The organism is Chenggangzhangella methanolivorans (assembly GCF_042648545.1).
Lineage (GTDB): Bacteria > Pseudomonadota > Alphaproteobacteria > Rhizobiales > Methylopilaceae > Methylopila > Methylopila methanolivorans.
The window spans coordinates 548,940-604,719 of the sequence record NZ_JBHRXS010000006.1 but is presented as its reverse complement, the minus strand read 5'-3'; the positions used below and the strand labels follow the sequence as shown (position 1 = coordinate 604,719).

Sequence of the window (55,780 nt, the reverse complement as noted above, 5' to 3'; positions counted from 1 at the left end):
CGTCGTGTTTGACGAGCGGTGGAATCCGCACCGCCCTCATCCGCGCGAACCGCTTCGGTTCAGGTCGGTTGCGGCGGCGATGCTGTGGATCTCGGAAGAGATGATGCAGGATCCGCCCAATGTCTGACCAGAAGAGCTACGGCTTCCTCAACTTTTATGGCCTTGGGTTCGGCTTCTACAACGGTGTCCGGATCAACAAGGTCGAGCCCGGCACCAAGATCACGGATCCACTCACGCAAGAAACGGCCGTCGTTGAAGACGGCGGCGGCGTTTTGCTTGCCGACCAACTCTATGTCACGCCCACCACTTACGAGACGCTCAAAGAGAAAATTGACGAGCAGATGCCGGAGGCCGCCCATGGCTGACCGCACCTCGATCGAGTGGACCGACGCCAGCTGGAACCCGATCCGGGCCGTGCGCGCCGTCAAGTTGCCCGGCGCCGAGCCCGGCGATCTCGCGGAGATGAAGACCGGCTGGCACTGCGAGAAGGTCTCGCCCGGCTGCGCCAAATGCTACGCCGAGCCGATGAACCGCCGGCTTGGCACCGGCCTGCCCTACAAGCCCGGCCACCGCGGCGACGTCGATATCTTCGTTGACGAACGCGCGCTCGCCGCGCCGCTCAAATGGCGGCGCCCGCGCAAGATCTTCGTCGGCTCCATGACCGACCTCTTCGCCGACTTCGTCACCGACGAGATGCTCGACCGCGTCTTCGCCGTCATGGCGCTCTGCCCGCAGCATGTGTTCCAGCTGCTCACCAAGCGGCCGAAACGGATGCGCAACTATGTCCGCGCGCTCAACGCCCGAAACGATCTCGTCACGGCGTCGATCGAAGGGATTCAGATCCCGGGTCGCGGTTCTCGCCCCGACGTCCTGCTCGATCTGAAAACCGTGATTGGCCACGCGCCTCTCCCCAACGTCTGGCTCGGTTTTAGCGCCGAGGATCAGGAGCGGTTCGACGAGCGATGGACGGCGGTAAAACCGCTCGCGAAGGCGGGGTGGCTCACCTGGTGGTCGGCCGAGCCGCTGCTCGGGCCGGTCGACCCGAGCGCAGCAATCCCCGAGGTTCATCACCACCCGGACAACGTTCGCTCTCCTGCGCTTGACGCGTTGGTGCGGGCGGCCGCCACAATGATAGGCCCCGGCCTCCGCTGGGTCGTGACAGGAGGCGAGAGCGGCCCTGGAGCAAGGCCAATGCACCCCGACTGGGCCCGCTCCTTGCGCGATCGCTGCGCCGCCGCCGGCGTGCCCTTCCTTTTCAAGCAGTGGGGCGAATGGGCGCCGTCGACGCCCGAACAGGCCGCCGGCAATCCCCGGTCCGGCTGGCGATGCCTGGCCGGGCATCCCCACGTCGCGCGCCGCGAGGAGCTCTATCCAGAAGCCGGCGCGGCTTTCATCGAACGCGTCGGCAAGAAGGCAGCCGGCCGCACGCTCGACGGCGTGATCCACGACGCCTATCCGGAGCCCAGCGTATGAGCGCCGCGGCAGTCATGCGCTATCGGGTCGATCCGGGCGACGTGCCGGCCGAGAAGGCGGCGCGGCGCATGGGCCTCACGCTCGCCGATTTTGAGACGCTTCTGCCGAAGTTGCTCTCCCGCGGCTTTCCCCCGGCGGACCCGACGACCGGAAACTACGACCTCGAGGCGATCGACGCCTGGCGCAAGCGTCGGAACCCGCATCTCTTCGCCATTGGCTTGACCGCCCCCGCCAGCGCGCGCGACGCTGATGACGTCGTGATGGCGCGGCTGGAGGCGGCGCGGCGTGGGTAACGTCAAGATCCCCTACTACGCCGTCATCAAGGGCCGGGGCTATTGGCAGCCGACCGCCAAGATGCGCGCGCTCGGCTTCAAGCTCGTATCCTGCGGCAAGGACGGGCCGGACGCATGGACGGTCGCCAAGCTCTGGGCCTCCAAATGGGAGGCGGTCCGCACCGGCCGCGAGCAGCCGCCGACCGCTCATCTCGACGCTAGGGTGACGCGCGACCAGGCCGAGAGCGCGATCGTCTGGCCGCCGAACACGGTCGGGTGGGCGTTCACGCGCTATCGCAAGACCAGCCAGTGGAGCGCGGTCAAGAAGCCCGCGACCCGCGACGACTGGTGGCGCGGATGGATGCGCATCAAGCCGTTCTTCGGCGACGTGCGCCCCTCCTCGATCCGCTTCGAGCAGATGGACGCCTGGCGCGTCTTCGTCGAGGAGAAGCACGGCCTGCGCGAAGCCCACCGCGCGATGAAGATCTGGCGCGCGCTCTGGAAGGTCATGGCCGCGATGAAGCTATGCGAGCGCGACGCCGACCCTTCGCTCGGCGTCCGCAACAGCGCCGCGAAAGGCCGCGCGGACACATGGTCTCATGGCGAGGCGGTGCGCCTCGTGAAGGCCTCGTGGCGCATGGGCCATTGCGGCCTCGCCGCCGCCCTAGCCGTCATGTGGGACACGCAGATGTCGCCGGTCGACGTCCGCCAGCTCAAGCGCTCGCAGCGGCGCGTGGACGGCTTCGGCGGGACGTTCTTCGTCACCGCCCGCGAAAAGACCGAAACGCCCGTGGGCGCCGTCCTGAGCCGCCGCGCGACCGCGATCCTCGACGCCTATATGGCGAGCCTCGGTTTCGAGCTTCACCCCGACGCGGAGATCTTCCGCACCCGCGCCGAGCCGACGGGCAAGGCCGGCGGCCGACCCTGGCCGTCGCGGCCCTTCACGAAGGACAAGCTCGCCGAGGATTTCCGCGAGGTCCGCACGGCGGTGTTCGGCGCGGCCGAGAATCGCAAGATGAGCGACATGCGCCGATCCGGCGCCGTCGAGGCGATCGCCGGCGACACGACGGCCGAGAAGCTCAGCCGCGCGATGGGCAACACGCTGTCGAATTCGAATCAGCTTTTCGAGACCTATGCGCCGATCGAGCTCGCGCCGCTCCGCGACGTCGCCAAGGCGCGCATCAAGGGCCGCATCAAACGCCGCGACGGCAACGCCTAAAGCCCGCCGCCGGAACGGAACGGGCTCAAAAAGTCTGAACTTGCTGGCTGGGAGAGTTTGAACTTTGGGCCCCGCTGTCACCGGGAACCCAAGAAGACGTTGGCGGGAGTGACGGGACTCGAACCCGCGGCCTCCGGCGTGACAGGCCGGCGCTCTAACCGACTGAGCTACACCCCCGAACCGGGGCTCGGCCCCGGAGAGAGGCCGGTTGGTACGGGAGCCGCCGGGGCGTGTCAAGCGGCCTTCGACGCATCGCGAAAGATGGCTCTCGGCGGCCGTGGAAATCGCTTTCCTTACATCCGTAAGTCGTGCCGGCGCAGGCGCTTGCGGGCGATCGGCGCCGCCGCCTCACGGCTCCCCTGCGCCGACCTCGTGTGTTCGACATGAAAACGAAAAGTCAGCGCGCACGCTTATCGACTTACGCCAAAATAACACGTCACTGATACTGACCATAATCCTGACGGCACCCTAGAATTCAATTGATCACAAGAGAGACGCAACAATCCATTACCGCTGGTTTACGTATTCCCACGTATATAAAGACAATATTGCGCAACTTATGCTGACGGCTTGTCCCCAACGCTCAAGGTGGTTGGCATGCGCAATAAAATGAAAATCAGCGCCGCTTGCGTCCTCACCCTGCTCTTCGCGGTCGACGGCGCGTTCGCCCAGTCCGCGCCGAACAATGTCGGGCGGGGCGGCCTTGCCCCTCAGAGCGCGAAAGCGGCGCCGCCTTTGCCCGTCACCGGCGCGCCGATGCCGGCCCCGATGGAGCAGGTGTTCGTGCCCGTCACGCCATGCCGTCTGCTCAACACTGCAGAGGCCGGCGCCGGCGGCGCCATCCAGGGGCTTCAGACCCGCACCTTCCAAGTGACGGGTTCGAGCGGCTTCGGGGCGCAGGGCGGGAACAGCGCAGGCTGCGGGGTGCCGGCCTCCGCGACGTCGGTCGCCATCGTGCTGAGGGCCTCGAACGGGTCGTCGTCCGGTTTCTTCACCGCGTTCGCGGCCGGAACTCCGAACCCCGGCGTGATCGCCCTCGCCTATCCGCAGAACACGACCGTGACCGGCAATCCCATTGTCGCCCTCGGGAACGGCGGGATGATGTCGATCTATTCGAAGCGGTATGCCCACGCCATCGCTGACGTCGTCGGCTACTATGCGCCTCAGATCCAAGTCTACATGAACTACGACGGCACCGCTTACGCCGCCACGACGCGCATCCTCGCGACGTCGAAGCTCGGAACGGGCTCCTATCAGATCGAAACAGACCGAAACCTGCAACTCTGTTCGGTTCACGTGAATATCGATGGCGGATATTACTATGCCAGCGCCTACCCGTCCGGCAACAGTATTTATGTTCAGACTTGGTCGATAAGCAACGGCACAGCGAGTCCTATCGATCTTTATCACAACGTCTCAGCGAAGTGCTGAGCGCCATTTGAGCCGCAGACGTCTGTGACGTCATCAGCGATTGTACGGCGGCGACGTCCTGGGCGTCGCCGCCGCGCCGTCATCCGGCCTCGCCTCGCGCCCGACGGTTTCTCTCCGGCACGCACGCTCGCCGGGGCGGCGCTCGGTCCGCCGCCAAATCCGGCCCGATCCCGATCTACGTACTTCCACAGATATTGCGCTTCAGCGTCGCGCTTTAGGCTTCGGCTTCAAACGCCGATCTGAAGAAAGAAGCGCAATGCGAAGCAGGCTAAAGATCACTGCGGCTTACGTCGCGGCGTTGCTCCTTGCGGTCTCAGGAGCGCTGGCCCAGGCTGCGCCCAACAACAACGGAAAAGACCGCCGTCCGGAGCCGAGCGCGGAGGCGGCTCCGCCGCTTCCAGTCGTGGGCGTGCCGACCCCGACGCCGATGGAGCAGGTCTTCGTCCCCGTCGCGCCCTGCCGGCTGCTGAACACCGCGGAGGCCGGCGCAGGCGGCGCCATACAGGGGCTTCAGACCCGAACCTTCCAGGTGACGGGCGCAGCCGGCTTCGAGACGCAGGGCGGCAAGGCAGGCGGTTGCGGCGTTCCGGCCTCGGCGACGTCGGTCGCCATTTTGCTGAGAGCCTCGAACGCGTCCTCGGCCGGCTTCTTCACGGCCTTTGCGGCCGGAACCCCGAACCCCGGCGTCATCGCGCTCGCATATCCACAGACCGCGACCGCGACCGGAAACCCCATCGTCGGCCTGGGCGACGGACGGATGGCGATCTATTCCAAGCGATACGCCCACGCCATCGCCGACGTCGTCGGCTACTACGCCCCCCAGATCGCGGCCTATATGGATTCCAACGGGACCGCATATCGGGCGACGACCCGGATCGTGTCGACGCAGCGGATCACCGCCGGCTTTTACAACATCGTCGTCGACCGGGACGTCACGGACTGCGTCGTCCAGGCCACGATTGCAGGAGGCCCATACCTCGCATCCGCCTCGGCGAACGGAAACACGATCACTGTTCAGACCTATACCCTCTTTGGGGGAAACGCGTCTCTGACGAGCCTCGTCTTCTATGTGTCGGCCCAGTGCTGAGAGCCGCATGTCGAACATCGGGGCCTGATCAAGCGCATCGCTCCGCGCGAGAGGCGGAGCGCGGCGCGGTCGAAGGCCAGAGAGGTCGCCTCCCTGCCGCTCAGCGTCGACAGGGCGCTCTGAAACGTTTCGGGGGCGATTTCGGGGGCTGGCCCGCCGGCGGCGGTCGCAGGCTCCCTGGAAGCGCCGTGGTGGGCGGTGACGGGCTCGAACCGCCGACCCTCTCGGTGTAAACGAGATGCTCTACCAACTGAGCTAACCGCCCGGCCGCGCGTGTCTGCTTCGCAGAAAACGCGGCGGAAGGCCATATGGCCTCGACGCCGCAGCAGGGCCGCCCCGCACGCAAAAGGGCGGAAGCGAGGGATCGCTTCCGCCCTTTTTCGACGACCGGGCCTTATCGGCCCGTCATCCGTGCGAACGTTCCGGGAGCCCGACAGGCCCCCGACCCCGTCCTCAGCCGTTGACGGCGTCCTTCAGGGCCTGGCCGGCCTTGAACTTCGGGGTCTTGGACGCCGGGATCTTGATGGTTTCGCCGGTGCGCAGGTTGCGGCCGACGCCGGCTGCGCGCTTGACGACCGCGAAGGTGCCGAAACCGACGAGGCGAACCTCGTCGCCCTTCTTCAGCGTCGCGATGATCGCGTCGAAGGTCGCGTCGACCGCCTTGGCGGCGTCGAGCTTGGTGAGGCCGGACTTGTCGGCGACGTCGGCGATCAGATCAGACTTGTTCATAGTGTCCTCCGTAAGAGCCACGGGACCCGACCGGAGTCGCGGGGCCGCAGGAATAAGGCGCGCACCCTTTAACGGAATCGCGGGAAGCGCAAGGACGAACCGGCGATTTTCTCTCTTTTTCGAACGGATTCCCGGTGGATGACGACGCAAAAGAGGCCCGGAGCGGGGCTCCGGGCCTCAAATGCGGTATTTCGGCGCCAAACGTCCCGGTTTGGGACGCCAAATCCCTGAAGACTCAGTGGGCGCGCATGCCCGCCTGATCGTCCTCGATCGTCTTGAGCGCGGCCGGTTCGGCCCGCGATTCGTCCCACTCGATCGGCTCGGGACGACGGACCAGCGCGCGGCTCAGGACCTCGTCCATGACGCGCACGGGCACGATCTCGAGCTTGGACTTCACCGACTGGGAGATGTCGGCGAGGTCCTTGGCGTTCTCTTCCGGGATCAACACCGTCTTGATCCCGCCGCGGACCGCCGCGAGCAGCTTCTCCTTCAGCCCGCCGATGGGCAGCACCCTGCCCCGCAGCGTGATCTCGCCCGTCATCGCCACGTCCTTGCGGACCGGGATGCCGGTCATGACCGAGGTGATGGCCGTCACCATCGCCACGCCCGCCGAGGGACCGTCCTTGGGCGTCGCGCCTTCGGGCACGTGAACGTGGATGTCGCGCTTGTCGAACTGAGGCGGCTCGATCCCGAAATCGACCGCGCGCGAGCGGACGTAGGACGCCGCCGCCGAGATCGATTCCTTCATCACGTCCTTCAGGTTGCCCGTCACCGTCATCTTGCCCTTGCCGGGCATCATGACGCCTTCGATCGTGAGCAGCTCGCCGCCGACCTCGGTCCAGGCGAGGCCCGTGACGACGCCCACCTGGTCCTCGGAGTCGATCTCGCCGTAGCGATAGCGCGGCACGCCGAGATAGTCGGCGAGCTTGGCCTCGGTGACCTTGATCGACTTCTTCTTCGACTTGGCGAGCACGAGCTCCTTGACCGCCTTGCGGGCGAGGTTGGCGAGCTCGCGCTCGAGATTGCGCACGCCCGCCTCGCGGGTGTAGCGGCGGATCACCGTCAGGAGCGCGGCCGGCTCGACCGAGAACTCCTTCTCGGCCAGACCATGCTTCTTGAGAACCTCAGGCAGCAGGTGCCGCCGCGCGATCTCGACCTTCTCCTCCTCGGTGTAGCCGGCGATCCGGATGATCTCCATCCGGTCCATCAGCGGGCCGGGGATGTTCAGCGTGTTCGCCGTCGTCACGAACATCACGCTCGACAGGTCGTAGTCGACCTCGAGGTAATGGTCGGCGAAGGTGTGGTTCTGCTCGGGGTCCAAGACCTCGAGCAGCGCAGAGGCCGGGTCGCCGCGGAAGTCCATGCCCATCTTGTCGATCTCGTCGAGCAGGAAGAGCGGGTTGGCCTTCTTGGCCTTCTTCATCGACTGGATGACCTTGCCGGGCATCGAGCCGATATAGGTCCGGCGATGGCCGCGGATCTCGGCCTCGTCGCGCACGCCGCCGAGCGACATGCGGACATATTCGCGGCCGGTGGCCTTGGCGATCGACTTGGCGAGCGAGGTCTTGCCCACGCCGGGAGGCCCGACGAGGCACAGGATCGGACCCGTGAGCTTGTTGGCCCGGCTCTGGACCGCCAGGTACTCGATGATGCGCTCCTTGACCTTCTCGAGGCCGAAGTGATCGGACTCGAGGATCGCCTCGGCGGCCGGCAGGTCCTTCTTCACGCGGGACTTCACGCCCCACGGGATCGACAGCAGCCAGTCGAGATAGTTCCGCACGACGGTGGCCTCGGCCGACATCGGGCTCATCTGCCGCAGCTTCTTGAACTCGGCGTCGGCTTTCTCGCGCGCTTCCTTGGTGAGCTTGGTCTTGGCAATGCGCTCTTCGAGCTCGGCCAGATCGTCCCGGCCGTCGTCGTCGCCGAGCTCCTTCTGGATCGCCTTCATCTGCTCGTTCAGGTAGTATTCGCGCTGCGTCTTCTCCATCTGGCGCTTGACGCGCGTGCGGATGCGCTTCTCGACCTGAAGGACCGAGACCTCGCTCTCCATCAGCGACAGCACCTTCTCCAGACGCGCGAACACGTCCGTGATCTCGAGCACGCTCTGCTTCTCGGGGATCTTGACCGCAAGATGCGAGGCGACCGTGTCGGCGAGCTTGGAGGGCTCCTCGATCTGGCTGACGGCGCTCACCACTTCGGGCGAGACCTTCTTGTTCAGCTTTACGTAGTTCTCGAAGTCGCTGACGACGGAGCGCGCCAGCGCCTCGGTCTCGACGGGCTTCTCGATCTCGTCCTCGACCGGCTCGATCTCGGCCTCGTAGAACTCGGTCCGGTCGGTGTAGCCAAGCACGCGGCCGCGCGACTGCCCCTCGACCAGCACCTTTACGGTGCCGTCGGGCAGCTTCAGCAGCTGGAGCACCGAGGCGAGCGTGCCGACGTCGTAGATCGCGTCGGCGGTCGGATCGTCGTCGGTCGAATTTTTTTGGGTCGCGAGCAGGATCGGCTTGTCGGCCTTCATCACCTCTTCGAGAGCGCGGATCGACTTCTCCCGCCCGACGAAGAGCGGCACGATCATGTGCGGGAAGACGACGATGTCGCGAAGCGGCAGGACGGGGCGGACTTCGGCCGTTGCGGAAGAGCGCGACTTGGCGGTCATTTCGGCAATCCTTTCGCCGGCTCGGCCCGTGCGTGGGAGGACGCGCGCGGAAGAGCCTCATGGTCGGCGCGGCGGTGGCGCGAGCCTTGGCAGGCCTCGCTTAGTCCGTCGCCCGGAGGGAGCGGCCGGCCCGCCAAGACTCGACGAGGGCGGGCGGCCGGATGTCGATTAGGTGGCCACCACCCCATGACGTGTCAAGAACGCGACAGCCTCACGCCATGGGACAGAATGTTTCGCCCGAAAGGCCTGTGGTTCCCCCGGCGCGCGACGCGCCCGAGCTTATAGGTAGATCTGCGGACGAAACGCATGCTCGATACGACGTTGTCTGAGCCGCCGCGGCTGTCGACGAGGCGGGCGCGTCCGTCCGCGCGGCGACGGCATGATCGAACGGCGTCAACGTCGCCGGCCCCGCCGGCACGCGTGTGATCATCAACAACAGCAGCAGCATCCAGTCGCCCAACGGCGTGAACGTCGCCGGGCTCAACGGGGCGGCCAATCAGGTGTCGATCTCGAAAAGCATCGTGGACGCCACCACCGGATCCGCGGTCAAGGTCGCGACCGGCAGCGCCGTGCTGCTCGACGGCAGCCGCCTGTCGGGCCTCGGCGCGATCGATCTCGACGTCGCCCCGGGCGCCAATGCGCGCTCCTTCGGAAACAACGTCATCGGCTCGGGCAATCCGACGTCGGCGCTGTCGCTCAAGTGACCAGAGCCCCCGCGCCGGCCGCATGAAAAAAGCCCGCGGCCGTGGCCGCGGGCTTTTCCCGATTCGCTCGCCGTCGAGAGGCGTCAGGCGCTTGCGCCGGCCTCGTTCTGGCGGTCGGCGTAGATGTAGAGCGGGCGGCCCTTGCCGTCGGCGACGTCGCCCGAGATCACCACCTGCTCGACGCCCTCGAGGCCGGGCAGGTCGAACATGGTGTCGAGCAGGATCTGCTCCATGATCGAGCGCAGGCCGCGCGCGCCGGTCTTGCGCTCGATCGCCTTCTTGGCGATGGCGTTCAGCGCGTCCTCGTTGAAGGCGAGATCGACGTTCTCCATCTCGAACAGCCGCTGATACTGCTTCACCAGCGCGTTCTTGGGCTCGGTCAGGATCGTCTTGAGCGCCGCCTCGTCGAGATCCTCGAGCGTGGCGAGCACCGGCAGACGGCCGACGAACTCCGGGATCAGGCCAAAGCGCAGCAGATCCTCGGGCTCGACCTGACGGAACAGCTCGCCGGTCTTGCGCTCGTCGGGCGACTTCACCTTGGCCCCGAAGCCGATCGAGGCGCCCTGCCCCTTGGCCGAGATGATCTTGTCGAGCCCCGCGAAGGCGCCGCCGCAGATGAACAGGATGTTGGTCGTGTCGACCTGCAGGAACTCCTGCTGCGGGTGCTTGCGGCCGCCCTGCGGAGGCACGGAGGCGACGGTGCCTTCCATGATCTTCAGGAGCGCCTGCTGCACGCCCTCGCCCGACACGTCGCGCGTAATCGACGGGTTGTCGGACTTGCGGCTGATCTTGTCGATCTCGTCAATGTAAACGATGCCGCGCTGGGCCCGCTCGACGTTGTAGTCGGCCGACTGCAGCAGCTTGAGGATGATGTTCTCGACGTCCTCGCCGACATAGCCGGCTTCGGTGAGGGTCGTCGCGTCCGCCATCGTGAACGGCACGTCGAGGATGCGGGCGAGCGTCTGCGCGAGCAGCGTCTTGCCGCAGCCGGTCGGGCCGATCAGCAGGATGTTGGACTTCGCGAGCTCGACGTCGTTGTGCTTCGTCGCGTGGTTGAGCCGCTTGTAGTGGTTGTGGACCGCGACCGAGAGGACCTTCTTGGCGTGGTCCTGGCCGATCACGTAGTCGTCCAGAACCTTCCGAATCTCCTTCGGGGTCGGGATCCCGTCACGCGACTTCACCAGCGAGGATTTGTTCTCCTCGCGGATGATGTCCATGCACAGCTCGACGCACTCGTCGCAGATGAAGACGGTGGGCCCGGCGATGAGCTTGCGCACCTCGTGCTGGCTCTTGCCGCAGAAGGAGCAGTAGAGGGTGTTCTTGGCGTCGCCGCCGCCGACCTTGCTCATTCGTCACCCCTTTCGGGTCGAAGCCGCCCTCCAACGGCGGAGGGGCTTCATCATCACGTCATATGCCGCCGCACCTTAACGGCCGGCGCCTAAAGCTGGGCATCCGCCAGGCGCGACGCAACGCCGCCGTCGATGATAGGCGATTGCGCGCGCGCAGCAACAGGCGGAAGGCCGCGCTCGAAAGAACGTCGTTGACGACGCGTTTTCGTCACGCGGCCGACGCCCGAGCGTCACGCCGTCTTCGGCTCGCTGTCGCCGTCGACCGGGCGGCGCTCGAACACCTCGTCGATGAGGCCGAAGTCCTTGGCCTGCTCGGCCGACATCATGGTGTCGCGATCGAGCGTGCGCTCGATCTCCTCATAGGTCCGGCCGCAGTGCTTCACGTAGAGCTCGTTCAGCCGGCGCTTGATCTTCACGATGTCCTCGGCGTGGCGCTCGATGTCCGAGGCCTGGCCCTGGAAGCCGCCCGAGGGCTGGTGCACGAGGATTCGCGCGTTCGGCAGCGAGGCGCGCATGCCCTTTTCGCCGGCCATCAGGATGAAGGAGCCCATCGAGGCCGCCTGCCCCATGCACAGCGTCGCCACCGGCGGGCGGATGTACTGCATCGTGTCGTAGATCGCGAAGCCTGACGTCACCACGCCGCCCGGCGAGTTGATGTAGATCGCGATCTCCTTCTTCGGGTTCTCGGCTTCGAGGAACAGCAGCTGGGCGCAGATCACCGCCGCCATGTCGTCGTTGAAGGGGCCCGAAAGGAAGATGATGCGCTCCTTGAGGAGGCGCGAATAGATGTCGAACGAACGCTCGCCGCGATTGGTCTGCTCGATGACCATCGGGATGAGGAAGTTCGTGGTCAGGTCCTGGTAGTCGCGCATTTCACGTCCTCATCCTTGAGAAGTCCGCGGGCGGCGAGGAATGCCGCCGCCCGACTCGTTCCGGCAAACGAGGCCGTCTTATAGCCCCGTCCGTCAAGCCTCGGCGGAGCCCGCCTCGTCGGCCGCCGGCTCGGCGTCGGCCTTCTTGGCCTTCTTGGCCTTGGGCTTCGCCTTGGACTTGGCCTTCGCCGCGTCCTTGGCCGCTTCCTCGTCGGCCTCGGGGTCCGACAGCAGCTCCTCCTTGGAGACGCTGCGCTCGTTCACCTTCGCCTTGGCGAGGATGGCGTCCACCACCTTGTCCTCGAAGATCGGCGCGCGGAGCTCCGCGAGCGCGTCGGGGTTGTTGCGGTAGAAGTCCCAGACCTGCTGCTCCTGGCCCGGATACTGCCGCGCCCGCTCGACGAGCGCGCGGGTGACCTCGTCGTCGGCGACCTTCACTTCGTGCTTGTCCCCGATTTCCGCAAGCACGAGGCCGAGGCGCACGCGGCGCTCGGCGATCTTGCGGTATTCGGCCTTGGCCTCCTCCTCGTCCTCGCCTTCGTCGGCGAGCGTCTTGCCCTGGCGGGCGAGGTCGGCCACCACCTGGCGCCACACGTTGTCGAACTCCTGCTCGACGAGGCTCGGGGGCAGGTCGAAGGCGTACTGGGCGTCGAGCCCGTCGAGAAGCTGGCGCTTCACCTTCTGGCGCGAGATGCGGGCGTAGTCGGCGGCGATCTGCTCGCGGATCGCTTCCTTGAGCTTCTCGAGGCTCTCCATGCCGAGGCTCTTGGCGAACTCGTCGTCGATGGCGAGCTCGCCCGGGGCCTCGACGCCCTTCACGGTCACGTCGAAGGTCGCGTCCTTGCCGGCGAGATGGGCGGCCTGGTACTCGGCCGGGAACGTCACCGAGACCTGCTTCTCTTCGCCGCTGGCCGCGCCGACGAGCTGCTCCTCGAAGCCGGGGATGAAGCTGTTTGAGCCGAGCTCGAGCGGAGCGTCGGTCGCCGAGCCGCCCTCGAAGGCCTCGCCGTCGATCTTGCCCACGAAGTCGATCGTCACGCGGTCGCCGAGCGCGGCGGCCCCGTCCTTGGCCGCGAAGGCGCGATTCTGCTTGGCGACGCGCTCGACCGCCTCGTCGACGTCGGCCTCGGCGACCTCAGCCGTGAGACGCTCGACCTCGAGCTCGGAGACGTCCTTGAGATCGACCTTGGGCAGCACCTCGAGCGCGACGGTCAGGCCGAGGTCATGCTTGCCCTCGATGACGCCCAGAACCGCCTTCTGCTCGTCCGGCTCGTCTTCGGCCGTGACCTTGACCTTGGGCTGCATGGCGAGCTTGAGGCCGTTGTCGTCGACGATCTTGCGGTTGGCCTCGGCCACCACCTGGTCCAGCACCTCGGCCATGACCGACTTGCCGTAGAGCTTCTTCAGATGCGCGAGCGGCACCTTGCCCTTGCGGAAGCCGTTGATGTTGACCCGGTCCTTCAGCGTGTCGAGACGCTCGTTGAGGCGGGCGTCGAGATCGGAGGCCGGCACGACGATCTTGAATTCGCGCTTCAGGCCTTCGTCGAGGGTCTGGGTCACCTGCATCGGAGCGGTCTCTTTTAGTCTTGAACGGTTGTGGGACGCATCCGGCCCGGGGGCCGTCCGCGTCCGCGGAAAATCGAAAAGGCGACGACGGGCGCCGGCTTCGTCTGGTGCGGGCGGAGGGACTTGAACCCCCACGGCTTTCGCCACGGGAACCTAAATCCCGCGTGTCTACCAGTTCCACCACGCCCGCGGCCCACGCGCGAAACGCCCCCGCCGCCGGTTTCCCGGCGCGAAGCGCGGGCCGGTCTATACCATGACGCTCCGACGACGCGAGCCCAAAAAAACGCCGACTGCGCCCGCGTCGCCCTTCGCGATCCGCTCGAGGCTGCGGCTACGGGATCAGCCGGTCGCGCCGCAACTCCTCGAAGAGGGCGAAGAACGCGTCGTCCGTGGGTTGGTGGTCGAGGAAGCCGAGCCGCCGGCTCTTGCCCATGTCGGTCACGACCTCGACGGGGCGGCCGAGATCGGCGTCGGTGTGCCAGGGCGAAGCGAGCCGCCCGAGGTCGCTCTCGACCAGCCCCTCGCGCTCGGCGATGAGCCTCCAGACTTCGGCGTCGTCGGCCATCTGGCGCTCGAGCGGCGCGATCTCGCCGTCGAACGGCGCGGGCTCCAGCCCGAACCATTCGGCGACGCGGCCCCACATCCACCTCCAGCGGATGATGTCGCCGTTCACGACGTTGAACGCCTCGTCGGCGGCCGCGGGCGTCGTCGCGGCCCAGGCGAGATGACGCGCCAGCAGCTTGGCGTCGGTGAGGTCGCTCAACCCGTTCCATTGCATCGGCGATCCCGGAAAGCGGAACGGGCGCCCGGTCTCCTTGCAGATCGTGGCGTAAACCGCGAGCGTCGTTCCCATGTTCATGGCGTTGCCGACCGCCTTGCCGATGACCGTATGGGGCCGGTGAACGCTCCACGAGAAGCCGTCGCGCCTGGCGGCGGCGAACAGCTCGTCCTCCTGCGCGTAATAGAAGTTGTCGACCTCGAGCCGGCCCTGCTCCTCGCGGAACGGGGTGTCGTGGACCTTGCCCGTGCCGAAGGCCTCGAACGGCCCGAGATAGTGCTTCAGGCCGGTGACGAGCGCGACATGGCGCACGGAGCCTTCGAGCCGCAGCCCGTCGAGCAGGTTGCGCACCATCGCGGCGTTGACGCGGATGTTTTCGGCCTCGGTCTTCTGCCGGGACCAGGTGGCGATGAACGCATGGGTGGGGGCGAGCCCCTTCAGCGCCTTTGCGGTGGCCTCTGCGTCGAGCAGGTCGGCCGCGACCGGCGTCACGCCCGCGGCCTCGACCGGCCGCCGCGCCAGCCCGGCGACGCTCCAGCCGTCGTCCAGAAGTCTCCGGGCGAGCGCCGATCCGATGATGCCGCTCGCGCCGACGATGAGAGCTTTGTTCTGCATGGTGGGTCTCCTTCAAGCGCCGAGCTAGGCGCCCTTGAAGACCCCCGCCAGAGGGCCCCAATTGGTGACCAACCCGATTTCCGGAGCCTGCGCATGCCAGCAGCTGTCGCCGACGAGGACTGGGCCGAAGACTGCGCGCCGCGCCGCGTGCTGGAGCTCTTCGGCTCGAAATGGACCACCATGGTGCTGCACGTCCTGCACCTGCGCTGGGGCGGGAGCGCGCGCAGCGGCGCGCTGCTGCGCAGCCTTCCGGGCGTCTCCAAGAAGATGCTGTTCCAGACGCTGCGCGAGATGGAGGAGAGCGGCCTGGTCTTGCGCCACGAGGACGCCGCGGCCGTGCCGGCCTGCGTCGAATACCGGCTGACGCCGCTCGGCGTCCGCTTCGTCGAGCCGCTCGAACTGCTCTACGACTGGGGCCGCCGGAACGCCGACGTCCTCGACGAGCTGCGTCCCCGCGCGACCTCGCGCCGGCGTTAGTCGATCAGCCGCAGCGCCGCGGGAATCGCGCCCGGCAGGTCGTCGGCGATGAGGCCCCGCCCGACCGCCTTCGCGGCCTCGCCATGAAGCCAGACCGCCGCCGAGGCCGCCTCGAAGGCGGGCGCGCCCTGCGCGAGCAGCCCCGCGACGAGCCCCGCCAGCACGTCGCCCGCGCCGGCCGTCGCGAGATAGGCCGGGGCGTTGTCGGCGATCGAGGCGCGCCCGTCGGGCGCCGCGACCACCGTGTCGGGCCCCTTGAGCACGATTGTCGCGCCGATCAGCGCCGCGGCGGCGCGGGCGCGTTCGAGCTTAGACGCGGCGCCGTCGGCCCGCTCGCCCATCAGGCGCGCGAATTCGCCCTCATGCGGCGTCAGGACGGCTTCGATGGAGCCGTCCTCCAGCGCCGCCGCGAGCTCTTCCGGACGGTCGGCGAAGATGGAGAAGACGTCGGCGTCGAGCACCGCCTTGCCGCCTGCGAGAAAGGCCTCGTCGAGGGCTGCGCGCGGTCTGGCGTCTGTCCCCGCGCCCGGGCCGAACACCCAGGTCCCGACGCGCCGGCCGCCGAGGAAGCTCGACCAGCCGCCGCGCCCGTCTGTCTCGCGCAGCATGACGGCGGTGACGTGGGCCGCATGGGCCTCGAGCGCCGGCCGGGGTCCGAGCAGCGTCACGGCCCCCGCCCCGGCTCTCAGCGCAGCCGTCGCGGCGAGCCGGCTCGCGCCGCCCGCGAGCGCCGGCCCGCTCCAGACCGCGACATGGCCTCGCGAATATTTGTGGCCCTCGATCGAGGGCTCGGGGATCGCGTCGCGCCAGAGCGCCGGCCGGTTGAGGAAGGTCTTCGCGCCGGGCTCCGCCACCGCCTCGGACGGCGCGCCGATGTCGGCGAGATCGACCGACCCGCAGAAGCTCCGCCCCGGCAGCAGGACATGGCCGGGCTTCAACCGCACGAAGGTGACGGTGGCGGCGGCCCGGATGAAAACCTCGCCGATCGGTCGTCCCGTCGCGCCGTCGACGCCGCTCGGAATGTCGACGGCGAGGATCGGCTTGCCCGAGCGGTTCGCCGCCTCGACGGCCGCCGCCGCCCGGCCCTCGAGCGGCCGCGACAGCCCGGCACCGAACAGCGCGTCGATCACGAGATCCGCGCCCGAGGGCCTGGCGTCCCTGACGTCGATCGTCGGCCCGACCCACCGCGCCGCCATCGCGCCGGCGTCGCCCTTGAGCGCGGCCTTCTCGCCCAGGAGCGCGACCGTGACGTCATGTCCGGACTCCGCGAGCAGCCGCGCCGCCACGAAGCCGTCGCCGCCATTGTTCCCGGGCCCGGCCAGCACCAGCACCCGGCGCGCCTCGCGGAACCGCCGCGACGCGGCGTCGGCGACGGCTGCGCCCGCCGCCTCCATGAGCGTCTCGCCCGAAACCCCGCCCGCGATCGCGGCGGCGTCGACCGAGGCCATTTCGGAGGGCGTGAGGAGTTCGATCGGATCCTGGGTCATGCGAGCCGCCAGATAGAACGCGCGCGATGCAAATGCTCATTTCGCGCGCGGCTTTGTGACCGCCCGCCTTCAGCTATGGCGCCGGGCATGCTCATAAATTGTCCATCTTGAGACCGCTTTGACCAAAGATATCTGTTCCGGGCGCGCCGTCTCTTGACCACGGAGCCGTTTTCCGCGAGGCCGGTGGGTGGCACGCTAGCTGCTAAGTGCGCGGCGTCCCGCCGTCGCGGCGCCCGGTTCCGGAGCGCGCGGCCGCGCGCGACGAGGAGGCCCGAAGACGTGAAGAAAATCGAAGCGATCATCAAACCGTTCAAGCTCGACGAGGTGAAGGAGGCGCTTCAGGACGTCGGCGTTCAAGGCATCACCGTGACGGAGGCCAAGGGATTCGGACGCCAGAAGGGCCATACCGAACTCTATCGCGGCGCCGAATATGTGGTGGACTTCCTTCCCAAGGTGAAGATCGAGGTCGTGCTCGGCGACGACATGGTCGACCGCGCCGTCGAGGCCGTCCGCAAGGCGGCGGCGACGGGCCGGATCGGCGACGGCAAGATCTTCGTGTCCCCCGTGGAGGAAGCGATCCGGATCCGGACCGGGGAAGTGGGCGCCGACGCGATCTGACGTGTTTTCGTCATCGCGGACGGGCTATTAGCGAACCAAGACCGCCACGCAGGCGGCTGCCTTCGAGCGAGAAGACCTGCGGGCGACAACCCCAAGGACAAGAACTATGGCGATCAAATCTGTCGGCGACATCATGAAGTTCATCAAGGAGAACGACGTGAAGTACGTCGATCTCCGCTTCACGGATCCCAAGGGCAAGTGGCAGCACGTCACCTTCGACATCACGATGGTGGACGAGGAGTTCTTCGCCGAGGGCCAGATGTTCGACGGCTCCTCGATCGCCGGCTGGAAGGCGATCAACGAGTCCGACATGCTGCTGATGCCGGACGTCGCCACCGCCTGCATCGATCCTTTCTTCGCGGCCACCACGCTCTCCGTGGTCTGCGACGTGCTCGAGCCCACCACCGGCGAGCCCTATGAGCGCGACCCGCGCGGCACGGTGAAGAAGGCCGAGGTCTACATGCAGTCGCTGAACATCGGCGACACCATCTATTTCGGCCCCGAGGCCGAGTTTTTCGTGTTCGACGACGTCCGCTTCGCCGCGACGCCGTACAACACCGGCTTCAAGCTCGACAGCGACGAGCTGCCGACCAACTCCGACGCCGAATACGACACCGGCAACCTCGGCCACCGCATCCGCACCAAGGGCGGCTACTTCCCGGTGCCGCCGATGGACAGCGCGCAGGACATGCGCGGCGAGATGCTGGCGGCGATGGCGGCCATGGGCGCCAAGGTCGAGAAGCACCACCACGAGGTGGCCTCGGCCCAGCACGAGCTCGGCCTGAAGTTCGAGGAGGTCGTCCGCATGGCCGACCACCTGCAGGTCTACAAATACGCGATCCATCAGGTGGCCGCGAGCTACGGCAAGACCGCGACCTTCATGCCCAAGCCCGTCTATGGCGACAACGGCTCCGGCATGCACTGCCACATGTCGATCTGGAAGAAGGGCAAGCCGCTCTTCGCCGGCGACAAGTACGCCGGCCTCAGCCAGGAGTGCCTCTGGTACATCGGCGGCGTGATCAAGCACGCGAAGGCCATCAACGCCTTCACCAACCCGACCACCAACTCCTACAAGCGCCTCGTGCCGGGCTTCGAAGCCCCGGTGCTGCTGGCCTATTCGGCCCGCAACCGCTCGGCCTCCTGCCGCATCCCGTGGACGACCTCGCCGAAAGCCAAGCGCGTCGAAGTCCGCTTCCCCGATCCCGCCGCCAACCCCTATCTCGCCTTCGCGGCGCTGATGATGGCCGGCCTCGACGGCATCGTGAACAAGATCGATCCGGGCGCGGCCATGGACAAGGATCTCTACGACCTGCCGCCGAAGGAGCTGAAGAAGATCCCGACGGTGTGCGGCTCGCTCCGCGAGGCGCTGCAGAGCCTCGACAAGGACCGCGAGTTCCTCAAGAAGGGCAACGTGTTCACCGACGACCAGATCGACAGCTTCATCGAGCTGAAGATGCAGGAGGTGATCCGCTTCGAGCACACCCCGCATCCGGTCGAGTTCGACATGTACTACTCGGTCTGACGCGACCCGTCAGAACCCTGTCGGCCTGCGAAGGGCGCTCCGGAAGGAGCGCCCTTTTTCGTGATCGCGCTAACCGCCGATCCCGTATGACGTTTTCACGAAGCCTCCATGTTCGCATTTTTTCGCATGCATCTTTGCTTGACGACCGCGGGAGACGGGCGCATGATTCTCGGCGTCAACACAGACACCGGAGGTCTAAAAAAATGACTCCGCCGAAGCGTGTAGACTAACCGCAATTGCGCGCATCCGGAGCGCGTTTAGATTGCGGCCGATATTAAATTTTGGGCTACCTCGACCGACAGCTATCTTGCCGACGACCATCTTTTGCGTGCCGCTGGATCGGAACGGCACCTGAAAGACTGACGCCGAGCACGAACGACTGCCGGATTAGATCGACGACGCGCAAGGTTCGTGACCAGCCGAGCGCCCCCAAGCGGGCCGGCCTACGACCAGTTGAACCTGCCGCATCGACCAGATTGAAACGCCTCGCCGGCTCGCCGACGGGGCGTTTCGTCGTTTGGGCTTTTCACCCTCCGGGCCAGCGCCGTTGATCTGACTGCGCCCAAGCCCCGGGAAGACAGGCCCCGGGAAAGCGGAAGACGCCCCGGTCGCGCCGCCCGGACGCCCGCAAAACTCAACCTCTCGCCCCTCCGTCGAGGCTCGCCGTCGAGAGCCGTGTCGGGAGCGCGTCGATCCGCAGCGCCTTGCGCAGCCCGCGCGACAGCGCGTCGACGCAAAGCGTCAACAGTCCCGTCACGACGATCAGCACGACGGCGACGTCGAACCGGAGCTCCGAGATCGCGGCGTCGACATAGAAGCCGAGCGTGGCGACGCCGAGAATGCCGAAGATCGCGCTCTCGCGCAGGATCATCTCCCAGCGATAGAGCAGATAGGCGAGGAACTGGCCGTAGAGCCGCGGCGCGGTCTCGTAGGCGTAGAGGTTCAAGCCTCGCGGCGCGTCGGCGCGATAGGCCAGCCCGTCGGCCTGCCGGCCGAGCAGATAGCCGATGACGCCTGCGTTGTGGAGCGACAGCGCGACGATCGCCGGCAGCATCGAGGGGCCGAAGGCCTGCAGCAGCACGTAGGCCAGCATGTATTCCGGCGTCGAGCGCACCACGATCAGGATCAGGCGCCCGAGCGGTTGGCCGAGCCGCCCTGCGAAGCGCCGCGAGACCAGCGGGAACAGGATCAGCGCCCCGAACGCGGTCGCGACCAGCGCGATCTGGGACAGGACGAGCGTCTGGAACGCGCCCGGCAGCGCCTGGTTCGACAGGATCGGCCAGAGCCAATCGAGGAAGCGGCCCCAGGTCTCGGCCGACAGCAGGTCGCCGTTGCGCAAGGGCGCGGGCGTCGCCTGGCTGAAGAAGCGGCCGAGATTGGCGAGCGCCGAGCCCGCCGCGGGCGCCGAGGGCAGCGCTAGCAGGCTCCCGACGATCAGGAACGGCAGCACGGCGGCGCGCGTCCAGAGCCGCCTGGTGGCGACCACCGCGTAGAACGTGAGGAGCAGCGCCGCGGCCTCGGCATAGCGCCCCTGCCGGAACGCGCTTTCGAGGTGAAAGCCCATCGTGGGCAGGCCGATGAAGCCGAGCACCAGGGTGGAGCGCATGCCACATTCGAGCCGGTAGAGCGTGTAGGTGCGGATCGGCTCCATCAGGTCGGGCAGCCGCGCGAAGGCGAAGGCCGAGATCGCCGAGGTTCCCGGCGGCAGCACGCGGACGGCGGAAAGGTCCGCCTCCTCGATCATCTCCGAATAGACCTTGGCGCACATGCCCGCGTAAGGGATCGCGATCGCCAGCACCCCGGTCGCGGCCGAGAGTCCGAAGATCTGCATAAGCAGCAGCGCCCAGAACAGCTCGTGCACCGATCGGATCGAGGCGCAGAACACCCGCACGGCCCGCGAGCGCGCGAACACGATCGCGAGCAGAAAGCCGGTCCCGGCCCCGAGCCCGACGCCCGCCACCGCGAAAGCGACCGTATAGACCACGCTCGAAAGCTCGACCGCCGGGAAGTCCGGCCCGAGGAGGCCCGCGGCGAGGCGGCGCAGGTCCGCCCAGGGGTCGAGGCTGGTGATCTTGAGGTCGGCGGCGAACAGCGCCGCGACGGCGAGCGCGATGAACCAGCGGCTGACGGAGGCGTAGCCGAGCGACGCGGCCCGGCCGGGGCCGCTCACGCGCTCGCCTCGTAGAACCGCGCAAGCGCCGCGACGTCGAGGTCGCGCGACGGCGCGTCGAGCGCGATGCGGCCGCCGTCGATCGCGACGATGCGGTCGCAGCGTTCGAGCGCCAGCGGCACGTCGTGAAGCGCCAGGATCAGCGTCTCGTGGCGCTGGCTGAGCTGTTCGAGCACCGCCCCGCCCTGCCGTCGGTCGAGCGCGGAGACGGGCTCGTCGCCGATGAGCACCGGCCGCCCGTCATAGAGCGCGCGCGCCACCGAGACGCGCTGCTGCTGGCCGCCCGAGAGCGCTCCGGCCTGCGCGGAGAAATGCGCCTCCATGTCGACGAGACGCAGCGTCGCCCGCACCTCCTCGGCGTCGGCTCGCGCGGGGCGAATGAGCGTACGGAGATTGTGCAGCGTCGAGCGCCGGTCGAGCCGGCCCATATAGACGTTGTGGAACACCGAGAGCGTGCGCACGAGGGCGGCGGCTTGCGGCACGAGCGAAGCCTGCGCGCGCAGGCGTTCGTGGATCAGCCCCAGCAAAGTCGATTTGCCGGCTCCGGATCGCCCCAGAAGAGCGACCCGGTCGCCAGCGTTCACCGTCAGGTCGAGGTCGCGCAGGACGGGCTTGCCGCGATAGCCCGCGGTTTCCCCGCGGAGTTCAAGAAGCGGCTCGCCCATACTGCGCGCCGGCTTAGTCGAGCAGGCCGGTCGCCTTGGCGACCTCTTCGACCGGCGCGTAGGCGGCGTTGTCCACGGGGATGAACTTCGAGCGGGCGAACGGCTCCAGGATCGCCGGGTCGTCGACCGCGAGGATCGCCGCCTTCAGCTTTTCGGTGAAGCCCGCGCCGAAGGTCTGGTCGACGTCGCCGCGCACCGTCCACTGGTAGTCGGGATAGGGCGGGCTCTGCCAGATGACCTTGACCTTGGCGTCGTCAATCTTGCCGGCCTTCTGCTCCAGGCCCCAGACCGAGAAATCCACCGCCCCGACCTCGAAGGCGCCCGACTGGACGAGCTGGATGGTGCGGCTGTGGTCGCCCGAGAAGCCCACCGTCGGGAACACCTGCTCGGGCGTCTTGCCCGGAAAAGCCTGGCGGATGAAATGCTCGGGCATGACGCGGCCGGACGTCGAAGAGCGCGCGCCGAACGTGAAGGTCTTGCCCGCGGCCGCCTTCGGGAAGTCGGCGGATTTTTCGAGACCCGTGGCGGCGTTCGCGATGAAATAGGTGGTGAAGTTCGCGTCCTCCGCGCCTTGCGCGATCGCCTGCGCGCCGGCGTTGGCCTTGCGCGCCTGGACGCCGGTGAAGCCGCCGAACCAGGCGAGCTGCACCTGGCCGTTGGTGAAGGCGGTGACGGCGGCCGGATAGCTCTTCACCGGCACGTATTTCACCTTCACACCGAGCTTGCCCTCGAGATAGGTCGCGACCTTGGTGAAGCGCTGGACCAGACGGCTCTCGTCCTGGTCGGGGATCGCGGTGAACACGAAGGTCGGCGCGTCCTGCGCGCGCGCGGCGGCGCCGGCGAGCGGCAGCGCGCCGAGCGCCACGCCAAGGGCAAGTCCAAACTCACGACGGCTGATGGTCATCTGCGGGTCCCCTTGGGCCGGCGCGTTTCGCGCCTTGTCATTGCGCGCGCGGCCGGACGGACCCGAAAGAGCGTCGCGAGCGACGCCGAAGGCGAGTTTGCGGCCGACCGGCCAGCGCGGCCATTCTGGCGCGCCAGACGCGGCGAGCGCAATCCCTCGGCGCGGCCTCGCGCGGACATGGTTCGGCGAGCCGCTCGCTTCCGGCCAGGGCGTCGCCATATGGTGGCGCCGGAGGAGCAAGAACCGATGACCATCGCCGTCCAGCCGCCCGCCGGAGAACCGGTCCGCCTCACCAGCCTCGCCCATGGCGGCGGTTGCGGCTGCAAGATCGCGCCGGGCGTTCTCGCCTCGCTGCTCGAGCGCCAGCCGAAGCACGGGCCGTTCGAGCGGCTGCTGGTCGGCACCGAGACCTCGGACGACGCCGCCGTCTGGGCGCTCGACGACGAGACCTGCGTGATCGGCACCACCGACTTCTTCATGCCGATGGTCGACGACCCAATCGATTTCGGCCGCATCGCCGCGACCAACGCGATCTCGGACATCTACGCCATGGGCGGAACGCCGATCTTCGCGCTGGCGATTCTGGGCATGCCGGTCGGCAAGATCGCGCCCGAGATGGTGGCCGAAATCCTGAAAGGCGGCGCGGCGATCTGCGCAGAGGCCGGCATTCCGGTCGCGGGCGGCCATTCGATCGACAATCCGGAGCCGGTCTATGGCCTCGCCGTCGTCGGAACCTGCCCGCGCGACCGGCTGCGCAAGAACTCGGACGCGAAGGCCGGCGACGCGCTGATCCTGACGAAGCCGCTCGGCGTCGGCGTCTATTCGGCCGCGATCAAGCGGGAGGGACTGTCGGCCGAAGGCTATCGCGATTTCGTCGCGACCACCACGCGGCTGAACAGGATCGGGGCGGAGTTCGCCAAGGACCCCGCCGTCCACGCCATGACCGACGTCACGGGGTTCGGCGTGCTCGGCCACGGGCTCGAAGTCGCGAGCGGCGCCGGCGTGTCGGTGGTCGTCGAGGCCGCCGCGCTGCCGCTGCTGCCGCTCGCCGAAAAACTCTCGCAGGACGGCTACGTCACCGGCGCCTCGCACCGCAACTGGCAGAGCTATGGCGAGGCGGTCTCCCTGCCGGACGGATTCCCGGACTGGCGCCGGCATCTTCTCACCGACCCACAGACATCCGGCGGCCTGCTGGTGAGCTGCGCGCCCGAGAAGGCCGCAGAACTCGTCGCCCTCGCTCGCGGCGCGGGATTCGCGGACGCGGCGGTCATCGGGCGCGTCGAGGCCGGCGCGCCGCAGGTCCGCGTCGAGGGCTGAACGTCCTCGCTCAGGTGCCGCAAAAGGTGCGGTAGGGCCCGAAGTCGCCGGGCGGCGGGGAGGCGTAGGGGCTGTCATCGGCCGCGCGGTCGAAGGGTTTTTCGAGCGCCGCATGGAGGCGCTCGAAAGGAGCCATGTCGCCCTCCTCCACAGCCGCGGCGATAACCTCCTCGACCCGGTGGTTGCGCGGAATGATCGCCGGGTTCGCGGCGTCCATGGCCGCGCGACGGTCCGCGGGATCGCCGCCGTCCGTCGCAAGCCGCGCGCGATAGCGCTCGCCCCAGGCGGCGAATCCGGTCGGGTTCTCGAACAGCACGCCCATCGCGTCGGGCCGCGAGCCGTCGGCGTAGGCGCCGAGGCGGCGGAACGTCAGAGTGTTGTCCGCGCGGTTCTCGGCCATCAGCGCCAGCAGCTCCCCGATGAGGCGCACGTCGTCGTCCTGGCTCGTCGTCAGGCCGAGCTTGCGGCGATAGCCCTCGATGCTCGCCGCCTCGAAGGCCGGCGCAAAGCGCGACAGCGCGGCTTCGGCCGCCGCCACGGCTTTATCCTCCTCCTCAGACATCAGCGGGATCAGGCATTCGGCGAGGCGCGTCAGGTTCCAGAGCCCGATGCCGGGCTGCGCCCCATAGGCGTAGCGGCCGCGCTCGTCGATCGAGGAGAACACGGCTCCCGGATCGTAGCCGTCGATGAAGGCGCACGGGCCGTAGTCGATGGTCTCTCCGGCGACCGAGCAGTTGTCGGTGTTCATCACGCCATGGACGAAGCCGATGTGCAGCCATTGCGCGATGAGCGCGGCCTGACGCGCGATCACCGCTTCGAGCAGCGCCACGGCCTTGTCATCGCGCTGCTCGAGCTGCGGATAGTGCCGCGCGACCACATGGTCGAGCAGGCTCTTCAACGCCTCGTGGTTCCGGCGCGCGGCGAAGAACTGGAAGGTGCCGACGCGGATGTGGCTCGCTGCGACGCGGGTCAGCACGGCGCCCGGAAGCGCGGTCTGGCGATAGACGCGCTCGCCTGTCGTCACCGCCGCGAGCGCGCGGGTGGTGGGCACGCCGAGCGCCGCCATCGCCTCGCTGACGAGATATTCGCGCAAGACAGGCCCGAGCGCCGCGCGGCCGTCGCCGCGGCGGGAGAACGGCGTGATCCCCGCCCCCTTCAGCTGGATGTCCCGGCGGCGTCCGGCCCTGTCGACCACCTCGCCGAGCAGGATCGCCCGGCCGTCGCCGAGCTGCGGCACGAACTGGCCGAACTGGTGGCCGGCGTAAGCGGTCGCGATCGGGTCCGCGCCCGGAAGAATCGCGTTGCCCGCGAGCGCCGCCGCGCCCTCGGCCGTGTCGAGCGCGTCGGCGTCGAGGCCGAGCTCCGCGGCGAGCTTCCGGTTTAGCGCCACGAGCTTCGGCGCCTCGACCGGCGTCGGGGGCGTGCGCGCGAAGAAGGCTTCGGGCAAGCGGGCGTAGCTGTTGTCGAACGGGATGCTGAGGGTCACGGGGACCTTTTGCTTCGTGGGGCCATGGGGCTTCGATCCCATATGGGGCCGCCTGCCCCGTCGCGTCACCCCGTCAGTAGTTCGCGGCGTCGTCGGGCGCATGGCCGCGGCGATAGACCAGCATGGTGCGCTCGAAGCTCATCACTTCGACGCCGTCCTGGTTGAGGCCGCGGGTCGAGACTGTGACGATCCCCTGCCCCGGCCGGCTCTTGGACTCGCGCTTCGAGATGACCGTGCTCTCGGCGTAGAGCGTGTCGCCGGCGAACACCGGGGCGGTCGCCCTCACCTTGTCCCAGCCGAGATTTGCGACGACGCGGGCGCTCACCGTCCGTACGCTCATGCCGGTGAGGAGCGACAGCGTGAAGGTCGAGTCGACCAAGAGCTTCTTCCATTCGGTCTTGTCGGCGTAGGCCGCGTCGAAATGGACCTGCTGCGTATTCATCGTGAGCAGCGTGAACCAGACATTGTCGACGTCGAGCACGGTGCGGCCGGGGCGGTGCTCGTAGGTGTCTCCGGGCTCGAAATCCTCCCAGTGGAGGCCCGAGATCTCCCGGAAGCGGCGTTCGCCGACGATCTTGTAGGCGGGCAGGATGTCAGTCATGGCGGCGGTCCTCGAAATTTTGGCGAGCGCTGCGGTTTCTTTCCCCCTCCCCCTTGCGGGGAGGGGTTAGGGGTGGGGGTGGTTCCGGATGAAGCGCTGAGGGTGACATGGCTCTACGCCCAAGTGGGCGCTCGATCCTGAACCACCCCCACCCTCACCCTCCCCGCAAGGGGGAGGGATACTGAGAGGGCTCGCCCCTCATGAAGGAATGCGTCCGACCTCAGTCCGCGAACTCCCCCGCGGCCTTGATGATCGGGGCCCAGCGGTCGAGCTCGGAAAAATACTTCGCCTTGAGGTTCTCCGGCGTCGCCTCCTCGTCCGTCACCGGCGCGGTGCCGAGATCTGCGAAGCGCTGCTTCACCTCCGGATCGTGCAGCGCGGCCTTCAGCGCCGCCGAGAGCTTGTCGATCGTCGGCTTCGGCGTGCCCGCCGGGACGTACATGCCGTGCCAGACGCCGACCTCGAAGCCGTTGAGGCCCTGCTCAGCCGCGGTCGGCACGTCCGGCAGCACGGCGATGCGCTCCCTGGTGGCGGTCGCATACGCCTTGACCTTGTGGTTTTTCACCGGGCCGGTCGCGCCGGTGGTCTGGTCGCAGAGCAGGTCGACCTGCCCGCCCATCGTGTCGGTCATGGCCGGGCCGGTGCCCTTGTAAGGAACGGTCGTCAGCTTGATGCCGGTGAGCTGCATGAAATACATGCCGCAGACATGGCTCACTGCGCCGGGGCCGGCGTTGGCGAGCGTCACCTTGTCCTTGTTGTCCTTGAGATAAGCGAGCAGCGCCTTGAAGTCGGCCGGCGGGAAATCCGGGCGGCTGACGAGCAGCATCGGCACCGTGGTCACCTGCCCGACGAAGTCGAAGGCGGTCTTCGGGTCGTAGGCGAGCTTGCGGTAGAGCGTGGCGCTCGTGGTGATGCCCATGTGATGCAGCAACACGGTCTGGCCGTCGGGCGTGGAACGCGCCAGTCGCCCGGAGGCGAGCGTGCCGCCGGCGCCGGTGGCGTTCTCGACCAGCACCGGCTTGCCGAGCTCCCTCTCCATCACCTTGGCGACGAGGCGGGCCACGACGTCGGTCGGCCCGCCGGCCGCGAACGGCACCAGCAGCGTCACGGGACCGCTCGGGAACTCCGCCCTCGCCGGCCCCATGGCGAGCGCGAGGCCGAACACAGCTGCGGCCGCGGCCTTTCCAAATCTCATGCTGTCCTCCCGGTGCGGCCTTCGTGCGGGCCTTGAAGCGGCCTCCCTGCGGTATCGCGGGACGCTCGTCGCCCGAGACTAGCGAGCGCCGGAGCCTTCGAGAAATGTTATGTTCCGAAACCAGCTTTCGAATTCGTCGAAGGCACGGAAGGCGCTTTGCATGGACGTCCAGCAGCTCAAAACGCTGATCCACGTGGCCGAGCTCGGGAGTCTCTCGAAGGCCGCCGACCGGCTGCACATCGCCCAGCCCGCGCTCAGCCGCCAGATCCGGATGCTCGAGGAGGAGATCGGCCAGCCGCTGTTCGAGCGCCATGGACGCGGCATGCTGATCACCGAGATCGGCCGCGACGTGCTCGCCCACGCGACCAGGGTGATGGCCGAGCTCGACCAGATCCGCGCGGTGGCGTCGGAAGGGCGGCAGTCGTTCCGCGGAATGGTCGCGATCGGCATGACGTCCACCATCGCGGAGATCGCCACCGTGTCGCTCGCGGCGAAGATCCGGACCGAGCATCCGAACCTGCAGATGCGCTTTTCCTCTGCGTTTTCCGGCCATGTGATCGACTGGCTGCAGCGCGGCGAGATCGACATCGGCCTCACTTACGACCCGCAGCCGATGCGCTCGCTGCGGGTGCGGCCGCTGCTGACCGAGAGCCTGCTGCTGGTCGGCTCGGCCTCCGACCGCCTCAGCCGCGACGAGGCCCTGCCCTTCGCGCGCCTCGCCGACCGGCCGCTGGTGCTGCCGAGCCCGCGCCACGGCCTCCGCGCCATCATGGAGGACTGCGCCCGGCGGGCCGACATCCAGCTCATCGCCAGCGTCGAGGCCGACACCTATGGAGGCATGATCGCGCTGGTGCGCGCGGGGTTTGGCCCCACCATCCTGCCGCTCGCGCCGATCTTCGCGCAGGTGGAGCGCGGCGAGCTGACGGCGGCGCCGCTGGTCGATCCGACGCCGACGCGGCGGGTGGTGATCGCCTATCCGGCCGACCGCCCGGTCAGCCCCGCGGCGCGCTTCGTGGGCGACGCCTTCGCCGAAATGGCCGCGGAGTTGGTGGGGCGTGGGGTGTGGCTTGGGCACAAACTCGCCGCCTGAACCACAGCGGTCATGCCCGGTGCGCGTTCAGCGAGTTCGTTGCGGGCATCCACGACTTTCTGGGATCGTCGAGCGCTACGCCGAAGTCGTGGATACCCGCGCGAAGGCGCGAGCATGACGGCGGAGATGGAGTGCGTGCTTCGAGACGCCCGCTGACGCGGGCTCCTCAGCATGAGGGAGGTTTGGGCTTTCAGGAGCCTCAACGGTCCTCATGCTGAGGAGCGGCCCTCAGGCCGCGTCTCGAAGCACGCAGCTCCTCTCCTCAGCCAAAACCTCAAAACGACCGCGGCATCCCCAGAATGTGCTCGGCCACATGCGCCAGGATCAGGTTCGTGGAGATCGGCGCCACCTGGTAGAGCCGCGTCTCGCGGAACTTGCGCTCGACGTCGTACTCCGCCGCGAAGCCGAAGCCGCCGTGGAACTGGAGGCAGGCGTTGGCCGCCTCCCAGGAGGCCTTGGCGGCCAGATACTTCGCCATGTTGGCCTGCGCGCCGCAGGGCTCGCCGGCGTCGTAAAGCCGGCAGGCCTCGAAGCGCATGAGATTGGCCGCCTCGACCTCGATGAAGCTTTCGGCGATCGGGAACTGCACGCCCTGGTTCTGGGCGATCGGCCGGCCGAACACGGTGCGCTCCTTGGTGTAGGCCGAGACCTTGTCGATGAACCAGTAGCCGTCGCCGATGCACTCCGCCGCGATCAAGGTGCGCTCGGCGTTGAGGCCTGTGAGGATGTATTTGAACCCCTGCCCCTCCTCGCCGATCAGGTTTTCGGCCGGGATCTCGAGATCGTCGAAGAACAGTTCATTCGTCTCGTGATTGACCATGTTGGCGATGGGCCGCACCGTCATGCCGGTCTTCACCGCCTCATGGAGGTCGACGAGGAAGATCGACATGCCTTCGGACTTCTTCTTCACCTCCGAGAGCGGCGTGGTGCGCGCGAGCAGGATCATGAGGTCGGAGTGCTGGACCCGCGAGATCCAGACCTTCTGGCCGTTGATGACGTAGCGGTCGCCCTTCCTCACCGCCGTGGTCTTGATCTTGGTGGTGTCGGTGCCGGCCGTCGGCTCGGTCACGCCCATGGACTGAAGGCGCAGCTCCCCGGCGGCGATCCTCGGCAGGTACGTCTGGCGCTGCGCCTCCGAGCCGTGCCGGATCAGCGTGTTCATGTTGTACATCTGGCCGTGGCAGGCGCCGGAATTGCCGCCCGAGCGGTTGATCTCCTCCATGATCACCGAGGCCTCGGTGAGCCCAAGGCCCGAGCCGCCATACGCTTCGGGGATCAGCGCCGCCATCCAGCCGGCCTTGGTCAGCGCGTCGACGAACTCTTCCGGATAGCCGCGCGCCTCATCGACCTTGCGGTGATACTCGGCCGGAAAATCGGCGCAGAGCGCGCGCACCGCCTCGCGGATCTCGACATGCTGGTCGCCATAGGTGGTCTGCATCGGGGCTTCCTCCGGCGCTGTCGTTTGTTTGGGCGCACGCTAGGAAGACGGCCGCGATACATCGAATAGCAAATCGTTCGATGCGATATGCCGGATCGGTATATGTCTCGCGCGACCTATGCGCGGATACTCGCGCCGCCCCGAACCGCGGACAGAAGGACAGCCATGACCCGCCCGCTTGAAGGACTTCTCGTGGTCGCGCTCGAACAGGCGGTCGCCGCGCCGATGTGCACCATGCGGCTCGCCGACGCCGGGGCCCGCGTCATCAAGCTCGAGCGGCTCGACGGCGACACCGCCCGCCACTACGACCGCAGCGTGAAGGGGATCAGCGCCTATTTCGCCTGGCTGAACCGCGGCAAGGAAAGCGCGGCGCTCGACCTGAAGTCCGGGGAGGATCTCGCCCTCGCCCATGCGCTGGTCGCGAAGGCCGACGTCTTCGTCCAGAACCTCGCGCCCGGCGCGAGCGTCCGTCTCGGGCTCGGGGCCAAGGAGCTGACGGAGAAATATCCGAGGCTGATCGCGGTCGACATCGTGGGCTACCGGCAGTCGACCGAGGCGCGCTCCTTGCGCGCCTACGACATGTTGGTGCAGGCCGAGAGCGGCGTTTGCAGCGTCACCGGAACGCCGGACGAGGCGGTCAAGGTCGGCGTCTCGATCGCCGACATCGGCACCGGCATGAACGCCCATGCGGCCGTGATGCAGGCGCTTTACGAGCGCGAGCGGACGGGACGCGGCAAGGCGATCGAGATCGCGATGTTCGACTCGATGGCCGAGTGGATGGCGGTGCCGTTCCTGCACTATGAGCATCAGGGCAGGGTGACGCCGCGCACGGGCCTGAGCCATGCGTCGATCTTCCCCTATCACGTCGCCAGCTGCCGGGACGGCGGAGTGGTGATCGTCGTCCAGAGCCCGCCCGAATGGCGCCGCTTCTGCGACAAGGTGCTGGAGCGCCCCGAGGTCGCGACCGACCCGCGCTTCGCCGACAATCCGGGCCGCGTCGAGAATCGCGAGCCGCTGATCGCGCTCATCGACGAGGTGTTCGGCCGGTTCACCCGCGCCGAGATGATCGCAAGGCTCGAGGCCAACCAGCTCGCCTGGGCCAAAGTGTCGGACGTCGCCGACATGGCGGGCCACCCCGCGCTCACCCGCATGACCGCGACGCTGCCGTCGGGCGAGACCTTCGACCTGCCCACCTCCCCGCTCACCGCCGCCACCGCCTGCGCCGCCCCGCCGGCGCTCGGAGAGCACACCGCGGCGATCCGCGCCGAGGCGCTCGAGTCCGCCGCGTGAGCGCGCGGCCGGTCGCCGACACGCTGACCGTGATTTTCGAGGCGCTCGGCGAGGTTTCGGGCCGCAGCGTGCTCGACGCCGGATGCGGACACGGACGGCTCGCCGCAGCCCTGCTCGGGCGCGGCGCCGGCGTGGCGGCGGTCGATCCGGACGCCGCCGCGGTCTCCGCCGCGCGAACCGCCGCGCCGGCGGCCCGCGTCGAGCAGGCGAGCGCCGAGGCTTTGCCGTTCCCCGATGCAAGCTTCGACGGCGTCGTCATGCTGAACAGCCTCCACCACGTGCCGGTCGCGTCCCAGGCGGGCGCGCTGGCCGAGATGGGGCGGGTGGCCAAGCCCGGCGCGCCGGTCGTGATCGTGGAGCCGCTCGCCGAAGGCTCGTTCTTCGCCGCCATGCGGCCGGTGGAGGACGAGACGGAAGCGCGCGCCGAAGCCCAGGCAGCGATCGCGACGGCCTGCGCCGAGGGCGGGCCGCTCCGACTGATGGAAACGCTGGAATATGAGCGTCTCAACGCCTTTCCGGACGTCGAGGCGTTCCTCAGAGCGCTCGTGTCCGCAGATCCCGCCCGCGAAATCGCGCTTGCGGGCGCCCGGGCCGACGTCGAGAGGCTCGTCGCCGAGCATGGCGAGCCCGTCGCGAACGGCTTTGCGCTGCGCCAGCCGCACCGAATGCATCAGTTGGTGAAGCGGAGCTGAGAACCACTTCTGCTTTGCGGATCCCAAACGCTTTGCAGACCCCGGACCTCCTCATGCTGAGGCGCGCCGCAGGCGGGTCTCGAAGCACGCAGTTCGCCTCCGCCATGCCTCCGACCCTTGACCTCCCGCTTTCGGACGCAAAACCCATCGGCGATGAAAGCCCTTCCTTTCGGCCCCCTCCTCCCCGTCTGCCGCATCGGCCAGGGCACCTGGCGGCTCGACGACGACGCCCGCCCCGGGGCGCTTGCGGCGCTGAGAGCCGGCCTCGACGCCGGCATGACCCATGTCGACACGGCCGAGATGTATGGCGAGGCTGAACCGCTGGTCGCCGAGGCCGTCGCGGGGCGACGCGACCAAATCTTTCTGGTCTCGAAAGTTTTGCCGTCGAACGCCTCTAAGGCCGGCACGCTCGCGGCCTGCGAGCGCAGCCTGAAGCGCCTGAAGACAGACCGCCTCGACTGCTACCTGCTGCATTGGCGCGGCTCGGCGCCGCTCGCCGAGACCATCGAGGCGTTCGAGCGCCTCGTGTCCGACGGCAAGATCCTCTCGTGGGGCGTCAGCAATTTCGACGTCCGCGACCTCGACGAGGCGCTCGCGATCGCAGGCGCGGGACGGATCGCCTGCAATCAGGTGCTCTACCATCTCGAGGAGCGCGCCATCGAGCACGCCGTCATCCCGTGGTGTGAGCGGAACGGCGTCGCGGTCGTCGGCTACAGCCCGTTCGGCAGCGGCGATTTCCCCTCGCCATCCTCCCCTTCCGGCAAGGCGCTTGCCGCGGTCGCGGCCGATGTCGACGCCAGCCCGCGCGCGGTCGCCCTCGCCTTTCTGGCGCGGCGTCCGTCCGTGTTTCCGATCCCGAAGGCGGGCTCCGCCGCGCATGCGCTCGACAATGCGACGGCGGGCGACCTCGTTCTGTCCGAGGCCCAGATCGTAGCGCTCGACGCCGCGTTCCCGCGCGGTCCGAAGCCGCGCCACTTGCCGATGATCTGAGGCCGAGGACCGCCCGATGAAGAGCTTCATGAACGGCCGCGACGCCGTCGTCACCGACGCGATCGACGGGTTCCTGGCTGGCGCCGGCGGCCTGAAGCTCGCCCGTCTCGACGCCTATCCGGACATCAAGGTGGTGCTGCGTTCGGACTGGGACCGCGCCCGCGTCGCGCTGGTCTCGGGCGGCGGCTCCGGCCACGAGCCGGCCCATGCCGGCTTCGTCGGCGAAGGCCTGTTGACCGCGGCCGTCTGCGGCGAGGTATTCGCATCGCCGAGCGTCGACGCCGTTCTGTCCGCCATCCTTGCGGTCACGGGCGAGCCCGGCTGCCTGCTGATCGTGAAGAACTACACCGGCGACCGGCTGAACTTCGGCCTTGCGGCCGAACGCGCCCGCGTCCTCGGCCTTGCCGTCGAGATGGTGGTCGTCGGCGACGACGTCGCGATACCCGACGCCGCCCAGCCGCGCGGGATCGCCGGCACGCTGCTCGTGCACAAGCTGGCGGGCGCCGCCGCCGCCTCCGGCGCCTCGCTCTCCGAGGTGAAGGCCCGCGCCGAGGACGCCGCCGCGAACCTGCGCTCGCTCGGTCTGTCGCTGACGACCTGCGCGGTCCCGGGCGCCGAGCGCGAGGAGCGCATCCCCGCCGACAAGGCGGAGCTTGGCCTCGGCATCCACGGCGAGCCCGGGCGCGAGACGATCGCGTTCGAGGAGGCCGACCGGCTGGTCGCGCGCGTCGCGGAGCAGATCGAGGCGCGCCTCTCCGCGGAAGACCGCATCGCCCTCATGGTGAACTCGCTCGGCGGCGTCTCGCCGCTCGAAATGGCGATCGTGATGGGCGCGGTCGCGCGCGCGCCGATCGCCGGGCGGATCGATCTCGTGGTCGGTCCCGAGCCGCTGATGACCTCGCTCGACATGCGAGGGTTTTCGCTCACCGCGCTGACCCTCGACGAAGCGCGCCGCACGGCCCTATCGGCTCCGGCGACCAGCGCCGCGTGGCGTCCCGCCAGGCCGTTCGAGGCGACGCGGCTCGTCGATGCGCCCGCGATCGACGACGGGCCGGACTCAGCGCCCTCGGACGATCCGGTCGTCCGGAAGGCGCTGACGGTCGGGACCGCGCGGCTGAAGGAGATCGCGGACGAGATCGACGCGCTCGACGCCAAGGTCGGAGACGGCGACGCCGGCGGCACGTTCGCGGCGGCGGCCTCAGCCGTCGAATCGCGGATCGACCGGCTGCCGATGGCCGACGGTTCCGCGTTGCTCGGCGCGATCGGCCACATGCTGTCGCGCGTCGCCGGCGGCAGCAGCGGCGTGCTGCTCGCGACGTTCTTCACCGCGGCGGGCGCCGCCTTCAAGAACGATCCGTCATGGGCCGGCGCGTTCCGCGAGGGCCTTGCGCGCATGACGCGCTATGGCGGCGCGACGGTCGGCGACCGCACGATGATCGACGCGCTCGACCCGGCGATCGAGGCCTTCGCGCGGACGGGCTCGCTCCGCGACGCGGCCGTCGCCGCGCGGAAGGGCGCCGACTCGACCAAGGCCATGGCGACCGCCAAGGCCGGACGGTCGGCCTATGTGCCGTCCGCAGCATTGTCGGGCGTGCCCGATCCGGGGGCGGAGGCGGTGGCCCGGCTCATCGAACGCCTTGCGGAAGCCTTCGCCGACTGACGCCTCACCTGCGCCAACGACAGGTCCAGCGGGCGAGGTACCAACCCGGCTCGATCCGGAGGCTGTCGTCCTCGACGACGGCGCACCCGTTGAAGGCCGACGCCTGTCGATGATGAAAAATCCGGCAGGCGCTGGGCTCCGCCTGCAGACAGATCGCAACCACGAGTTCCGCCATTCCCATTTTCACTCTCCATTGATGCTGCGACTTTCGTCGCATGGAGAGCGAAGCAAGCGCGGCGCCGGGAGACGTGCGACAGGCGCATGGCCGCTTAACGAAAACGGCCCATCTTTAAGCGCAGCTTATTCCGCCGCGGCGTTGTCGGGCTGAGCTTTCGGCTGCGGCTCCGGCGCGTGCCTCTCGACGGTCTTCCCGAGCGCCGCAAGGTCCGGCGGCTGGATGATGCCCATCGACATGATGAGCTTGAACGCCTCGTCCGACGTCACGCCGATCTCGATCACCTTCGAGGCTTCGATCATCACCAGGTAGCCGGTCGTGGGGTTGGGCGTGCAGGGCACGAAAAGACAAACGTGGTCCGGCCCCGGCAGACCTGCGGCGAGCGCGCCCTTGGCCTGCTCCGTGATGAAGCAGATCGACCACAGCCCCGGTCCCGGCCATTCGATGAGGCCGACGCGGCGGAAGCTCGTCCCGTCCTGCTTGAACACGGTCTCGAAGATCTGCTTCACGCCCTTGTACAGCGAGCGCACGATCGGCATCCGGTCCAGCACGTTTTCGCCCGACTGCACGACCGTTCGGCCGACGAGATTGGCGGTCAGGAAGCCGAGGATGGTGAGGCCGATCATCGCGGCCAGCACGCCGACGCCCGGCACCGCCACGGGCAGGTAGCTGTTCGGGTTCCAGGCCGGCGGAATGAGCGGCTTCACCCAATTGTCGATCAGGTTGATGAGCCAGAGCGTCAGCCAGATGGTGATGGCGACGGGCCCCGCCACCACGAGGCCGGTGAGGAAATAATTGCGCAGCCGCGCAAGCCCCCGGGGTTTTGGGGGCGGGACCGGTTCGCCCAGCGGGCCCAGCGGGCTGGAGCCGATCGGACCTGCGGAGGTCTGCGTCATGCGATCCTCGAAACGTGGCCCGCCAAAGCGGCGCCGCGACGCACAATAGCGCATAATTATGGAGCGTCGCGCCGCCGATGCGATAGAACGCCGTCGGATCATGACCCCCGCGCCCCTGCGAGACTCCCGGCCTCACTCCGAAGCGGCGGCCACTAAGCAGGCGCCCAGGAGGTCGGCGCGCCTGCTGTGGATCGCCGCGGGCGTCGTGCTGACGGGCGTCGGCGTCGTGGGCGTGATTCTGCCGGTGATGCCCGGCACCGTGTTCCTCATTCTCGCCGCCGCATGTTTCGCGCGCGGGTCGCCCCGCCTCGAAGCCTTGCTGCTGAACCATCCGAAGCTCGGGCCCTCGGTGATCGCCTGGCGGCGCGACGGCGCGATCCCGGTCAAGGCCAAGGCGATGGCGTTCGCCGGCATGGCGCTGTCGATCGCGCTCGTGTCTGTCTCCGGCGCGCCGCCGATCGCGGTCTGGGCGACCATCGCCTTCGTGGCGGCCGGCGCGCTCTATGTCGGCACGCGGCCGTCGCGGCCCAAAACGCTTGAGGACTGACGCATGGCTCGCCCATCTCTTGAGACGCCCGCCGACGGCCTCGCAGACCGGCTCGACGCGCTCGAGGCGCGCTACGCCCATCAGGAGCTGACGATCGAGCAGCTCAACGAGACCGTCGCAGAGCAATGGGCGGTCATCGACCGGCTGAAGCGGGAGATCTCCCATCTGGCCGAGCGGCTGGAGGACGCCGCAGCGGGCGTCGCGCCCGTCGATCGCCCGCCGCCGCATTACTGACCGCGCAAACTTCTTCGCGCGCCGCGGGCTCGCCGGGCCGAGGGCGCTTGACGGATCGCCGCCCGGAACGGCCTCTATGCCAGCGGCGGCGCCGGGCTCGGGAATCGAGGTCGGCGACCGCCGGCGGGTCGACGATCGGAAAGCCGGGCGCGGCTCTCACGCCGTTTGGAGAACAGCTTGCGTTATTTCGTGACGGGCACCGCCGGCTTCATCGGCTTTCATGTCGCCGAACGGCTGCTCGCCGCGGGTCACGAGGTCGTCGGCGTCGACGGCATGACGCCCTATTACGACGTCACGCTGAAACAGCGCCGCAGCGAGCTTTTGGCTCGCTCGCACGCCTTCACGGCCCATGAGATCATGCTGGAGGACATGCCGGCGCTCACGGCCGCCTATGAGGCGGCCAAGCCCGACGTGGTGATCCATCTCGCGGCGCAGGCCGGCGTGCGCTACAGCCTCGAGAACCCCCGCGCCTATATCGACGCGAACGTGGTCGGCACCTTCAACATCCTCGAGCTCGCCCGGGCGCATCGGCCGCGCCACCTGCTGTTCGCCTCGACGAGTTCGGTCTATGGCGCGAACCCAAAAATGCCGTTCCATGAGACCGACCGCGCCGACTGCCCGCTGACGCTCTACGCGGCGACCAAGAAGGCCACCGAGGCGATGGCGCACGCCTACGCCCATCTGTGGGCGATCCCGAGCACGGCGCTGCGGTTCTTCACCGTCTACGGCCCCTGGGGCCGGCCCGACATGGCGCTGTTCAAGTTCACCAAGGGCGTGCTCGCCGGCGAACCGATCGACATCTACAACAACGGCGAGATGCTCCGCGACTTCACCTATGTGGACGACATCGCCGAGGCGATCATCCGTCTGGCCGACGTCGCGCCGTCCGAACCGGGAGACGGCGCGGCGACCGACGACCCCGACGCCTTCACCGCCTCGGCTCCGTTCAGGGTGGTGAACATCGGCAACGGCGATCCGGTGCGGCTGCTCGATTTCGTGGAGGCGATCGAGGCCTCGACCGGCCGCAAGGCGATCCGCAATCTGATGCCGATGCAGCCGGGCGACGTCCCCGCCACCTATGCGAGCGCCGACCTGCTGTTCCGGCTGACGGGCTTTCGTCCCGAGACCCCGGTCGCGGTCGGGGTCGAGCGCTTCGTGCGCTGGTACGCGGACTATTACGGGCCTCCGGCCGGCGAAAGCGCTTGATGACGACGAACGGCGGCAAGCGGCCTGGATCGGAGCCCAGTTAAATAAGCCGGCTCAAGACACCAGGAGAAAGCTTACGACGCCGCCGACGCAGTCGGACGCGTTCAGATCGCTCGCGAACGCAGACTTTTATGGCAACCTTGACGGAAAGCCCGCCCGATCTTCTCTACCTCAAGTAGGACCGGAATTTTGTCTCTTTTCCTGAGCTTTTCTTCTTGGACAGCGCGGAGACGCCGCATGGCGAAGCGCCACACTTTGTCTTTCAGCGCTTCTCAGGCGTGAAAACTGCTGTTAAGAGACTAACCGCGTTGCGTAGGGCGGTCGCGATGCGTCATCGGGAGGCCTGAAGCCAGATGAAGTTCGGTGGTTGGCTTAAGTTTGATCAGCGCGGCTTCTTGAGCGGTTGGTTGCGCGATCGTAGCGATCCCGACCGACGACATGCAGTTACCATCCAGATCGACGACACGACTTTTTCGGTCATGTCGGACAAACTTGATCGAACGATCAAGGGCGACGAAGTCCAGGATGGCAGCTACACGTTCCGAATGGAGATCCCCCAAGCGTTTCGCGATGGGCAGACCCACACATTCTCGGCTCGAGCCGAAGCCGGCGAATTCGCGCTGAAGCAGCGCGTCGAAACCTTCGTCATCGAAGAAGGCGTCGGCGCTCCACAGATCCATGTCGCCTCGATCCATGAAAAAACGCTGATCGGCCGGACGAGCGTCTTCGACGACAAGAACGTCACCCTCGAAATCTGGAACGAGCAGGGGCGCGTCGCGGATTTCTACTGCACGCAACCGGGCGGCGAGGCGGACGGCGCATTCCGGATCACGCTCGACGACGAGGTGTTCGAAATCGTCGAGCGCGGCGGATGTTCGCTGGTCGCCATCGGCATGCCCGAGGGCGGATATCCCGGGTTCGAAATCCTGCCCGAGATGCTGACCAGCGCGTTCCCGCTGGTCGAGCCGACCGAAACCAATCCGCAGTGGTCCGCAAGCGCAGCGACGATCTACGACATCGTGTTCGTCCTCAACATCAACTCGAAGGGCTGGATCCTCGAAAAGATCTGCCGAGTGATTGCGGAGAACACCGGGCTTTCCTATCGCATCGTCTTCACGGAGCGGAACAGCTCGTTCACCAACTGGCTGCCCAACGCGCCGCGATACTTCTTCGGCCACTACAAACTTTATCTCATGGCCAGAGATCAGGATCCGGAATTCTTCGCCGACAAGCAGTGCTTCGTCTGGTTCACGCATCCGGTGTTCGACAGCGTGAAGCGCGACGGCTTCGTCGCGAAGATGAACATGGCGACCAAGATCGTGACCGCCAACCTGTTCCATCGCCGCGCGCTCGAATTCATGGGCGTCGAGAGCGAGCGGATCGCGACCGTTCTGGGGGGCGCCGACCCCGACGTCTTCACGACGGCGCCGCGCACCGGCCGGACCGTCGGCGTGGTGGGAGCCTACTACGAGCGCAAGAACCCGGCCCTGCTGCTCGAACTCGTGCGGGCGATGCCGGGAACCAATTTTCTGTTGATCGGACCGGCGCGCGAGGACATCGAGAACCAGAACCTGATCTGGGAGGCGTGGCCGCGGTTCGACGAACTCCTGTCGTTGCCGAACTTCGATTACGTGACGCCGCCGTATCATGCCTATGGCGAATACTATCACAAGTTCGACGTCTACTTGTCGCTCTCGAGCCTCGAGGGCGGTCCGATCCCGCTGATCGAGGCGATGTTCTGCAACCGCATGCCGGTGATCACGCGCACGGGGTTCGCGGAGGACATCGTCGAACATCGGCGCAACGGGTATCTGATCGACATCGAACCCAGCCTCGTCGACGTGGTGAAGGCCGTCGAATGGGCCCAGGATCATACGACGGAGGACGTCTCCACGACGGTTCGAAACTACTCCTGGAAGCAGTTCGGCCTCGAGTTCCGGCGGCTGCTGTCCTCGTCCGTCCCGAACGGCGAGACGGTCGACTTCGGAGGAGAAACGAAAGGCGTCGTCGTCCGGGAGGGTTGGCGCGTGGTCCCGGACTCCGGCCTCGTGCTCGAAAGCCGGCGCGGCGGCGTCACGATCTACGCTGAGGCCCCGTTCTCCCAGATCGACATCGCGTTCGACATCAATCCGAGCTTCGCGGCGTCCATCGAGGGCTTGCGGATCTTCGCAAACGACGAGATCTCCGAAGTTCAGATTTCGTCCGCGGCCCGGAAGTCCGCGACCATCTCGTTCGGGTCGACCGACGAGGGCTTGAATGAAATCAATCTGGACATCGAAGCGATCGCTCAGGACTGGCGCCCGAATTGCGTGTTGTTCCGATCGGTCACCGTTTCTTGAAGCCGCCGTCAGAACGAGCTGAGGTCGACGTGATGCTGCAGGCCAGCCCGGTCAGTTACTCGAACTATATTTCGGCCGGAAAATACGTCGTGACCGCGAAGATCGACGATCCGGTCGTGCGGACGGCGCGCGCGCGTCTGATCTGGGCCGCCAACACGGCCTCCGCCACCGCCGAGCTCGGCGTCAGCACCCTGATGGCGGGAACTCCCGAGGGGCTGCCCTACCGCGTGAGCACGCTCGGCGCGTCCTTCGCGGTGAAGCGGCTCCTGCAGGAGACCTATTCGGTCAAGCCGAACTACGACCTGTTCTTTCTCCGTCACAAGGAGCTGAGCAAGAACGAGGACTCCGCCTATCCGCTTCCCACCGACTTTCTGATGCACGTGCTGCCGCAGGCCGCGATCGTCCACACGCGGGATCCGGCGGTGATGTTGAGCTGCTCGAAGCGCAGGATCAATTTCGTCTACGAGCACCATCACGAAGACTATCAGCGCGGCTTCTCGAAATACGACGCCGTCGACTTCAAGGCGCCGTTCTGCCGCGCGGTCGTGGCGATCACCTCGGCGGTCGCCGACGAGCTCGCGTCGCTCGGCGTGCCCGAGCACAAGATCATCGTCCTCGACAGCGGGGTCAGCTCCGCCTCGTTCATCCGGCGCGACGCCGCGGCGGCGATGTGGCGGCGGCGGCTGCTGAGGTTCGCCGACCAGAAGCTCGTCGTCTACGCCGGCGGCATGCAGGAGGAGCGCGGCATCGCCCACATGTTCGACGCCGCCCTTCAGATGCCCGACGTGGTGTTCGTGATGTGCGGCGGGCACGAGCAGAACCTGAAGCAGTGGCGCGCCCGGATGCGGGACGACGGCCTCTCGAACGTCAAGATCCTCGGTTACATCCCGCACGACGTCGTCTGCGAACTGCAGCAGGCGGCCGACGCCGTCGTCCTGACGCGCAGCAGCGGGCTTCGCACTGCGATCACGTCCCCGCTCAAGTTCTACGAGTACCTCTCGTCCGGGGCTCCGATCGTCGCCGCGAAGGTCGAGTCCATCACGGATCGGGACGCCGACAAGCTGACCGTCCACTGGTACGATCAGGAAAATCCGGAGACGTTCTCGTCCACCTTGCGGGCTGCGCTCGACGCAGGCTCCCGCTCGAAAGGTCCGATCGAGGCCAATGTCGACTATGCGAGTCGGTTCACATGGCTCCAGCGGCAGAAGCGGCTGTTCGAGTTCATGGGCGAGATCCCGGTGTCGGTCACGATATGACGTTCTCCGCGCGACGCGGCCGTGGCGGGGCCTGCGGCGCGGAGGCGACCTTAGGTCGCTGTCCTCGCTGAGGCCGCGCCTAGCAGAGTCCCGAGAACTCGCGTTTGATCGCAACGGCTGGCGACGATCCATGATCGGGCGCGGCCGCCCCACCGACGGCTGCTGCGGCGCGTGATCCCCTCGCCCGCCGCAGTCTCAAGCGTCTCGTCGCCCGATGGGCGTCAGAACTACCGCCATTAAGGATTGGTCATGCGCGTCGCCGTGGTTGGTGCTGGATATGTCGGCCTCGTTTCGGGGGCCTGCTTCGCTGATTTCGGACATGACGTCTGCTGCATCGATCTCGACCAGTCGAAGATCGACGCCCTGATGGCCGGCCGGATCCCGATCTTCGAGCCGGGCCTTCAGGAGATCGTCGCCAACAACGTCCGCCTCGGGCGGCTGACCTTCGCCACCGAGATCGCGCCGGCCGTGCGCGCGGCCGACGCCGTGTTCATCGCCGTGGGCACGCCCTCGCGCCGCGGCGACGGCTTCGCCGACCTCACTTATGTGCGCGACGCGGCGCGCGATATCGCCGGGGCGATCGAGGGCTATACGGTGGTCGTGACCAAGTCGACGGTCCCGGTCGGCACCGGCGACGAGGTCGAGCGGATCATCCGCGACCTTCGGCCCGACGCGGAGTTTTCGGTCGTGTCGAACCCGGAGTTCCTGCGCGAGGGCGCCGCGATCTCCGACTTCAAGCGGCCCGACCGCATCATCGTCGGCCGCGAGGACGAGCGAGCCGAGGCGGTCATGCGCGAGATCTACCGCCCGCTCTACCTCAACCAGGCCCCGCTGCTGTTCACCTCGCGCCGCACGGCAGAGCTGACCAAATACGCGGCCAACGCGTTCCTGGCGGTCAAGATCACCTTCATCAACGAGATCGCGGACCTGTGCGAGCAGGTCGGCGCGAACGTGCAGGAGATCGCCCGCGGCATCGGCCTGGACAACCGCATCGGCTCGAAGTTCCTGCACGCCGGTCCGGGCTATGGCGGGTCGTGCTTCCCCAAGGACACGCTCGCGCTCACCAAGACCGCGCAGGACAACGGCATCTCCCTGCGCATCGTCGAGGCCGCATCGCAGGTCAATGAGCAGCGCAAGCGCACCATCGCCCGCAAGGTCATCAAGGCCTGCGGCGGGTCGGTTCGCGGCATGACGATCGCGCTGCTCGGCCTCACCTTCAAGCCGAACACCGACGACATGCGCGACGCGCCGTCGCTCTCCATCATCGCCGCGCTTCAGGACGCCGGCGCGAAGGTGCGCGCCTACGATCCGGAAGGAACCGATCAGGCCCGTCCCCTCGTCGACGACGTCCACTTCGCGCAGGACCCTTACGACTGCGCGGAGGGCGCGGACGCGCTCGTGATCGTGACCGAGTGGGACGCCTTCCGCGCGCTCGATCTCGAGCGCCTGAAGCAGACCATGCGGACGCCGGTTCTCGTCGACCTCCGCAACATCTACGACGGCGCCGAGGTCGCCCAGCAGGGCTTCGCTTATGAAAGCATCGGCCGGCCCGTCGCTCCGACCGGCGCGTGACCAGATAGGACCGGCGACCGGTCAGCCAGGACCTACCGGCTGACCGGCGCCTCGGGAAGCGCTGGGCGGACCGCGCCGCCGTGGCGCGGTCCGCCCAGCAGAACCGCCCTGCTTCAGATCGTCTGGTTGTAGGCCCCGACTTCGGGATGGGTTCTCAACAGCGCGTCGAGGGCGACGAAGATGTCGCGCATGCGCTGCTCCGAGACCGGGCTCTCGACCACGACGACGAGCTCCGGCTTGTTCGACGAGGCGCGCACCAGGCCCCAGGTGCCGTCCTGCAGCGTGACTCGCACGCCGTTGGTCGTCACCACGTCCCGGATCCCCTCGCCCGCCAGCCGCTCGCCGCCGCTCGCCATCGCCTCGATCGCGGAGGTGACCGCCGCCACGACGCCGTATTTCGCCTCGTCGGCGCAGTGCGGCGACATGGTCGGCGAGCTCCAGGTTTTGGGAAGGGCGCGGCGGAGATCCGACAGCCGCTTGCCCGGATTGCGGTCCAGCATGTCGCAGACCGCGAAGGCCGCGACCAGCCCGTCGTCGTAGCCGAGCCCGATCGGTCGGTTGAAGAAGAAATGGCCGGACTTCTCGAAACCGACCAGCGCGCCGAGTTCGTTGACCCGCCGCTTGATGTAGGAGTGACCGGTCTTCCAGTAATCCGTGCGCGCGCCGTTCGCCACGAGCACGGGATCGGTCATGTAGAGGCCGGTCGACTTCACGTCGACGACGAACTGCGCGTCCGCATGGATCGACGAGAGGTCGCGGGCCAGCATCACCCCGACCTTGTCGGCGAAGATCTCCTCGCCCTCGTCGTCGACGACGCCGCAACGGTCGCCGTCGCCGTCGAAGCCCAGCGCGACGTCGGCGCCGTGCTCGAGAACGGCGTCCCGCATGGCGTGAAGCATCTTGAGGTCTTCGGGATTCGGATTGTAGCGCGGGAACGTATGGTCGAGCTCGGCGTCGAGCGGAACCACCTCACAGCCGAGGGCCTCGAGCGCGCGCGGCGCGAAGGCGCCGGCGGTCCCGTTTCCGCACGCCGCGACCACCTTGATGCGGCGCGACAGCTTCGGACGGTCGAGCAGCGAGGCGAGATAGCGCTCGGGGAAATTCGCGACGAACTCGTAAGCGCCGCCGCCGCGAAGATCGAAGGCGCCCGCCAGGGTGATCTCCTTCAGTCGCGACATCTCCTTCGGGCCGAACGTCATAGGCCGTTCGCATCCCATCTTTACGCCGGTCCAGCCGTTTTCGTTGTGCGACGCGGTGACCATCGCGACGCACGCGCAGTCGAGCTCGAACTGGGCGAAATAGGCCATCGGCGAGACCGCGAGGCCGATGTCGCGCACGCGCACGCCCGCCGCCATCAGACCCTGGACGAGCGCGATCTTGATCGAGGCCGAATAGGAGCGGAAATCATGACCCGTCACGAGATCCGGCGCGACGCCGAGCTCGTGGATCAGCGTCCCGAGCCCCATGCCGAGCGCCTGCGCGCCCATCAGGTTGAGCTCTTCTCCGAAGAGCCAGCGGGCGTCGTATTCTCGAAACCCCGCCGGCTTCACCAGCGGCGTCGTCTCATAGGCGTAGGTGTTTGAGACGAGGCGCGGCAGAGGACTTGGGAAGGTCATGGATGAGTCCGAAGGATGCGCCAGCAGCGCAGACTGAAAAGCGTCACTCAATCACCACTAAAACTCGACCACGTCAATGATTTTATAAAATCTAATGCCCTTTTTAATTTATAAACCTAGCGCATACCGGCAAATCGCCAGAGCTGAGGCGATCATGTAAGCTGATTAATACTCGTTAACAGGCCAAGAACCGACTTTACAGCAAGGTTTCATTCCAACCGTCGCGACAGGTCGCAACGGACCCGGTGCGAGACGAAGACATGGTCCAACCGAGCAAGATGATCTTGTGCAGTGCAGAATCTGTCGCCGCCAATCAAATTCAACAAAATTTATCGATAAAAGTTCTCTACAGAATGTTGCGATCGCGTGACATCCGCCCGTAAGCTACCGACGTAATAGATCAAAGCTACTGTCGCAGACTTCTTCAACCTTCAATTCGAAACTGCACGAAGGGTAGCATGATGGGTATGCTAACACTCTTTCGAATCGTGGAAATCTTTGGTGGTATCGTGCGATAACGGAATTCACGTTTAGATTCCGGCTTTCGTTCGCAACCTAATGCGGATGACGACGAGGCGTGGCGTCACGCTTCGCTTTACGAAGAGCGTCGACCCGAAGCGCTCCCGAACGATGAAAGACATGCGCGATGGACCAGGGGCCGGAAAAGTCGGTTTTGCTGTTTGGAGCCTACAAGAACGGCAACATCGGCGATCAATTTCAGGCGTCCTCGGTCGCGTCCCACATTCGTGCGGTCCGGTCCGATCTCGGCGTCGACGCGACGTCGAACAGCCGGGCGGAGCGCGACTACGAGTTTGAGTTCGGCCAGAGGATCGAGCCGGCTTCGGCGATCGGCGATCCCGAAGTCGTCAATCGCTATTCGGCTCTCGTGATCGGCGGAGGCGGCCTCCTGGCGTCCGTCCACCGTCCGATGGACAGCCAGAGCTGGGTCGAGAGCGTCAAGATCCCGATCATCCTGCTGAGCCTCGGCGTCTCCGAAGACGCGCTGGAAAAATGCCGCCCGCTGGTGGAGCGGGCCGAAGTGGTCTCCGGACGCGACGATTTTTCGTGCGAGATGATCTCGCGCATCCGCAGCGACGTCCGATACCTGAACGATCCGATCCTCACCGATCCGCGCCTGGACGCCGCGCCGGCGCCGACGCGGCCGGGCCGGCTGACCGTCATTCCGCGCAAGCAGACCGACCGCTACCGTCAGGTCTACACGCTCTTGGAGGCGGAGCTGGCGCCCGACGACCTCGTGGTCAGCATGTTCCCGGCGACCGACGAAGCGTCAGGCGTCTTCGACACCTTCCCCGCCTCGCCGACAGCCAGGCTGACGACGATGTCTGAGCTGTGCGAGCAGATCGACGGGTCTGGCGTCGTCGTCAGCTCCCGCTATCACGGGTGCATCATCGCGCTGAAACGCGGGGCGCCGTGCATCGGCACGGTGAACTCCACGTCCGATCGGGCGTCCAAGATCGGCGAGTTGTTCAAGCAGATCGGGCACGAGCATTTGCTCGTGAGCTTCACCCAGACGCCCAGGAATCGGGCCGCGATCATGGAGGCGGCGGCGGAGTTCGACGCCGCGGCGGTCGGCGCGCGTATCGCGGAGATGCGCGACAGCTTCAGGACGTCGCTCAAGGAGATCCTGGACTCGGTCGTCTGAGGAGAGGATCGGTCCCGACGGACATAAGAAAACCCCGGCCGCGCGAGGCGGCCGGGGTTCTTTTTTGCATGGCTGAAGAGCTCGCCCGGCCTCAGCGGCCGATCTTCTTGCCCTTGGAGTTCTTGACCGCGATCACCGCCGGACGGGCGTAAGGCTTGTCGTCGGGCCAGCGGCTGATCGTGTTCGGGAAGCCGCCGCCCTCGCCCGGATGCTGGATCGCGGCGAAGAGCGTCTTGAAGTCGTCCGAGAATTCCGGACCGCAGACCTCGCAGCCCTTCGGGCCGGAGAGGAACTGGCGCAGATAGCCGCGGTCCGGACCCTGGGTCGGGACGACGTGGAGCGCGTCGTTCGGATTGCCGATGTCGGCGTTCGAAGGCTGGCCGTCCGTCGCGATCCAGAGATTGCCCTCGCCGTCGAAGGCGATGTTGTCGGGCGAGCCGACCTTGCCAAGCGCGGCCGGATCAGCGTAGCCGGCGAAGAACGTCGCCTTGGAGTCGAGGCCCGGCTTCAGCTGCTTCTGCTTGGTCTTGAGGTCGATCTCGGGATTGCCGCAGAGCAGGAAGATGCGCCACTCGAAGGCGGTAGAGGCGTGGTCGCCCTCGGCCTCGTCGACCTCGATGATGTGGCCGCTCGGGTTGGGAACGCGCGGGTTGGCCTTGACCTCGCCGGCGTCCTCGCGAAGCGTGGTGCGGGCCGAGTTGTTGGTCATGGTCAGGTAGACGCGGCCCGTGACCGGGTTCGGCTGGCAGTCTTCCGGACGGTCCATCGCGGTCGCGCCGACGGCGTCGGCCGCAAGGCGCGTCTTCACCAGGATCTCGCCGTCGTTCTTGAACTGGCCGGCGAGCACCGGGTTGTTCATGGACAGCTCGAGCCATTCGCCCGTGCCGTCGTCATGGAACTTGGCGACGTAGAGGACGCCCTCGTCGAGCAGATCGAAGTTCGCCTTGCGGTTCGTCTCGTCGAATTTGCCCTTCGAGACGAACTTGTAGACGTAGTCGAACTGCTGGTCGTCGCCGGTGTAGACGACGACGCGGCCGTCCTTGGCGAGGATGCAGGTCGCGGCTTCATGCTTGGCGCGGCCGAGCGAGGTGCGCTTCTTCGGAACGAAGGTCGGGTCGTAGGGGTCGATCTCGACCACCCAGCCGAAGCGGTTGGCTTCGTTGGGCTCCTTCACGGTGTCGAAGCGGTCGTAGAACTTCTCCCACTGGCGGCCCGTCGCGCCGGTCGAGACGCCGTAGCGGGCGTGGAGAGCCTTGAGCTCCTCGTTTTCGACGAGGGCGGCGTTGGCGAAGTACTGGTTGAAGTTCTCTTCGCAGGTGAGCCACGTGCCCCAGGGGGTCTTGCCGCCCGAGCAGTTGTTCAGCATGCCGTAGACGGTCTTGCCCTTGGGGTCGGCGCTAGTGCGCATCAGCTTGTGGCCGGCCGCCGGCCCCGTGATCTTCATCTCGGTCTCGGCGGTGATGCGGCGGTTGTACTTCTCGCTCTTCACGACCGACCAGCGGCCGCCCGACTTCTTGATCTCGATCACCGAGCCGCCATGCGCGGCCATCTCGACGTCGGCCTGGAATTTCTTCACGCCCGGCGCGTAGTCGCGGAACATGTCCGTGCCGGTGGTGTATTCGTGGTTGACCGCGAGCAGCCCGCTCTTGTCGTCCTCGAGCGGGAAGTAGCCGACGAAGTCGCAGTTGAAGCCGAACTGCTGCGCCTGGAACTCGGCCGACTGCTTTCCGGCGGCGAACTCCGGCCCGCCTTCGAACAGCGGGTCGCCCCAGCTGATCAGCACCTGGCTCTCATAGCCTTCCGGCACGACGATCGCGTCGGCCTGGGTCGGCTGGATGGGGGTGAAGGAGAGCTTGTCGGCCTTCTTGCCGGCCGCGGCCTCGATCGCGTCTTCGGCGGTCTCGGCCGCCTGCGCCTCGTTCGAGAGGCCCGGCAGCTTGGCGGTCATCAGCACCGGCACGGTGGCGGCGGCGCCGAGCAGGAAGGATCGGCGCTCGATGTTGCGCGCGATGATTTCGCCGAAGTGCTCGTTCTTCGGACGCTCGCCGGCGGCGGCGTGCAGGCCCGGACGGTCGATGCCGGTCGCCTCTTCGTCGAGGATCGGCTCCTCAGCGCGCGGCGCGTTGTGGTCGGTCATTTAGGCAGTCCCCGATGACTTTGGAATTGGAACGGCTCCAATTGCATCGGGGGCCATGTCAGTCGGACGACAACCTGATCACGCTTTCGTAATCGGCGCTCGCGGCGACCCGTCCTCTTGCAGCGCAGCGCGGTCGGCTGCACAAGAACGCCGCCATGATCCACGTGAACGACCTCACCGCCCGCATCGCCGGCCGGACCCTCATCGACGGCGCGACCGTCGCCGTGCCGGAAGGCGCGCGCGTCGGCATCGTGGGCCGGAACGGCACCGGCAAGACGACGCTGTTCAAGCTGATCGCCGGCGACATGCAGCCCGACGACGGCGCGATCACCTATCCGAAATCCGCGCGCCTCGGCCGCGTGGCGCAGGAGGCGCCTTCCGGACCCGAAGCACTCATCGACGTGGTGCTGGCCGCCGACAAGGAGCGCGCGGCGCTGCTCGCCGAGCAGGACACCGCGACCGACCCGCACCGCATCTCCGACATCGTCACCCGCCTCATCGACATCGACGCCTATGAGGCGCCCTCGCGCGCGGCCAAGATCCTGTCCGGCCTCGGCTTCGACGAGGCGGCGCAGCAGCGGCCCTGCTCGGACTTCTCCGGCGGCTGGCGGATGCGCGTCGCGCTCGCCGCGGTTCTGTTCTCCGAGCCCGATCTTCTCCTGCTCGACGAGCCCACCAACCATCTCGACCTCGAAGGCACGCTCTGGCTGCAGGATTATCTCGCCAAATATCCGCGCACCGTCCTCGTCATCAGCCATGACCGCGACCTGCTGAAAGCCTCGGTCGACCACATCCTGCATTTCGAGAACGGCAAGCTGAACCTCTGGAAGGGCGACTACGACCGCTTCGACGCCGCCCGCCGCGAGAAGCTGCTGCTCGACCAGAAGGCCGCCAAGGCCCAGTCGGAAGAGCGGGCGCGGCTCGAGGCCTTCATCGCACGCTTCAAGGCCAAGGCCTCCAAGGCCACGCAGGCCCAGTCGCGCGTCAAGCGCCTCGCCAAGATGCAGCCGATCAACGCGATCGTGGAGCGCTCGGTGGTGCCGTTCCGCATCCCCGAGCCCGAGAAGGAGCTCGCCCCGCCGCTGCTCGCGCTCGACGGCGTCTCGGCCGGCTATGGCGATCTGACGATCCTCAAGAAGCTTGATCTCCGCATCGACCCGGACGACCGCATCGCGTTGCTCGGCTCGAACGGCAACGGCAAGTCAACCTTCGCCAAGCTGCTCGCCGATCGACTGAAGCCGCAGGGCGGGCGGCTGTCGAAGTCCGAGCGGATGCAGGTCGGCTTCTTCGCCCAGCATCAGGTCGAGGACCTCAATCTCGACGGCTCGGCCTACGACCACATCCGCCAGCGGATGCCGGGCGCGAGCGACGCGCAGGTTCGGTCCAAGGTGGCGCAGATCGGGTTCTCGGGCCTCAAGGCCGACACCAAGGTCGAGAAGATGTCGGGCGGCGAGAAGGCGCGGCTCGCCTTCGGACTGGCGGTGTTCCACGGCCCGCACCTGCTGATCCTCGACGAGCCCACGAACCATCTCGACATCGACAGCCGCGAGAGCCTCGCGCAGGCGCTGAACGAGTTTTCGGGCGCGGTCATCCTGATCAGCCATGACCGCCACCTGCTCGACGCCACCGCCGACCGGCTGTGGCTCGTGGCCGACGGCGGCGTGCGCGCCTTCGAGGGCGATCTCGACGACTATCGCAAATACATCCTCTCCGCCGACGGCTCCGGCCGCGCCTCGAAGAACGCCGGCGGCGGCACGGGCAAGTCGTCCGAGCCGGCGCCGAAGCGGGTCGACGTCGGTGCGCTCAAGAAGAAGATCGCCTCGCTCGAGGAGCTGATGGGCCAGTGCCAGGCCGAGATCGCCAAGATCGACGGCGAGCTCGAGGCGGCCGGCGGCTTCCCGAACGAGCCCAAAAAGGCCGCGACCCTCGGCAGGCGGCGCGACGAGTTCACCAAGGCGCTCGCCGAGGCCGAGGAGACCTGGCTCGGCGCGAGCGCCGAGCTTGAGGAGGCCGCCGCCGCGTGACGACGCGGCCGCTCTTCTGGAAGCGGCTTTCCGAGCCGCGGCCGGGGCTCGGCCTTCTCGTCTTCGCGTTCTCCCTGTCGGTCGCCGGCCTCTTCGCGATTCTTGACGGCGGCTTCGGCGATCGCAGCTGGGCGCTGGTCGCGGGCGTCGCCTTCGGGGTCGCGCTCCAGCGCGGAGAATTGTCGCTGGTGCGCGCCTGGCGCGACCTCCTCCAGCTGAAGGACGCCGGCCAGCTCCTCGGCTTTCTCGCCGCGCTCGCCATGGCCGCCACGCTGACGCTCGGGACGCTCGGCGCGCTGGGGCTCGAGGCGCCCGAACACGCCCGGATCGGACCCGTTCACTGGCTGCTGCCGGTCGCGGGCTTCCTTTTCGGCGTCGCGTCGGTGATCGCGCGCGGCGGCGTGATGGTGCACATGCGCCGCCTCGCCGAAGGCTCGCTGATCGCCCTCCCCGCCATGCTCGCGACCTTCGCGGGCTTCACCGCCGGCGTCGCGCTGTGGCCGTGGACCTGGGATCTCGCGGTCTCGGGCGCGCCGGGGTTCTGGCTGCCTGAAGTCACCGGATATTTCGGCGCCCTCGCCTTCCAGATCGCCGCGATCGTCCTGATGGCCGCCGCGCTGTGGCGGTTTCGGCCGAAGGGCGAAACCGCCGGTTCCTTTCGCGATCGCCTCCTCGTCTCGCCATGGCCTGCATGGGCCGCGGGGGCGCTGCTCGGCGCGCTGGTCGCGGTCAGCTATGCGGCCGGCGAGCCGCTCGGCCTGATCGCCGAATGCGCGACGCTCGCGCGCGTCCTCGCCACCGCGATCGGCCTCGCGCCCGCCGAGCTTCCCGGCCTCAGCGAGGGCGTCGGCGGGATCGCGGTTCCGCTCGAGGCCTTCGGACTCAACCAGCATGTGGTGATCCTCGCCGGCTTCATCGCCGGGGCGTTCGCCGCCGCGCTGTCCTCGGGGCGCTTCGCGATCGCCGGCTTCACGCTTCGCGAGGGCGCCGCGATGCTCGTCGGCGGCTTCCTGCTCGGGCTCTCGGCCATGACGGCGCTCGGCGCGATCACCGGCGAGGCGATCGCGGGCGTCGCTATCGGCGCGGCCTCCGGCTGGATCTTTCTCGCCACGGCGTCGCTCGGAATCGTCGTCGGGCTGACGTTCGAACCACGGATCGAAATGACCGCGCCCTGAGCACCAGACACGCCCGGAGAGCCGACAATGGCGAAGAACTGGAAGCCACTCGACGAGGCGCGCAGGAAAGCGTGGCCGCACGGCCGGATGGGCGGCGGCCTACTCGCGCTGACGATCGTCGCCGGATGGATCGCCATCCCGTTCGTGCTCGGCGTTCTCGCGCTTCTCGCCTGGGTCGGCGTCAGCGGGCTCGAACCGCTCGCCGACGCGCTCTTCTCGCCGTCGGAGTCGATGAGGATCGCGTCGCTGATCTTCCTGATCCCGAGCCTCACCTTCTCGATCCTGTGCGTGGTTTTCTTCGTGATGACGCTCGCCCGCGCCCGCGCGACGCCGGCCGTGACGGTGGCGGGCTTCGGGATCCAGTTTCTGGTCGGGCTCGTGTCCCCAATCGCAGGTCAGGCGGCGATGTTCGCGAAGAACGGGATGGATCTTTCCGGGCTCTGGGTGCTGATTCCGTCCTACGCGCCCGGATGGTTCATCGCGCTGTTCATGACCTTCGGCCTGTGGAGCTATCTTCTCGGCGGCGTGCGGCCGAACGCCTATTATCGCAACCGCGTCGCGGTCCCGTCCGCGCCGCCAGCCGCTCAGGCCGCAGAGGCGGCCTGACGACACGCTGAGGATCCGAGGTCATGCGCGCAGCCTTCGCCGCCTCCACCCTCATCTTCGCCGCCGCCGTCGTCCCGGCGATCGCCTGGGACGACCCGCCGCCGGCCGCGATCCCGACGCTGCCTGCGGCCGCGTCGTCGGTCGAGGGCTTCGCGCCGCAGGGCTGGACGGTCGAGGCCAAGGCGGCAGGCGACCTCGACGGCGACGGCAAGCCGGACGCCGCCTTCGTGCTGCACGGCGCGGACCCGAAGCTCGTCATCGACAACAAGGACGGGATCGGCGGCGACGAGATCGACACCAATCCGCGCATCCTCGGCGTCGCGCTCGCGACCGACGGCGGCTACCGCCTCGCCGTCCAGAACGCGACGCTCATACCCAGGCGAGACCAGCCCAACATCGACGACGCCTTTTCGGCCGACGGCGGCCTCTCGATCGCGCGCGGGGCGGTGAAGGTCGCGATCTCCCTGTTCGCCAACGCCGGCGGCTGGGGCATGTCGAACATCTCCTACACGTTCCGCCTGAAGGGCGGGACGCTCGAACTGGTCGGCTACGACCGCGACGACACCCAGCGGAACTCGGGCGAGGTCGAGGTCGTCAGCATCAACTATCTGTCGGGCAAGATGAGCGACGCCAAGGGGCGCATCGACCAGGACGCGAAGGACTACAAGACAGTCTGGCGGCGCGCGCCGGCCAAGATCGGCCCCGCCATCGAGGCGATCGGCGACGGCGTCGAGTTCGACCCGACGAAGTGACGCCCGCCGCCTATTTCGACGCCGCCTCGTAGAGCGCCTTCACGTCGCGCATGAGCGCGGCGCGGGAGGCGTCGCGGGTGTAGAACATGTGGCCGCCCGGATAGACCTTCAGCGCCGCGCGGGTCGGGTCGCCGAAGGCGGGCAGCTGATCGAGCGCCATCTTCGATTCCATGTAGGGCGTCACGAGATCCGTCGCGCCGTGCGTCACCAGCACGCGCAGCTTCGGGTCGGAGGCGAGCGCCTCGCGCAGCGCCGTCATGGACTCGGGCGCGTCGACGCCCGACCCCCATTTCCAGGAGCGGTTGACGTCGGCGGCGATCAGCTCGTAGCGGCGATCCACCCGGTAGCCCATCTCGCGGAAATAGAAGTCGACCGCCGCGCGGGTCAGCGGCGCCCGGGCGCCGTCGAGGATCGGGTCGTCGAACGAGCCGCGCTGCGAGAACGGATCGGGGTCGAAGGCCGTGACATTGGCGTCGTAGAGCGAGCCCTGAAGGTCTCCGCCCCTGTGGAGCTCGCGCGCGAAGCTGCGCATCGAGAGCCGCCCGCCCTGCCTGCGCACCTGCTCGCGGTCGATCCCGGTGAGGTCGGAGACCCGCGCGACCAGCCGCTCTACCGCCTCCTTGTCGCGCGGGCCCTTCATCAGGTCCGCCATGAACGCGCCTGTCGCATAGGCCTCGACGTCGGCGAGACGCTCGCGCGAAATCTCCCGGTCGCCGTCCCGCTCGCGCTTGGCGGCCGCGTACGAGGGCAGCACGTTGACGTAAGGCAGCGGCGAGGTCGGCTCGCCCTGCCGGATCCGGAAATCGAGCACCGGCGAGATGGCGACGAGGCCGCGCACGCCGACGCCGTCGCGGCCCTGGAGTTCGCGGGCGATGCGGGGAATGCGGAAACCGCCATAGCTTTCGCCTGCGAGGAACACGGGCGACATTAGCCGGTTCTTGGCTGCGAGGTGTTTGGCGACGATCCGCGACAGCGTCTCGGCGTCCCCGTCGACCGACCAGAACCGCTCGCTCGAGCCGCCGCCGGCGGTTCGGCTGTAGCCCGTCCCGACCGGATCGACGAAGACGAGGTCTGTGAAAGCGAGCCAGGTCTCGGCGTTGTCGATCAGCGCCGGCGGGTCGGAGGGCGTGTTCCCGGCGTTGCCGAAGGGCAGCCGCTTCGGGCCGAGCCCGCCGAAATTGAGCCAGGCCGAAGAGGCGCCGGGGCCGCCGTTGAACGCGTAGGTGATGGGCCGCGTCGCGGCGTCGGTGCGATCGAGCGTGTAGGTCGTCACCACGATCTCGGCGACCTTCTCGCCCTTGGGATCGTGCAGCGGCACCTGCTCGACGCCGACTCTGTAAGCGAGCGTGTCGTCGGCCGTCGCGACGGTGGCCTTGGCGGAAACGTCCGCCGGCAGCGCGGCCGGATTGCCGCCCTTCGGCGGCGCGCCCTCCTGCGCGATCGCAGACGAGGCCAGCACGGCGAGGACGAGGGCGGAACGACAGGCGGCGCGGTACGACATGCGCGCGTAACTAGGCGGCGGCCGCGCGGCTGCGAGGGCGCCCACACGCAGATGGGAACGCGGCTTCAGGCCGCTCGGGCGGTCGCCGCCTGCGCCTCGGCGAGCGCCGCCTTCAGCGCGGGAAGGTCTGCGGCCCCGCGCTGGCCGGGGCCTCGCGCCTCATATTCGGCGAGGCCGCGCGCCACCATGTCGAGGAAGGCGTCGCGGCGCATGCGCGTCACGGGATGCGCCAGCGCGAAATCGTCCGGATCGACCTCGGCGAGCACGACGGCGTCGGGCCGGTCGCGCTCCCCGCGCGGCGTTCCCCAGGAGATCGTCCAGCCGGGCTCGCCGCCGAGGCCCGACGTCGTGGTCGCGGGGTCGAGCATGTCGCGGAGGTCGCGCAGCCGGTGGCTCATCAGAACCGCGTTGAAGGCGAGCTTCATCGCGGCGTCCTGATCGGCCTGCGGCGCGAAGCCGCCGAAGACGGCCGCGTGGTAGCTGGCGTCGAGCGTCATGGCCATGGTTATGGGGCGCCGCTCCGCCTTATGGAACCGGATGGACGTTGCCGACATAGGCCGCGCCGGTCGTCGGGTCGGTGTTGATGTGGACGTTGAAGTTCACGCCGTCCTGCGTGACGGGGAACGGCCCCTGCTCGCCGTCGAGATGTCTCGCCCAGCCCTGCTCGCCCGCGCCCTGCGCCATGTCGAGCATCGTCTGGTCGTCATAGACCTTGGGGTCGTAGGTGGTCTTCGATCGCGTGATCGTCTCGCCGGGGTTGTTCGGATCCGGCACCTTCCATTCGACCTCGTTGACGCCCTTCGTCCCGGTCGGGCGAACGGTGGGCTGGAAGTTCTTCGCCGTGACCTCGGCGATCGCGACGTCCTGGTTGTGGGTTCCGTTGAGCCGCGTGCCCTTGAAGCCGTCCGGTCCCCTCAGATGCTGCGGCAGGTCGCTGCGATAGGAGATGCCGTTGAGATCCGGTCCGTTCGGTCCGCCGCCAGGCGCCCCCGGGCCGTTCGGCCCGCCCGGCCCTCCGCCTCCGCCCGCCGGCGGCGGCGCGGCCCTGCCGCCGTCGACCGCCCGCTCGGTCGTTCTCGTGGCGTCCGCGACGTGATCGACGGTCCTCGCGCCGTCGGAGACATGATCGGCGACCTCGACCCCGCGCTTCACCCATTTGGCGCCGGTCGCGAGGTTTCCGGCGAACGGGATGGCGGCGGCGCCCGATAGCGCGGCGTTGGCGAAGTCGCCCTCGGCCGCATACCAGCCGGCGTTTGCGAGGTCGGCCGCCTCGCCGACCACCGGAACCATGCCGGCCACGTCGAGGACCGTATGCCCGATGTCGGAGATCGAGGCCCTTCGCGCCGTGTCGACGGCGCTCTCGAACGCCCGCGCGCCGCCTTCGGCGACGTCGCCGATGCCGGACGCGACGTTCTTCACCGCATCGATCGGATTGAAGTTGAAGCCCATCTGGCTCGTCCCCCGTCCTTCGCGCCTCAGCCGAGCCCGTCGGCAATCGATGATGATCAAATGACAACAATGGGCGACCGCGGTCAACGCTTGCGCGCGCTCGCGACGGGATCACAATGGCCGAGGCCGAAGGCCGACACGGGAGGGCGCATCCGATGACGCGGTTCCAGGCTCTGTTTGCGCTCGGCCTCGCGCTGGCGAGCGCTCCCGCCGCCGCCGATCCTCGGTACGGGTCGATGGAGGGCGCGGCCCTCGGCGTCGGCGCGAGCCTCAACGGCG

At 67.8% G+C, this 55,780-nt stretch carries 49 protein-coding genes and 3 tRNA genes (2 of these 52 only partly in view); 29 read left to right on the top strand and 23 right to left on the bottom strand.

Going from position 1 to position 55,780, the window contains the following annotated elements:
* The 5 genes in view from ACFOWB_RS14220 to ACFOWB_RS14200 are tightly spaced (each overlapping or abutting the next) and all read left to right on the top strand, a layout consistent with a single transcriptional unit that may run on beyond the window.
* Positions 1–127: the final stretch of a hypothetical protein gene (locus ACFOWB_RS14220; RefSeq protein ID WP_261402859.1), read on the top strand. The gene continues 275 nt to the left of window position 1, outside the view; the window shows 127 of its 402 coding nt (coding positions 276–402); its start codon lies beyond the left edge, outside the window; the stop codon is at positions 125–127.
* Positions 120–365 (top strand): hypothetical protein, encoded by a 246-nt coding sequence (locus ACFOWB_RS14215; protein WP_261402858.1) that lies wholly within the window; start codon positions 120–122, stop codon positions 363–365. Before ACFOWB_RS14220 ends, ACFOWB_RS14215 begins: the two co-directional genes overlap by 8 nt.
* A complete protein-coding gene (locus tag ACFOWB_RS14210; RefSeq protein WP_378147924.1) occupies positions 358–1,473 on the top strand; it encodes a DUF5131 family protein in 1,116 nt (371 codons plus the stop codon). Before ACFOWB_RS14215 ends, ACFOWB_RS14210 begins: the two co-directional genes overlap by 8 nt.
* Positions 1,470–1,766, top strand: a complete 297-nt coding sequence (locus ACFOWB_RS14205) for a hypothetical protein (protein ID WP_261402855.1) — start codon at positions 1,470–1,472, stop codon at positions 1,764–1,766. The genes ACFOWB_RS14210 and ACFOWB_RS14205 overlap by 4 nt, the downstream gene beginning before the upstream one ends.
* A complete protein-coding gene (locus ACFOWB_RS14200; RefSeq protein ID WP_261402854.1) occupies positions 1,759–2,964 on the top strand; it encodes a hypothetical protein in 1,206 nt (401 codons plus the stop codon). Before ACFOWB_RS14205 ends, ACFOWB_RS14200 begins: the two co-directional genes overlap by 8 nt.
* Positions 2,965–3,064: 100 nt before the next feature.
* Here the strand turns inward: ACFOWB_RS14200 and ACFOWB_RS14195 are convergent.
* Positions 3,065–3,141 (bottom strand) — tRNA-Asp (locus tag ACFOWB_RS14195).
* Positions 3,142–3,561: 420 nt separating this feature from the next.
* Between ACFOWB_RS14195 and ACFOWB_RS14190 the strand changes: the two genes are divergently transcribed.
* Together ACFOWB_RS14190 and ACFOWB_RS14185 are read left to right on the top strand one after the other, a co-directional pair.
* Complete coding sequence (locus ACFOWB_RS14190; protein ID WP_378147921.1) at positions 3,562–4,395, top strand: hypothetical protein; 834 nt, start codon at positions 3,562–3,564, stop codon at positions 4,393–4,395.
* 256 nt (positions 4,396–4,651) lie between these two features.
* The gene (locus ACFOWB_RS14185) at positions 4,652–5,482 is read left to right on the top strand and encodes a hypothetical protein (protein WP_261402852.1); all 831 of its coding nucleotides are present in this window, start codon (positions 4,652–4,654) and stop codon (positions 5,480–5,482) included.
* 189 nt (positions 5,483–5,671) lie between these two features.
* Here ACFOWB_RS14185 and ACFOWB_RS14180 read toward each other — a convergent pair.
* The 3 genes from ACFOWB_RS14180 to lon form a co-directional block, all read right to left on the bottom strand.
* Positions 5,672–5,747: transfer RNA gene (locus ACFOWB_RS14180), tRNA-Val, on the bottom strand.
* A 188-nt stretch (positions 5,748–5,935) separates the two neighbouring features.
* Positions 5,936–6,211: an HU family DNA-binding protein gene (locus tag ACFOWB_RS14175; protein WP_261402851.1), complete on the bottom strand. Its 276-nt coding sequence runs from the start codon at positions 6,209–6,211 to the stop codon at positions 5,936–5,938.
* 235 nt (positions 6,212–6,446) lie between these two features.
* The gene (lon, locus tag ACFOWB_RS14170) at positions 6,447–8,867 is read right to left on the bottom strand and encodes an endopeptidase La (RefSeq protein ID WP_261402850.1); all 2,421 of its coding nucleotides are present in this window, start codon (positions 8,865–8,867) and stop codon (positions 6,447–6,449) included.
* A 422-nt stretch (positions 8,868–9,289) separates the two neighbouring features.
* On the opposite strand from lon, the gene ACFOWB_RS14165 reads away from it, so the two are divergent.
* Positions 9,290–9,571, top strand: a complete 282-nt coding sequence (locus ACFOWB_RS14165; RefSeq protein WP_261402849.1) for a hypothetical protein — start codon at positions 9,290–9,292, stop codon at positions 9,569–9,571.
* Between the two features lie 83 nt (positions 9,572–9,654).
* On the opposite strand, the gene clpX is transcribed toward ACFOWB_RS14165, so the two are convergent.
* The 5 genes from clpX to ACFOWB_RS14140 all read right to left on the bottom strand — a co-directional run bounded on the left by clpX (position 9,655) and on the right by ACFOWB_RS14140 (position 14,751).
* Positions 9,655–10,920 carry an ATP-dependent Clp protease ATP-binding subunit ClpX gene (clpX, locus tag ACFOWB_RS14160; RefSeq protein ID WP_261402848.1) on the bottom strand — a complete coding sequence of 422 codons (1,266 nt, stop codon included), beginning with the start codon at positions 10,918–10,920 and terminating at the stop codon, positions 9,655–9,657.
* Positions 10,921–11,150: 230 nt separating this feature from the next.
* Complete coding sequence (locus ACFOWB_RS14155) at positions 11,151–11,792, bottom strand: ATP-dependent Clp protease proteolytic subunit (RefSeq protein WP_261402847.1); 642 nt, start codon at positions 11,790–11,792, stop codon at positions 11,151–11,153.
* Between the two features lie 93 nt (positions 11,793–11,885).
* On the bottom strand, positions 11,886–13,358 hold the full coding sequence (tig, locus tag ACFOWB_RS14150; protein WP_378147917.1) for a trigger factor: 1,473 nt from the start codon (positions 13,356–13,358) through the stop codon (positions 11,886–11,888).
* Between the two features lie 105 nt (positions 13,359–13,463).
* Positions 13,464–13,548, bottom strand: a tRNA-Leu gene (locus tag ACFOWB_RS14145).
* Positions 13,549–13,689: 141 nt separating this feature from the next.
* Positions 13,690–14,751 carry an SDR family oxidoreductase gene (locus tag ACFOWB_RS14140; protein ID WP_261402846.1) on the bottom strand — a complete coding sequence of 354 codons (1,062 nt, stop codon included), beginning with the start codon at positions 14,749–14,751 and terminating at the stop codon, positions 13,690–13,692.
* 93 nt (positions 14,752–14,844) lie between these two features.
* Between ACFOWB_RS14140 and ACFOWB_RS14135 the strand changes: the two genes are divergently transcribed.
* On the top strand, positions 14,845–15,228 hold the full coding sequence (locus tag ACFOWB_RS14135) for a winged helix-turn-helix transcriptional regulator (RefSeq protein WP_261402845.1): 384 nt from the start codon (positions 14,845–14,847) through the stop codon (positions 15,226–15,228).
* On the opposite strand, the gene ACFOWB_RS14130 is transcribed toward ACFOWB_RS14135, so the two are convergent.
* Positions 15,225–16,715, bottom strand: a complete 1,491-nt coding sequence (locus ACFOWB_RS14130; RefSeq protein WP_378147914.1) for an NAD(P)H-hydrate dehydratase — start codon at positions 16,713–16,715, stop codon at positions 15,225–15,227. The genes ACFOWB_RS14135 and ACFOWB_RS14130 overlap by 4 nt on opposite strands.
* Before the next feature lie 279 nt (positions 16,716–16,994).
* Between ACFOWB_RS14130 and ACFOWB_RS14125 the strand changes: the two genes are divergently transcribed.
* Complete coding sequence (locus ACFOWB_RS14125) at positions 16,995–17,333, top strand: P-II family nitrogen regulator (protein WP_378147912.1); 339 nt, start codon at positions 16,995–16,997, stop codon at positions 17,331–17,333.
* Positions 17,334–17,439: 106 nt separating this feature from the next.
* Positions 17,440–18,855: a type I glutamate--ammonia ligase gene (gene glnA / locus ACFOWB_RS14120; RefSeq protein ID WP_378147910.1), complete on the top strand. Its 1,416-nt coding sequence runs from the start codon at positions 17,440–17,442 to the stop codon at positions 18,853–18,855.
* 634 nt (positions 18,856–19,489) lie between these two features.
* Here the strand turns inward: glnA and ACFOWB_RS14115 are convergent.
* From ACFOWB_RS14115 to ACFOWB_RS14105, 3 genes are read right to left on the bottom strand one after another with little or no spacing between them, the layout of a single operon-like run.
* The gene (locus ACFOWB_RS14115) at positions 19,490–21,025 is read right to left on the bottom strand and encodes a PhnE/PtxC family ABC transporter permease (RefSeq protein WP_378147908.1); all 1,536 of its coding nucleotides are present in this window, start codon (positions 21,023–21,025) and stop codon (positions 19,490–19,492) included.
* The gene (locus tag ACFOWB_RS14110; RefSeq protein ID WP_378147906.1) at positions 21,022–21,690 is read right to left on the bottom strand and encodes an ATP-binding cassette domain-containing protein; all 669 of its coding nucleotides are present in this window, start codon (positions 21,688–21,690) and stop codon (positions 21,022–21,024) included. The genes ACFOWB_RS14115 and ACFOWB_RS14110 overlap by 4 nt, the downstream gene beginning before the upstream one ends.
* 13 nt (positions 21,691–21,703) lie before the next feature.
* The gene (locus ACFOWB_RS14105; protein ID WP_261402839.1) at positions 21,704–22,594 is read right to left on the bottom strand and encodes a putative selenate ABC transporter substrate-binding protein; all 891 of its coding nucleotides are present in this window, start codon (positions 22,592–22,594) and stop codon (positions 21,704–21,706) included.
* Positions 22,595–22,840: 246 nt separating this feature from the next.
* Between ACFOWB_RS14105 and selD the strand changes: the two genes are divergently transcribed.
* Positions 22,841–23,911, top strand: coding sequence for a selenide, water dikinase SelD (gene selD, locus ACFOWB_RS14100; RefSeq protein WP_378147903.1), 1,071 nt, complete (start codon positions 22,841–22,843; stop codon positions 23,909–23,911).
* Between the two features lie 10 nt (positions 23,912–23,921).
* Here selD and ACFOWB_RS14095 read toward each other — a convergent pair whose 3' ends face one another.
* The 3 genes from ACFOWB_RS14095 to ACFOWB_RS14085 all read right to left on the bottom strand — a co-directional run bounded on the left by ACFOWB_RS14095 (position 23,922) and on the right by ACFOWB_RS14085 (position 27,193).
* Complete coding sequence (locus ACFOWB_RS14095; RefSeq protein WP_261402838.1) at positions 23,922–25,397, bottom strand: protein adenylyltransferase SelO; 1,476 nt, start codon at positions 25,395–25,397, stop codon at positions 23,922–23,924.
* Positions 25,398–25,470: 73 nt separating this feature from the next.
* Positions 25,471–25,998, bottom strand: a complete 528-nt coding sequence (gene ripB, locus ACFOWB_RS14090) for a (R)-specific enoyl-CoA hydratase RipB/Ich (protein WP_261402837.1) — start codon at positions 25,996–25,998, stop codon at positions 25,471–25,473.
* Between the two features lie 220 nt (positions 25,999–26,218).
* Positions 26,219–27,193: a tripartite tricarboxylate transporter substrate-binding protein gene (locus ACFOWB_RS14085; RefSeq protein WP_261402836.1), complete on the bottom strand. Its 975-nt coding sequence runs from the start codon at positions 27,191–27,193 to the stop codon at positions 26,219–26,221.
* A 160-nt stretch (positions 27,194–27,353) separates the two neighbouring features.
* Here ACFOWB_RS14085 and ACFOWB_RS14080 point away from each other — a divergent pair, with 160 nt between their 5' ends.
* Entirely contained in the window at positions 27,354–28,283 is a 930-nt protein-coding gene (locus ACFOWB_RS14080; RefSeq protein WP_261402835.1) for a LysR family transcriptional regulator, read from the top strand.
* Positions 28,284–28,557: 274 nt separating this feature from the next.
* Here ACFOWB_RS14080 and ACFOWB_RS14075 read toward each other — a convergent pair whose 3' ends face one another.
* Positions 28,558–29,721 carry an acyl-CoA dehydrogenase family protein gene (locus tag ACFOWB_RS14075; RefSeq protein WP_261402834.1) on the bottom strand — a complete coding sequence of 388 codons (1,164 nt, stop codon included), beginning with the start codon at positions 29,719–29,721 and terminating at the stop codon, positions 28,558–28,560.
* A 165-nt stretch (positions 29,722–29,886) separates the two neighbouring features.
* On the opposite strand from ACFOWB_RS14075, the gene ACFOWB_RS14070 reads away from it, so the two are divergent.
* From ACFOWB_RS14070 to ACFOWB_RS14055, 4 genes are all read left to right on the top strand, one after another.
* Positions 29,887–31,011 (top strand): CaiB/BaiF CoA transferase family protein, encoded by a 1,125-nt coding sequence (locus ACFOWB_RS14070; RefSeq protein ID WP_261402833.1) that lies wholly within the window; start codon positions 29,887–29,889, stop codon positions 31,009–31,011.
* A complete protein-coding gene (locus ACFOWB_RS14065; protein WP_261402832.1) occupies positions 31,008–31,703 on the top strand; it encodes a class I SAM-dependent methyltransferase in 696 nt (231 codons plus the stop codon). Before ACFOWB_RS14070 ends, ACFOWB_RS14065 begins: the two co-directional genes overlap by 4 nt.
* A gap of 153 nt (positions 31,704–31,856) precedes the next feature.
* Positions 31,857–32,693, top strand: coding sequence for an aldo/keto reductase (locus ACFOWB_RS14060; RefSeq protein ID WP_261402831.1), 837 nt, complete (start codon positions 31,857–31,859; stop codon positions 32,691–32,693).
* A gap of 16 nt (positions 32,694–32,709) precedes the next feature.
* Entirely contained in the window at positions 32,710–34,353 is a 1,644-nt protein-coding gene (locus tag ACFOWB_RS14055; RefSeq protein ID WP_261402830.1) for a dihydroxyacetone kinase subunit DhaK, read from the top strand.
* Between the two features lie 300 nt (positions 34,354–34,653).
* Here ACFOWB_RS14055 and ACFOWB_RS14050 read toward each other — a convergent pair whose 3' ends face one another.
* Positions 34,654–35,424, bottom strand: coding sequence for a DUF502 domain-containing protein (locus tag ACFOWB_RS14050; protein WP_378147898.1), 771 nt, complete (start codon positions 35,422–35,424; stop codon positions 34,654–34,656).
* A gap of 100 nt (positions 35,425–35,524) precedes the next feature.
* On the opposite strand from ACFOWB_RS14050, the gene ACFOWB_RS14045 reads away from it, so the two are divergent.
* From ACFOWB_RS14045 to ACFOWB_RS14020, 6 genes are all read left to right on the top strand, one after another.
* Positions 35,525–35,971, top strand: coding sequence for a YbaN family protein (locus ACFOWB_RS14045; RefSeq protein ID WP_261402827.1), 447 nt, complete (start codon positions 35,525–35,527; stop codon positions 35,969–35,971).
* Between the two features lie 3 nt (positions 35,972–35,974).
* Positions 35,975–36,205 carry a SlyX family protein gene (locus tag ACFOWB_RS14040; protein WP_261402826.1) on the top strand — a complete coding sequence of 77 codons (231 nt, stop codon included), beginning with the start codon at positions 35,975–35,977 and terminating at the stop codon, positions 36,203–36,205.
* Positions 36,206–36,382: 177 nt separating this feature from the next.
* Positions 36,383–37,411 carry an NAD-dependent epimerase gene (locus tag ACFOWB_RS14035; RefSeq protein ID WP_261402825.1) on the top strand — a complete coding sequence of 343 codons (1,029 nt, stop codon included), beginning with the start codon at positions 36,383–36,385 and terminating at the stop codon, positions 37,409–37,411.
* A gap of 479 nt (positions 37,412–37,890) precedes the next feature.
* Positions 37,891–39,750: a glycosyltransferase family 4 protein gene (locus tag ACFOWB_RS14030; protein ID WP_261402824.1), complete on the top strand. Its 1,860-nt coding sequence runs from the start codon at positions 37,891–37,893 to the stop codon at positions 39,748–39,750.
* Positions 39,751–39,782: 32 nt separating this feature from the next.
* Positions 39,783–41,006: a glycosyltransferase gene (locus tag ACFOWB_RS14025; RefSeq protein WP_261402823.1), complete on the top strand. Its 1,224-nt coding sequence runs from the start codon at positions 39,783–39,785 to the stop codon at positions 41,004–41,006.
* Positions 41,007–41,255: 249 nt separating this feature from the next.
* On the top strand, positions 41,256–42,578 hold the full coding sequence (locus ACFOWB_RS14020) for a UDP-glucose dehydrogenase family protein (RefSeq protein WP_378147894.1): 1,323 nt from the start codon (positions 41,256–41,258) through the stop codon (positions 42,576–42,578).
* 113 nt (positions 42,579–42,691) lie between these two features.
* Here the strand turns inward: ACFOWB_RS14020 and ACFOWB_RS14015 are convergent, their stop codons facing one another.
* The gene (locus ACFOWB_RS14015; protein ID WP_261402821.1) at positions 42,692–44,194 is read right to left on the bottom strand and encodes a phosphomannomutase/phosphoglucomutase; all 1,503 of its coding nucleotides are present in this window, start codon (positions 44,192–44,194) and stop codon (positions 42,692–42,694) included.
* Positions 44,195–44,840: 646 nt separating this feature from the next.
* On the opposite strand from ACFOWB_RS14015, the gene ACFOWB_RS14010 reads away from it, so the two are divergent.
* Positions 44,841–45,857 (top strand): polysaccharide pyruvyl transferase family protein, encoded by a 1,017-nt coding sequence (locus ACFOWB_RS14010; protein ID WP_378147892.1) that lies wholly within the window; start codon positions 44,841–44,843, stop codon positions 45,855–45,857.
* Positions 45,858–45,948: 91 nt separating this feature from the next.
* Here ACFOWB_RS14010 and ACFOWB_RS14005 read toward each other — a convergent pair whose 3' ends face one another.
* On the bottom strand, positions 45,949–47,994 hold the full coding sequence (locus ACFOWB_RS14005; RefSeq protein ID WP_378147890.1) for a PhoX family protein: 2,046 nt from the start codon (positions 47,992–47,994) through the stop codon (positions 45,949–45,951).
* A 155-nt stretch (positions 47,995–48,149) separates the two neighbouring features.
* Here ACFOWB_RS14005 and ACFOWB_RS14000 point away from each other — a divergent pair, with 155 nt between their 5' ends.
* Genes ACFOWB_RS14000 through ACFOWB_RS13985 form a run of 4 tightly spaced genes read left to right on the top strand, consistent with a single transcriptional unit; the run spans position 48,150 to position 52,551 of the window.
* A complete protein-coding gene (locus ACFOWB_RS14000; protein WP_378147888.1) occupies positions 48,150–50,018 on the top strand; it encodes an ABC-F family ATP-binding cassette domain-containing protein in 1,869 nt (622 codons plus the stop codon).
* Positions 50,015–51,193 (top strand): YeeE/YedE thiosulfate transporter family protein, encoded by a 1,179-nt coding sequence (locus tag ACFOWB_RS13995; RefSeq protein ID WP_261402818.1) that lies wholly within the window; start codon positions 50,015–50,017, stop codon positions 51,191–51,193. The genes ACFOWB_RS14000 and ACFOWB_RS13995 overlap by 4 nt, the downstream gene beginning before the upstream one ends.
* 27 nt (positions 51,194–51,220) lie before the next feature.
* The gene (locus ACFOWB_RS13990) at positions 51,221–51,799 is read left to right on the top strand and encodes a hypothetical protein (protein ID WP_261402817.1); all 579 of its coding nucleotides are present in this window, start codon (positions 51,221–51,223) and stop codon (positions 51,797–51,799) included.
* A 23-nt stretch (positions 51,800–51,822) separates the two neighbouring features.
* Entirely contained in the window at positions 51,823–52,551 is a 729-nt protein-coding gene (locus tag ACFOWB_RS13985) for a hypothetical protein (RefSeq protein WP_261402816.1), read from the top strand.
* A 10-nt stretch (positions 52,552–52,561) separates the two neighbouring features.
* Here the strand turns inward: ACFOWB_RS13985 and ACFOWB_RS13980 are convergent, their stop codons facing one another.
* The 3 genes from ACFOWB_RS13980 to ACFOWB_RS13970 form a co-directional block, all read right to left on the bottom strand.
* Positions 52,562–54,052 (bottom strand): S10 family peptidase, encoded by a 1,491-nt coding sequence (locus ACFOWB_RS13980; RefSeq protein WP_261402815.1) that lies wholly within the window; start codon positions 54,050–54,052, stop codon positions 52,562–52,564.
* A gap of 65 nt (positions 54,053–54,117) precedes the next feature.
* Positions 54,118–54,555 (bottom strand): hypothetical protein, encoded by a 438-nt coding sequence (locus tag ACFOWB_RS13975; protein ID WP_261402814.1) that lies wholly within the window; start codon positions 54,553–54,555, stop codon positions 54,118–54,120.
* Between the two features lie 22 nt (positions 54,556–54,577).
* Positions 54,578–55,501 (bottom strand): hypothetical protein, encoded by a 924-nt coding sequence (locus ACFOWB_RS13970; RefSeq protein WP_378147884.1) that lies wholly within the window; start codon positions 55,499–55,501, stop codon positions 54,578–54,580.
* A gap of 155 nt (positions 55,502–55,656) precedes the next feature.
* Between ACFOWB_RS13970 and ACFOWB_RS13965 the strand changes: the two genes are divergently transcribed.
* Positions 55,657–55,780 carry the beginning of a hypothetical protein gene (locus ACFOWB_RS13965; RefSeq protein WP_261402812.1) on the top strand. 647 nt of this gene lie beyond the right edge of the window, so 124 of the gene's 771 nt are visible here — the first part of the coding sequence; the start codon lies at positions 55,657–55,659; the stop codon falls past the right edge of the window.

Bases quoted from the DNA above. Each gene is read 5' to 3' on its own strand.
- ACFOWB_RS14055 (WP_261402830.1), top strand. From the start codon at position 32,710: ATGAAGAGCTTCATGAACGGCCGCGACGCCGTCGTCACCGACGCGATC.
- ACFOWB_RS14075 (WP_261402834.1), bottom strand. From the start codon at position 29,721: ATGCAGACCACCTATGGCGACCAGCATGTCGAGATCCGCGAGGCGGTG.
- ACFOWB_RS13975 (WP_261402814.1), bottom strand. From the start codon at position 54,555: ATGGCCATGACGCTCGACGCCAGCTACCACGCGGCCGTCTTCGGCGGC.
- ACFOWB_RS14110 (WP_378147906.1), bottom strand. From the start codon at position 21,690: ATGGGCGAGCCGCTTCTTGAACTCCGCGGGGAAACCGCGGGCTATCGC.
- ACFOWB_RS14085 (WP_261402836.1), bottom strand. From the start codon at position 27,193: ATGAGATTTGGAAAGGCCGCGGCCGCAGCTGTGTTCGGCCTCGCGCTC.
- ACFOWB_RS14175 (WP_261402851.1), bottom strand. From the start codon at position 6,211: ATGAACAAGTCTGATCTGATCGCCGACGTCGCCGACAAGTCCGGCCTC.
- tig (WP_378147917.1), bottom strand. From the start codon at position 13,358: ATGCAGGTGACCCAGACCCTCGACGAAGGCCTGAAGCGCGAATTCAAG.
- ACFOWB_RS13980 (WP_261402815.1), bottom strand. From the start codon at position 54,052: ATGTCGTACCGCGCCGCCTGTCGTTCCGCCCTCGTCCTCGCCGTGCTG.
- ACFOWB_RS14190 (WP_378147921.1), top strand. From the start codon at position 3,562: ATGCGCAATAAAATGAAAATCAGCGCCGCTTGCGTCCTCACCCTGCTC.
- glnA (WP_378147910.1), top strand. From the start codon at position 17,440: ATGGCGATCAAATCTGTCGGCGACATCATGAAGTTCATCAAGGAGAAC.
- ACFOWB_RS14000 (WP_378147888.1), top strand. From the start codon at position 48,150: ATGATCCACGTGAACGACCTCACCGCCCGCATCGCCGGCCGGACCCTC.
- ACFOWB_RS14070 (WP_261402833.1), top strand. From the start codon at position 29,887: ATGACCCGCCCGCTTGAAGGACTTCTCGTGGTCGCGCTCGAACAGGCG.
- ACFOWB_RS14020 (WP_378147894.1), top strand. From the start codon at position 41,256: ATGCGCGTCGCCGTGGTTGGTGCTGGATATGTCGGCCTCGTTTCGGGG.
- ACFOWB_RS13990 (WP_261402817.1), top strand. From the start codon at position 51,221: ATGGCGAAGAACTGGAAGCCACTCGACGAGGCGCGCAGGAAAGCGTGG.
- lon (WP_261402850.1), bottom strand. From the start codon at position 8,867: ATGACCGCCAAGTCGCGCTCTTCCGCAACGGCCGAAGTCCGCCCCGTC.
- ACFOWB_RS14210 (WP_378147924.1), top strand. From the start codon at position 358: ATGGCTGACCGCACCTCGATCGAGTGGACCGACGCCAGCTGGAACCCG.
- clpX (WP_261402848.1), bottom strand. From the start codon at position 10,920: ATGAGCAAGGTCGGCGGCGGCGACGCCAAGAACACCCTCTACTGCTCC.
- selD (WP_378147903.1), top strand. From the start codon at position 22,841: ATGACCATCGCCGTCCAGCCGCCCGCCGGAGAACCGGTCCGCCTCACC.
- ACFOWB_RS13985 (WP_261402816.1), top strand. From the start codon at position 51,823: ATGCGCGCAGCCTTCGCCGCCTCCACCCTCATCTTCGCCGCCGCCGTC.
- ACFOWB_RS14005 (WP_378147890.1), bottom strand. From the start codon at position 47,994: ATGACCGACCACAACGCGCCGCGCGCTGAGGAGCCGATCCTCGACGAA.
- ACFOWB_RS14015 (WP_261402821.1), bottom strand. From the start codon at position 44,194: ATGACCTTCCCAAGTCCTCTGCCGCGCCTCGTCTCAAACACCTACGCC.
- ACFOWB_RS14030 (WP_261402824.1), top strand. From the start codon at position 37,891: ATGTCGGACAAACTTGATCGAACGATCAAGGGCGACGAAGTCCAGGAT.
- ACFOWB_RS14080 (WP_261402835.1), top strand. From the start codon at position 27,354: ATGGACGTCCAGCAGCTCAAAACGCTGATCCACGTGGCCGAGCTCGGG.
- ACFOWB_RS14025 (WP_261402823.1), top strand. From the start codon at position 39,783: ATGCTGCAGGCCAGCCCGGTCAGTTACTCGAACTATATTTCGGCCGGA.
- ACFOWB_RS14130 (WP_378147914.1), bottom strand. From the start codon at position 16,715: ATGACCCAGGATCCGATCGAACTCCTCACGCCCTCCGAAATGGCCTCG.
- ACFOWB_RS14105 (WP_261402839.1), bottom strand. From the start codon at position 22,594: ATGACCATCAGCCGTCGTGAGTTTGGACTTGCCCTTGGCGTGGCGCTC.
- ACFOWB_RS14135 (WP_261402845.1), top strand. From the start codon at position 14,845: ATGCCAGCAGCTGTCGCCGACGAGGACTGGGCCGAAGACTGCGCGCCG.
- ripB (WP_261402837.1), bottom strand. From the start codon at position 25,998: ATGACTGACATCCTGCCCGCCTACAAGATCGTCGGCGAACGCCGCTTC.
- ACFOWB_RS14050 (WP_378147898.1), bottom strand. From the start codon at position 35,424: ATGACGCAGACCTCCGCAGGTCCGATCGGCTCCAGCCCGCTGGGCCCG.
- ACFOWB_RS14215 (WP_261402858.1), top strand. From the start codon at position 120: ATGTCTGACCAGAAGAGCTACGGCTTCCTCAACTTTTATGGCCTTGGG.
- ACFOWB_RS14010 (WP_378147892.1), top strand. From the start codon at position 44,841: ATGGACCAGGGGCCGGAAAAGTCGGTTTTGCTGTTTGGAGCCTACAAG.
- ACFOWB_RS14185 (WP_261402852.1), top strand. From the start codon at position 4,652: ATGCGAAGCAGGCTAAAGATCACTGCGGCTTACGTCGCGGCGTTGCTC.
- ACFOWB_RS14045 (WP_261402827.1), top strand. From the start codon at position 35,525: ATGACCCCCGCGCCCCTGCGAGACTCCCGGCCTCACTCCGAAGCGGCG.
- ACFOWB_RS14205 (WP_261402855.1), top strand. From the start codon at position 1,470: ATGAGCGCCGCGGCAGTCATGCGCTATCGGGTCGATCCGGGCGACGTG.
- ACFOWB_RS14140 (WP_261402846.1), bottom strand. From the start codon at position 14,751: ATGCAGAACAAAGCTCTCATCGTCGGCGCGAGCGGCATCATCGGATCG.
- ACFOWB_RS13970 (WP_378147884.1), bottom strand. From the start codon at position 55,501: ATGGGCTTCAACTTCAATCCGATCGATGCGGTGAAGAACGTCGCGTCC.
- ACFOWB_RS14155 (WP_261402847.1), bottom strand. From the start codon at position 11,792: ATGCGCGACTACCAGGACCTGACCACGAACTTCCTCATCCCGATGGTC.
- ACFOWB_RS14040 (WP_261402826.1), top strand. From the start codon at position 35,975: ATGGCTCGCCCATCTCTTGAGACGCCCGCCGACGGCCTCGCAGACCGG.
- ACFOWB_RS14060 (WP_261402831.1), top strand. From the start codon at position 31,857: ATGAAAGCCCTTCCTTTCGGCCCCCTCCTCCCCGTCTGCCGCATCGGC.